Below are 57,671 nucleotides of genomic sequence, written 5' to 3' on the forward strand. Positions count from 1 at the left end.
CGGGGCGCTGACCGGCGGTATGGCGTGGGAGGCGTTGAACAACATCGCCGCCGCGAAGGACCGTCCGCTGGTCATCGTCGTCAACGACAACGAGCGCTCCTACTCGCCCACCATCGGCGGCCTCGCCAACCACCTGGCCACCTTGCGCACCACCGACGGCTACGAGCGCTTCCTGGCCCGCGGCAAGGACATGCTCAACCGCACCCCCGTCGTCGGCAAGCCGCTGTACGAGACGCTGCACGGCGCCAAGAAGGGCCTCAAGGACTTCATCGCGCCGCAGGGCATGTTCGAGGACCTCGGGCTGAAGTACGTCGGCCCCATCGACGGGCACGACATCGCCGCCGTCGAGTCCGCGCTCCAGCGCGCCAAGCGCTTCGGCGGCCCTGTGCTGGTGCACTGCCTCACCGAGAAGGGCCGCGGCTACCAGCCCGCGCGCCAGGACGAGGCCGACCAGTTCCACGCCGTCGGCGTCATCCATCCCGACACCGGCCTCCCCGTCAAGTCCTCCGGCGCCGACTGGACTTCCGTCTTCGGCGAGGAGATGGTCAAGCTCGGCCGCGAGCGCGAGGACATCGTCGCCATCACCGCCGCGATGATGCGGCCCGTCGGACTCCACGCCTTCGCGCAGGAGTTCCCCGAGCGGGTCTACGACGTCGGCATCGCCGAGCAGCACGGCGCGGTCTCCGCCGCCGGGCTCGCCACCGGCGGGCTGCACCCGGTCTTCGCCGTCTACGCCACCTTCCTCAACCGCGCCTTCGACCAGCTCCTGATGGACGTCGCGCTGCACAGGTGCGGGGTCACCTTCGTACTGGACCGCGCCGGGATCACCGGCTCGGACGGCGCCTCCCACAACGGCATGTGGGACATGTCCGTCCTCCAGTGCGTGCCCGGCCTCCGCCTGGCCGCGCCGCGCGACGCCGACCAGGTACGCGCCCAGCTGCGCGAGGCCGTCGAGGTGGACGACGCGCCCACCGTCGTGCGTTACTCCAAGGGCGCCGTGGGCCCCGCCGTTCCCGCCCTGCGGCGCGTCGGCGGCATGGACGTGCTGCGCGAGCCGGGCGCCGGGGTGCCGCAGCCCGATGTGCTGGTCGTCTCGGTGGGCGCGCTGGCCCCGATGTGCCTGGAGATCGCCGACCTGCTCGACAAGCAGGGAATCTCGGCCACCGTCGTGGACCCGCGCTGGGTCAAGCCCGTGGACGAGTCGCTGCCGCCGCTGGCCGAGCGGCACCGTGTCGTGGTCACCGTCGAGGACAACAGCCGCGCCGGCGGCGTCGGCTCGGCCGTCGCCCAGGCGCTGCGCGACGCGGGCGTCGATGTCCCGCTGCGCGACTTCGGCATCCCCGAGCGGTTCCTGGAGCACGCGAGCCGGCAGGAGATCATGACCGAGATCGGCCTCACGGCCCCGGACATCGCCCGCCAGGTCACCGGGCTCGTCGCCCGCCTCGACGGCCGCTACGACGCGGAGCGGGCCCAAGTAGCCCGCGACTGACCGCGTTCGAAGAGGCAGCCGCGTCGCTGTCCGGGGGTGAGTTCCGCGCCGTCGTGCGGTGACCACTCGCACTCGTCCGCACGTGCCGGACAGGCTGTGAAGAGCCTGTCCGGCACGTGCGGACCCGACCCGGGCCGCCTCCCACCGTGCCGGGCCGAACGCTGGTGCCGTGACAGGGCAAAGCCTGCCGGGAGGGGTACTAGGTTGGGGCTTATGTCGCAGTCCTCCGTCGAGCGTCACGCACCGGACGCGCCGGGCGCACCAGACGTCCCGGGACAAGGGGAGCCCTGGTTTCCCTCTGTCCGCCCCGCCACCGTCACGGACACGACGGGGCGGACGGCGGCCATACCGGCCTTCTGGACGCGGCTGTTCCCCGTACTCGTCCTCGTCACGGCCCTCACCCGCCTCCCCTCCTTCTCCCGGGCCCTCTGGAACCCCGACGAGGGGTTTCTGGCCACCCAGGCGCGCCAACTCGCCGACGGCGGCGTCCTCTACGACACCGTCGTGGACCGCAAACCTCCCCTCGTGCCCTGGCTCTACCAGGGCGCCCTCGGCCTCTTCGGCGACCAGTCGCTGTGGCCGGTGCGGGTGGCGGCGCTGGTGGCCGTGGTGGTGGGGGCCGGGCTCGCCGCCTCGATCGCCCACCGCCGGTGGGGGGAGCGGGCGGCCTGGTACGCCGGCATCTGCTACGTCCTGCTGTCGGTCGGACTCGTTCCCGAGGACACCCAGGCCGCCACGTTCGAAGTATTCATGCTGCCCTGGACGGTGGCGGCGATCTGGTGCGCGGAGCGCGCGCGGTGGACCGGCGCGGGGCTCGCCCTCGCGGGGGCGGTGCTCTCCAAGCAGACGGGCGGCGCCGTGCTGCTGCCCATCCTGCTGCTGTGGTGGCAGGCCCGGGCCGGCTGGGGCGCGTTCGCGCGGCTGGGCGCCGGAGCACTGCTCCCGGTCGCGGGCGCCGCTCTCGCGTTCGGTCCTGGCCGCTTCCTGTACTGGATCGCGACCGGCTCAGGCTCCTACCTGTCCGCCGACGGTGCGGGGTTCCGTCCACTGCTGCGCGCGCTCGGCGGGATCGGGCTGCTGACGCTGGCGTTCTTGCCGCTGCTGATCGCGCTGCTCTCCGTCGTCCGCTCCCGGACGCGCGGGCGCCGCCTCCCGGCCGCCGCCGACCTGTGGCTGTGGCTGGCCGCCTCGCTGGCGGCGACCACCGTGGGGCTCCAGTTCTTCGGCCACTACTTCCTCCAACTCGTCCCCGCGCTCGCACTGCTGGGCGCCGCCGCGCTGCACGAGGCCGGCGCGCGGGTCGCGACCGCCGCGCTGACGGCCACCGCATTCCTCACCTGCGCCTTTGTCGGCTGGGGTTTCGCCGCCGACCGCGCCGAACTGGACCACGCCCACCGGGTCGCCGACACGGTACGCGCGTACACCGGACGGCACGACCCGGTGCTGCTGTGGGGTATGCACCCGGAGGGCTACTGGCTGGCCGGGCGCACCCCCGCCTCGCGCTATCTGACCGCGGGCTTCCTCACCAACTTCAGCGGGGGACGCGACGGGGCCATGGTGGGGGAGAAGTACGCCATGGCGGGCGCCTGGTCACACTTCCGGCACGAGCTGCGGCACCGCCCGCCCGAGCTGATCGTCGACGACTCCCGCGACAAGAACTACGGCGCCGAACGCATGCCCACCCTGTGGCGGCACCTGCGCGGCCACTACGAGAAGGTGGCCACCATCGACGGCAGCGACTTCTACCTGCGCGCCGACGACGCCCGCCACTGACGCGTCACCGTGGCGGCGGCGCCCCCCGATGCCGGACCGTCCGCGTCTGCCGGGCCGATCGCGGGTGCCGGGCCATCCGCGCGGTGAACCCGGCGGACGACTCGCGAACTGGTCTGTGAAGCAGCGCCGGAGGGGCCGGGACCCGGCCCCTCCGGCAGGAGCGCGGGCCTCACTCCGGAACGCTGGCGACTCCAGGAGCCAGGAAGCGGCGGCCGGTCACCCGCTCGCTGACGCCCTCCCGGTCCAGATACGGCGTCACACCGCCGAGGTGGAAGGGCCACCCGGCGCCGGTGATGAGGCACAGATCGATGTCCTGGGCCTCGGCCACGACGCCCTCGTCCAGCATGAGCCGGATCTCCTCGGCGATCGCGTCGAGCGCCCGCTCGCGCACCTGCTCCTCCGTCAGCACGGTGTCCCCGACCTCGAACAGCGCGCTGACGGCCGCGTCCAGCTCCTGCGTGCCGGGCACGTACAGGTTGCGCTTGCCGGCCTCGACGACCCGGCCGAGGTTCTCCGAGACCGCGAAGCGGTCCGGGTAGGCGGCGTGCAGCGTGCCCGCGACGTGGTGCGCGACCGCCGGTCCCACCAGCTCCAGCAGCACCATCGGCGACATCGGCAGCCCGAGTGGCGCGAGCGCCCGGTCGGCGACCTCCACCGGGGTGCCCTCGTCGATGGAACGCAGCACCTCGCCGAGGAACCGGGTCAGCACCCGGTTGACGACGAACGCGGGCGCGTCCTTGACCAGCACGGCCGTCTTCTTCAGCTTCTTGGCGACCCCGAAAGCGGTGGCCAGCGAGGCGTCGTCGGTCCGCTCGCCGCGCACGATCTCCAGCAGCGGCAGGATCGCGACCGGGTTGAAGAAGTGGAAGCCCACCACCCGCTCGGGGTGTTTGAGCTGGGAGGCCATCTCGCTCACCGACAGCGAGGAGGTGTTGGTGGCGAGGATGGCGTGCTCGGGCACGACCGCCTCCACCTCGGCGAACACTTTCTGCTTGACGCCCATCTCCTCGAAGACGGCTTCGATGACGAAGTCCGCGTCGGCGAAGGCGGCGGCCTTGTCCAGCGAACCGGTCACCAGGGCCTTGAGGCGGTTGGCCTTGTCCTGGTTGACGCGGCCCTTGAGCAGCAGCTTGTCGATCTCCTCGTGGCAGTAGGCCACGCCCTTGTCCACGCGCTCCTGGTCGATGTCGGTCAGCACGACCGGCACCTCCAGACGGCGGGCGAACAGCAGCCCGAGCTGCGAGGCCATCAGCCCGGCGCCGACGACGCCGACCTTGGTGACCGGCCGCGCCAGATCCTTGGACGGCGCGCCCGCCGGACGCTTGGCGCGCTTTTGCACGAGGTTGAACGCGTAGATGCCGCTGCGCAGTTCACCGCCCATGATCAGGTCCGCGAGCGCCTGCGTCTCGGCCATGAAGCCCTGCCGCAGGTCGCCGCTCTTGGCCGCCGCGATGATGTCGAGGGCCCGGTAGGCGGCGGGGGCCGCGCCGTGCACCTTGCTGTCGGCGATCTGCTTGCCGCGCTCGACGGCCGCGTCCCACGCCTCGCCCCGGTCGATCTCCGGCCGTACGACCTCGATCTCGCCCTTGAGGACGGCCGCGGTCCAGCGCAGCGACTCCTCCAGGAAGTCCGCGCCCTCGAACAGCGCGTCGGCGATGCCGAGTTCGTAGACCTGCGCGCCCTTGAGCTGCCGGTTCTGGTTGAGGGAGTTCTCGATGATGACGCTGACCGCGCGCTCGGCGCCGATCAGGTTCGGCAGCAGCACACAGCCGCCCCAGCCGGGCACCAGGCCCAGGAAGACCTCGGGCAGCGAGAACGCCGGGAGCGCGGCGGAGACGGTGCGGTAGGAGCAGTGCAGCCCGATCTCGACGCCGCCGCCCATCGCCGCGCCGTTGTAGTACGCGAACGTGGGAACGGCCAGGCCGGCCAGCCGCTTGAAGACGTGGTGGCCGCCCTTGCCGATGGCGACGGCGTCCTCGTGGCGGGCCAGGATCTCCACGCCCTTGAGGTCGGCGCCGACGGCGAAGATGAACGGCTTGCCGGTGATCCCGACGCCGTTGATCTCCCCGTCCGCCGCCTCCTTCTCCACCTGGTCGATCGCCGCGTCCAGGTTGGCCAGCGACTGCGGGCCGATGGTGGTGGGCTTGGTGTGATCCAGCCCGTTGTCCAGCGTGATGAGGGCGAACTTCCCGGCCCCGTACGGCAGATCGAGGTGGCGTACGTGCGCCTCGGTGACGACCTCGTCCGGGAACAGCTCGGCCGCGCCCCTCAGCAGCTCAGCGGTGGTGCTCATGCTTACTTGCCCTCCCAGTGGGGGTTCTCCCAGATGACGGTCCCGCCCATGCCGAAGCCGACGCACATGGTGGTGATGCCGTAGCGGACGTGCGGCTGCTGCTCGAACTGGCGGGCCAGCTGCGTCATCAGCCGCACACCGGAGGAGGCCAGCGGGTGCCCGAAGGCGATGGCGCCGCCGTACTGGTTGACGCGCGGATCGTCATCCGCGATGCCGTAGTGGTCCAGCAGCGCGAGGACCTGGACGGCGAACGCCTCGTTGACCTCGAACAGGCCGATGTCGTCGATCGACAGCCCGGCCTTCGCGAGCGCCTTCTCGGTCGCCGGCACCGGACCGATGCCCATGACCTCCGGCTCCACCCCGGCGAAGGCGTAGGAGACCAGCCGCATCTTGACCGGCAGCTCCAGCTCCCGCGCCACGTCCTCGGCGGCGACCAGCGAGGCGGTCGCACCGTCGTTGAGCCCCGCCGCGTTGCCCGGGGTGACCCGGCCGTGCGCCCGGAAGGGCGTCTTGAGCCCGGCCAGGTTCTCCAGGGTGGTGCCCGGCCGCATCGGCTCGTCGGCGGTGGCCAGCCCCCACCCGGTCTCCCCGCCCTCCGCGGTGGTCCGCCGGACGGAGACGGGCACCAGGTCGGCCTGGATGTTGCCGTTGGCGTACGCCTTGGCCGCCTTCTCCTGGCTGGCCACGGCGAACGCGTCCGCGCGCTCCTTGGTCAGGTGCGGGAAGCGGTCGTGCAGGTTCTCCGCGGTCATGCCCATGAACAGCGCGGACTGGTCGACCAGCTTCTCCGAGACGAAACGCGGGTTGGGGTCCACGCCCTCGCCCATCGGGTGCCGGCCCATGTGCTCGACGCCGCCCGCCACCACGATGTCGTAGGCGCCGAAGGCGATCGACCCGGCGGTCGTGGTGACCGCCGTCATCGCCCCGGCACACATCCGGTCGATCGAGTACCCGGGCACCGACTGCGGCAGCCCGGCCAGGATCCCGGCCGTACGGCCCAGGGTCAGCCCCTGGTCGCCGATCTGTGTCGTGGCCGCGAGCGCGACCTCGTCGATGCGCTCCGGAGGCAGGTCGGGGTTGCGGCGCAGCAGCTCGCGGATGCACTTGACGACCATGTCGTCGGCGCGGGTCTCGTGATAGATGCCCTTCGGGCCCGCCTTGCCGAACGGTGTGCGGACGCCGTCTACGAAGACGACGTCCCTTGCGGTACGGGGCACGTTGGCTCTCCTCCAGGTGCGGGCGGGGTCGGACACACCCATGCTACTTGCCGGTAACCACCTGGCAAGGGGTACCTCCGCGGCTGTGACCCACCCCTTGTCACAGCACCCTCGCTCAAGAGCCGCACACGGGTGCGGAGACGGGGGCTCCCAGGGGGCGGAGCCCCTGTGGCGGGGGGCAGTTGGGTGGAGGTCCCCCCGGCCGGAGGCTGGGGGAGGATCCGCCCCGATGCCCGGTCGGCGAGGCCAAGGGGGTTTGGGGCCCCAACAACGGCGCCGCACCCGAGGCGCGACTTCGAAACAGCGGGTCTCAGGGGCGAAGCCCCGAAAAATTCCCCGGGGTCACAGGGGCGGAGCCCCGGTCACTCCGGGGAGGTCAAGGCGACAAAGAGCAACTCCGCTGTCTGCGAGATCTGCCACTCGCGCGCGCCGAGCCCCCGCAACGCCTCGCCGACCGAGGCAAGCGAAACCTCCTCAGGCGGCTCCCAGCAAAGCCGCCGCACCGTATCGGGCGTCAGCAGGTTCTCCTGGGGGAGGTTCAGTTCCTCGGCGTGCTCCGTCACCGCCGCTCGCGCCGCGGTCAGCCGGGCCGCGGCGGCCGGGTCCTTGTCGGCCCAGGAGCGGGGCGGCGGCGGCCCGCCCGGCACCTGACTCTGCTGCGGCAGCTCCGACTCGGGCAGCGCCCGCGCCCGCTCCACCGCGCCCTGCCACTGCTCCAGCTGCTTGCGCCCCATCCGCTGCCCGAACCCCGGCAGCGCCGAGAGCCCGCGCGCGTTGGGCGGCATCGCCAGTGCCGCCTCCACGATCGCGGTGTCCGTCAGCACCTTGCCGGGGGAGACGTCCCGCTTGCGGGCGATCGTGTCCCGCGCCTGCCACAGCTCCCGTACGACGGCCATCTGTCTGCGCCGCCGCACCTTGTGCATGCCCGAGGTGCGGCGCCAGGGGTCCTTGCGCGGCGGTGGCGTGGGGGCCGCGGCGATCGCCGCGAACTCCTCGCGGGCCCACTCCAGCTTCCCCTGCCGCTCCAGCTCGGCCTCCAGCGCGTCGCGCAGATCGACGAGCAGTTCCACGTCGAGGGCCGCGTACCGCAGCCAGGGCTCGGGCAGTGGCCTGGTGGACCAGTCAACGGCGGAGTGCCCCTTCTCCAGGGCGTAGCCGAGGACGTTCTCCACCATCGCGCCCAGGCCCACCCGCGCGAACCCGGCGAGCCGCCCGGCCAGCTCGGTGTCGAAGAGCCTGGTGGGCCGCATACCTATCTCGCGCAGACACGGCAGGTCCTGGCTGGCGGCGTGCAATACCCACTCGGTGCCGGCCAGCGCCGCGTCCAGTTCCGAGAGGTCGGGGCAGGCCACGGGGTCGATCAGCGCGGTGCCCGCGCCCTGGCGGCGCAGCTGCACCAGATAGGCGCGCTGGCCGTAGCGGTATCCGGAGGCGCGTTCGGCATCGACGGCCAGCGGGCCCGTGCCGTGCGCGAAGTCCGCGGTGAGCCGGGCCAGCTCCTCGTCGGTCACGGTGACGGGTGGGATGCCCTCGCGGGGCTCCAAGAGAGGGACCGGCGCCGGACCGGAGTCCTGGGAGGGGTCCTGAGCTGCGGTCGCTGATGCGGTCTCTTGGGCGTCGGTCACCAGTCAAGGGTATCCGCGAGCACGCAATGCCAAGCGCCCGCCGACGGAACGTTACGTCGGCGGGCGCATCTGCTGTCGCGAGGGGGAAACGGACGGGTCAGTGGATGATGCCCGTACGCAGTGCCACGGCCACCATTCCGGCGCGGTCGCCGGTGCCCAGCTTGCGGGCGATGCGCGCCAGGTGGCTCTTGACGGTCAGCGCGGACAGGCCCATCGAGACGCCGATGGCCTTGTTCGACTGCCCCTCGGCGACCAGGCGCAGCACCTCGACCTCGCGGCCGGACAGTTCGCGGTAGCCGCCGGGGTGCCCGGGGCCGCCGGGACCACCGCCGGGCCTGCGGTGCATACGGGCAGCTGCCGCGCCGATGGGGGCCGCACCGTGCCGGGTGGGCATCGGCCCGCCCAGGTTGGTCCTGGTGCCGGTGACGACATAGCCTTTGACGCCGCCTGCCAGGGCGTTGCGTACCGCGCCGATATCGTCGGCGGCGGACAGTGCCAGGCCGTTGGGCCAGCCCGCAGCGCGGGTCTCGGACAGCAGACTGAGCCCCGATCCGTCGGGGAGATGTACGTCGGCCACGCAGATGTCGCGTGGATTGCCGACTCGGGGACGGGCCTCCGCGATCGACGACGCCTCGATCACGTCCCTCACACCGAGAGCCCACAGGTGGCGGGTCACGGTCGAACGGACGCGGGGGTCGGCAACGACGACCATGGCCGTCGGCTTGTTCGGGCGGTAGGCGACCAGGCTTGTGGGGTGCTCAAGGAGAACAGACACCGGGCCTCCTGAGGAGAGTGGCTGGGGGGACGGAACCGAACGAGTCGGGTATTCCGCGTGGAAGGGTCACAGACTCCTTCGGCAGCTCCTCCACATGGCTTTAGAGAAAGATCACGAATTAGTGACCTGGATTTCCTTGATTCCCGTTTTCCGTGTCATTTCCCGGGGCAGAAAGATTCCTTTGTCTACACAGAGACCGACGTGACATTTGTCTACACAGAGACTGTGCGGTCAGAGTGTGGAACCGGCACGAATAGAGCCGCGGCAGCGAGAGAGTTCTCGCTGCCGCGGCTCAGATGTCCGGGCTCGGACGCCCCCGGCCCAGGTCTATGCGGGCCCCGGGAGCCGGATGCGGTACGGGAGTGCCCCGAAGAGGCGCGGGGTCTTCCGTGGAGCGATCAGTGCGGGCCCCGGCGCTGGGGGAGCTGGACGACGGAGGACGCGTCACCCGACTCCGGGGGCAACCCGGCGCACTGGCAGAGGAGTTCGCACCAGGCGGCCAGATGTGCGGCGGCGTCCGGCGTCTCCCCCTCGGGGGTCCAGCTCGCCCGGATCTCCAGCACCTCCTCGGCAGCCCGCTCGCCGAGCCCGCCGAAGAATGCCGAGCTGGAGCGGGTCACGGTGCCGCTCGGCTCCGCGTACTCCGCCTCCCGCGCCTCCAGGGCCCCGGTCAGCCACGTCCAGGTCACCTCGGGCAGCAGCGGATCGCCGGCGATCTCCGGCTCCAACTCCGCCCGGCCCAGGGTGACCACGCGGAAAGTGCCCTGCCAGGAATCCTGCCCCGCCGGGTCGTGCAGCAGCACGAATCGGCCGTCCGCCAGTTCCTGGTCCGCGTTCTCCGGCTCGCTCACGGCCGCCTCCAGCGCGAAGGCGTACGGCGCCAGCCGCCGGGGGGCCGGCAGCGGCGAGATACGGACCTCGGGGCGCGTGCGCGCCTCGCTCAACGCTGAGACCGCCGCGCGGAAGGGGGGAGGGAAGGACTCCCCGCCGCCGCCAGAGCCGCCCGTCCCCTCCGTGCCTTCCACTCCGCCAGAGCCTCCCGCCTTCGCCTTCCCAGCCGCTGTCATGGGCCGAAGAGTAGGCGGAGGCCGCGCTTCAGGGCGGTAGGGACACCCCTTTCGGCCGTGCGAGACTTCAGGTGTGAGTGGAAACGACCGCCCCCCGGGCCAGCCGACGCCGAGACAGGACGCGCCCGCAGGGGCACAGCAGGTGCGGAATGCTCCGGGTTTGCGGGATTCCGCGTTTCTTCGCGCGTGCCGCCGCGAGCCGGTGCCGCACACTCCGGTGTGGTTCATGCGTCAGGCGGGACGTTCGCTTCCCGAGTACCGCAAGGTGCGCGAGGGAATCGCGATGCTGGACTCGTGTATGCGGCCCGAACTCGCCGCCGAGATCACTCTCCAGCCGGTGCGGCGGCACGGGGTGGACGCGGCGGTCTATTTCAGCGACATCGTCGTTCCGCTCAAGGCCATCGGCGTCGATCTCGACATCAAGCCCGGTGTCGGCCCCGTCATCGAGAATCCGGTCCGCACGCGCGCGGACCTGGAGCGGCTGCGGGAGCTGGAGCCCGAGGACGTCTCCTACGTCACCGAGGCGATGGGCATCCTCACCCGGGAGCTGGGCGCCACTCCGCTCATCGGCTTCGCCGGGGCGCCCTTCACGCTCGCCAGCTATCTCGTCGAGGGCGGGCCCTCCAAGAACCACGAGCGCACCAAAGCCCTGATGTACGGCGACCCGCAGCTGTGGGCCGACCTGCTCGACCGGCTCGCGGACATCGCCGCCGCGTTCTTGAAGGTGCAGATCGAGGCGGGGGCCTCGGCGGTACAGCTCTTCGACTCGTGGGTGGGCGCGCTCGCCCCCGAGGACTACCGCCGCCACGTCCAGCCCGCCTCGGCGAAGGTCTTCGACGCCGTCGCCTCCTACGGGGTGCCCCGTATCCACTTCGGCGTCGGCACGGGCGAACTGCTCGGGCTGCTCGGCGAGGCCGGCGCGGATGTCGTCGGCGCCGACTGGCGGGTGCCGCTGGACGAGGCCGCCCGCCGGGTCGGCCCCGGTAAGGCGATCCAGGGCAACCTGGACCCGGCCGTCCTCTTCGCCCCGCGCGAGGCCGTCGAGCGGCAGGCCGCGCGCGTCCTGGATTCGGCGCGCGGGCTGGAGGGCCACATCTTCAACCTCGGCCACGGCGTCCTGCCCGACACCGACCCGCAGGCGCTCACGGATCTGGTGTCCTACGTCCACGAGCGTTCCGCGCGCTGACGCGGGTTTTCGCCGGGACGGTGGCGGGGTGCTCGCCGCTGCGGTGGGGAAAAGGGGTGGGTCAGGCGGCGCGGAGTGCTGCGGACGCCTTGCGGGCCGCCACCAGGACCGGGTCCCAGACCGGGGAGAAGGGCGGCGCGTAGCCGAGGTCGAGCGCTGTCATCTGCTCGACCGTCAGGCCGGTGTGGAGGGCGACGGCGGCGATGTCCACGCGCTTGCCCGCGTTCTCCCTGCCGACGATCTGCAGGCCGAGCAGGCGGCCCGAGCGGCGTTCGGCGATCATCTTGACCCGCATCGGTTTGGTGCCCGGGTAGTAGCCGGCCCGGGTCGTCGATTCGATGACGACGCTCACGAAGCGCAGTCCGACGGCCGTGGCCTGCCGCTCCAGCAGGCCGGTGCGGGCGATCTCCAGGTCGCACACCTTGCTCACGGCGGTGCCCACCACCCCGGGGAACGTCGCGTAGTCCCCGCCGATGTTGGAGCCGATGATCTGGCCGTGCTTGTTGGCGTGCGTGCCCAGCGGCACGTGCTGGGTGCGGCCCGAGACGAGGTTGAGGACCTCGGCGCAGTCGCCGCCCGCCCAGATGTTCTCCTGGCCGCGCACTCGCATCGCCAGGTCCGTCAGCAGCCCACCGGACTCGCCCAGCGGCAGCCCCGCCGCGCGGGCCAGCTCCGTCTCGGGGCGCACGCCCAGTCCCAGTACCACCACATCGGCCGGGTACTCGGCGTCCTCGGTGGCCACGCCACGCGCCCGGCCGTGCTCGTCGGTGAGGATCTCGGTGACCGTCGCGCCGCGCACCGTCTCGATGCCCATCTCGCACATCGCCTCGTACACCAGCTCGCCCATGTCCGCATCGAGCGTGGACATCGGCTGCTCGCCCTTGTCCACGACCGTGACCTGGTAGCCGCGGTTGACGAACGCCTCCGCCATCTCCACGCCGATGTAGCCCGCGCCCACGACCACGGCCCGGCGCCTGCCCTCCCGCTTTCCCGGCTCCCCGGGTGCGCCCGCGCCGGGGCGGTCCTCCGCGCTCTCCAGCGCGGTGATCAGCGCCTCGCCGTCGTCCAGCGTCTGGACGCCGTGGACGCCCTCGGCGTCGATGCCGGGCAGCGGCGGGCGCACCGGGCGGGCGCCGGTGGCCAGCACGAGGTGGTCGTAGCCGACCCACCGGCCCCCGTCGTCCCGGCCGCCCGCGCTCTGCCCCGTACCGCCGTCCCGCTCCACCACCCGCACCCGGCCGCCCGCCACGTCCAGCTCGGTGACCTCGGTACGCATTCGCAAGTCGATGCCGCGTTCGCGGTGCTCCTCGGGCGAGCGTGCGATCAAGTCGTCGCGCGCGCCGACCTCGCCGCCCACCCAGTACGGGATACCGCAGGCGGAGAACGAGGAGAACCGGCCCCGCTCGAAGGCCACGATCTCCAGCTCCTCCGGACCCCTGAGCCTGCGTGCCCGGGACGCGGCGGACATGCCCGCCGCGTCGCCGCCGATGACCACCATGCGCTCCGCCGCCATCCCGGATGCTCCCTTCGCCGGACCGGACGCCCTGCCACAACCTGCCGCCCACACGCTATGCCTCCACGCGGCGGCACACCTCATGCGCCGTTCGCCGGAACTCGGGGCGGGGGAAAGCCGGGCGTACCGCTCTGCGAGACTGCCCATATGCACGTACTTGTCATCGGGGGCGGCATCTCCGGCCTGGCCGCGGCGCACCAACTCCTGGCGGACGGCGCGCGGGTGACCCTGCTGGAGGCGTCGGCGCGGCTCGGTGGCAAGCTGCACGCCGGGAGCGTCGCCGGTACCGCCGCCGTCGACCTGGGGGCCGAATCCATGCTGGCGCGGCGCCCCGAGGCGGTCGAGCTGGCCCGCGCGGTGGGGCTGGGCAGCGTGCTCCAGCCGCCCGCCGTCTCCGGCGGCGCCCTGTGGACGCGCGGCGCCGTACGCCCCATGCCCAAGGGGCATGTGATGGGCGTCCCCGGCGACCCCGCGGCGCTCGGCGGCGTCCTCTCCCCCGACGGGTTGGCCCGCATCGCCGAGGACGGGCGGCTGCCCCGCACCGAGGTCGGCGACGATGTGGCGGTGGGCGCCTATGTCGCCGAACGGCTCGGCGGCGAGGTCGTCGACCGGCTCGTGGAGCCCCTGCTGGGCGGGGTGTACGCGGGTGACGCGTACCGCATCTCGATGCGCGCCGCCGTACCGCAGCTCTTCGAGGCGGCCCGCGAGCACCGCTCCCTGCTGGCCGGGGTGCGCGCCGTACAGGAGCGTGCCGCCGCCGCGCAGCGCACCGCCCGCGCGCCGCAGGGCCCGGTCTTCATGGGGTTGGAAGGCGGCATCGGCCGGCTGCCCATGGCGGTGGCGGACGCGTGCGCCGCGCGGGGCGCCGACATCCGCCTGAGCACCCCCGTACGCGCTCTGCACCGCGCGCCGGGCGGCGGCGCCGCGGACGGAGCGGCCGGTGGGGCGGACGGACCGGCCGGCGGGGCGGCGGCCTGGACGGCGGTGACCGACCACGAGGCGGTGCGCGCCGACGCCGTCGTGCTGGCCGTGCCCGCGCCTGCCGCCGCCCGGCTCCTCGCCCCGGTGGCCCCCTCGGCGGCGGCCGGACTCGACCGGATCGAGTACGCCTCGATGGCCCTGGTCACCCTGGCCTTCCGCAGGTCCGAGGCCGGGGAACTGCCCGACGGCAGCGGCTTCCTGGTGCCCCCGGTCGATGGCCGGTCCATCAAGGCCGCGACCTTCTCCACCCACAAGTGGGACTGGGTCGCGGCCCAGGACCCCTCGCTGTTCGTGCTGCGCACCTCGCTGGGCCGCTTCGGCGAGGAGGCAGTGCTGGCCCGCGACGACGCGGAGCTGGCCGAGCTTTCCCTGGCCGACCTGCGCACCGCGACGGGGCTGGCGGCGGCGCCCGTGGACTCCCTCGTCACACGCTGGTACGACGGCCTGCCGCAGTACCCGGTCGGGCACCTGGAGAGGGTCGCCGACGTCGAGGCCGCCGTCGCCGCCGTACCCGGACTGGCACTGGCGGGGGCGGCGTACGAGGGCGTGGGCATCCCGGCCTGCGTCGCGAGCGGGCGACGGGCAGCCGGTCGCCTCCTGACCGGATCCGCCCCGGCCGGATCCGCCGGATCGACCCTCGCGCGGGCGGGGGAGAAGAGCGAGCGAGAATAGCGACATGACCGAGACACCGCACAAGTCGCCCCACGCGGGCAAGAAGGCCAAGGACCTCAACGAGGTCATCCGCTACACGCTGTGGTCGGTCTTCCGGCTGCGCGACGTCCTCCCCGAGGACCGCGCCGGCTACGCGGCCGAGGTCGAAGAACTGTTCGGCCAACTGGCCGCCAAGGACGTGGTGGTGCGCGGCACCTACGACGTCTCCGGGCTGCGTGCCGACGCGGACGTGATGATCTGGTGGCACGCCGAGGAGTCCGAGGCGCTCCAGGAGGCGTACAACCGCTTCCGCCGCACCCGGCTGGGCCGCGCCCTGGAGCCGGTCTGGTCGAACATGGCGCTGCACCGGCCCGCCGAATTCAACAAGTCGCACATTCCGGCCTTCCTCGCCGACGAGGAGCCGCGCGCCTATGTGAGCGTCTATCCCTTCGTACGCTCCTACGAGTGGTACCTGCTGCCCGACGAGGACCGCCGCCGGATGCTCGCGGACCACGGCAAGATGGCCCGCGGCTTCCCCGACGTACGTGCCAACACCGTGCCGGCCTTCTCGCTGGGCGACTACGAGTGGGTGCTCGCCTTCGAGGCCGACGAACTGCACCGGATCGTCGATCTGATGCGGCACCTTCGCGGCTCGGAGGCCCGGCGGCACGTGCGCGAGGAGATCCCGTTCTTCACCGGCCGCCGCAAGCCGGTCGCCGACCTGGTCGCCGGGCTGGCCTAGAGCCGGCCCCCGCCGGTTTCCGGCGCCCGTCTCCCGGGCCCGTCTCCCGCTGCCTGGCGGGTCGTCCTAGTGGGTCGCCCTGGTGTTGGAGACGGGTGCCGTCTTGTCGGTCTGCTTCGTGTTCGGGCGGGGCTCCGGGCGCGGGGCGCACTCCGCCTCGGCGCCCGGTGTCCGGCCCTCCAGCAGATAGCGCTCCACGTGCTCGTCGGCGCACTTGTTGCCGCCGGTCACCCCGTGGTTGCCCGCGCCCTTCTCCGTCACCAGGGACGAGCCCGCCAGCCGCCGGTGTGCCTCGATGGCGCCTTCGTAGGGCGTGGCCGCGTCCCGGGTCGCGGCCACCAGCAGTACCGGCGGCAGTTGGCCCGGGCGCGTGCGCACATCCAGCGGCTTGGACGGCGTGGTCTTCCAGTAGGCGCACGGCAGGTTCATCCACGCGTTGTCCCAGGTGTTGAACGGCGCGACCTTCGCCGACGCGGTGTTGTCCCGGTCCCAGCGTTCCCACTCGCGCGGCCAGGGCGCGTCCTGGCACTCGACCGCGTTGTAGACGGCGTTGCCGTTCTCCTCGCCCTTCGCCGACGCGGGCTCCGGCGCCGCCATCTTCTCCAGCGGCTTGGGGTCGCCCTCGCGGAAGCGGGAGAGCGCGCTCGCGGACCGTGCCCACGCCGAGTCCGCGTACCCGGTGTCCAGATAGGCCGCCACCAGCTCCTTCGAGCCCACCTTGCCGCCCGCCGGCTCGCGGTCGAGGGCGTCCCTGACCTCGTCGAAGGCCCGCTGCACCTCCTCCGGCGTACGGCCCAGGCCATAGGTCGTCGCGTGCCGGGCCACCCACTGCTTCCAGTCCCCCCAGCGGGTCTCGAACGAGCGGTTCTGGTCCAGGTTCGCCTGGTACCAGACGTTGTCCGGCGCGGGGTTCACGATGCTGTCGAGCACCATGCGGCCCACATGGCCGGGGAAGAGCGTGGCGTAGACCGAGCCGATGTAGGTGCCGTAGGAGACGCCGAGGAAGTTCAGCTTCCGCCGGCCCAGCGCGGCGCGCAGCACATCGAGGTCACGGGCGTTGTTCGGCGTCGTGTAGTGCTCCAGCCGGCTGCCCTGGGTCCGCGCGCAGCCTTCCGCGTACGCCGCCGCTCGTTCGTTCATCGTCCGCTTGAACGCGGCCGAGGGGTGCCGGGGTGAGGTGCTCGGTCCGGTGAGGAAGCGTTGGGGGTCCTCGCACGAGAGGGGCGCCGAGCGGCCGACACCGCGCGGCGCGAAGCCCACGAAGTCGTAGCGGGCGTTGAGGCGCTTCCATACGCCGCCGACCAGCTTGCCGTAGAGGGGGAAGCTCATGCCGTTGCCGCCGGGGCCGCCCGGGTTGTAGAGCAGCGGCCCCAGCCGCTGCCCGGCGTCACCGGTGGCCTTGGCCCTGCTCACCGTGAGGTCGATCTTGTCGCCGTGCGGCGCGGCGTAGTCCACGGGTACGGAGACGGTGCCGCACTCGACGGGCGTGGGCAGGTGTTCGACGGCCGGGCACTTCCGCCAGTCGATACCCGTCTCGGCGGCCTCGGCGGCGGCCGTCCGCACACCCAGCGCCCGCGCGACGCCGTCGGCCGGCCCCGCCGGGGACGAGACCGGCACCCGCGGCGTGCCTGGTGTGCCCGGCGTTCTTGGCGTGCCCGGCGTGTCCGGTGTCGCTGGCAGGGCTCCGGCGGGGACGGCCGCGGCCAGGGTGAGGACCAGGGCACCGGCTGTCGAGAGGATCGCTGCGTGGACCGCTGCTGCGCGCACTGGGGCTCCCCGTTCGTCGCACCGTCAGCTGTGCCGGAGGGCACGCCGAATTGGGATGTTCATCTGCTTATCGGGCGATGTAAAGCACCGTCCGGAGATGTCGCCGGGGACCCCCCGTAAGCGCCCTCACATCCCCCGCCCGCCCTCCCCGGCCTGCGGACCGGCCCCTTGGCTGCTACCAGGGCACGGGCTGGTCCTGATGGTCGAGGAAGCGCAGGCCCGGTTCGCCGCTGTGGCGCTCGACCGTGTCCACCACGCCCGGGACGGACTGCTCGACGGTCAGTGCCGCGCCCGGCCCGCCGAGTTCGGTGCGGACATGGCCGGGGCACATGAGCAGGAGCGTGTGCGCGGCGTCGGCGTACCGGGCGGCGTAGCCGCGCATGATCTGCGGCGGCCGTTCGAGGAGTCGGGGCTGCACACCATCCCCATCGGCCGTGAGCCCAGGGTCGCCTGCCTGCCGGTGACGCACCCGCTCGCGTGCCGCGACGAACTCACCTCAGCGGACCTCGACGGCGAGCGGATGCTCGACGTACCGAGGCGGCGGACGTCCTTACTTGAAGAGAAGTTCGAACTCATCGCCTCCGGGCACGGCATCGCGCTCGTCCCGCTGAGCGTCGCGCGCTCCTACTCCCGCCCCGACCTCGCCCGCCTCCCGGTCACGGACGCCCCCGGGGTCGAGACGTGCCTGGTCGTCCTCGCGGGCCGGCGGGGAAACTGCTGCGCGACTTCCTGGAGATCGCCACCGCCACGCTGCGGCACACCTGAGCGGACGCGGCGCGCGGCCACGGTGCTCAGCGTTCCGGCGGGGTGGGGCCGGACCTTTCGGCGTGCCAGCGCTTCAGGCGCTTGCGCCGGGCGCGGGGGAGGCCGCCGTGCCGCACCATGTGGGCGGCGAAGTGCAGTGCGTCCCACCGGTAGTTCGCGGTCATGGGGCGGCCTGTGGCGTATGCGGCGAACGCCGTGCGGTACTCGGCTTCGCCGAGGATGGCGGGGAGTTCGGGGGCGAGCTTGGCGACGACGTCCGCCCGCTTGCCGCGCAGCGCCCGGCGCTGGATGTCGAGCCGGGCGAGGTCGAAACCCTCCGGCGCCGCCGCCCCGGCGACCAGCGCGCTCAGCAGCGCGGTCTGCGCCTCGGCCAGTCGTACGCGCGCGGCATCGGCGGAGGCGGGCCCGGCGGACTCAGACATGTGCGGCGCCTTCCACGGTGGTGCGGATGACCGCCAGCTCGCGGGCCAGCTCCGCCGGGGGCGGAAAGTCCTCGTCGCGCTCCAGCAGCACCCCGGGCGGCACCGTACGGGCACACAGCTCGGCCAGCACGTCGAGCACGGGCCGGGTCACGGGATGCCCGTGGCTGTCGTGCCAGACACCGTCCCGCTCGATGCCGCCCGCGACATGCACATAGGCCAGGGCCTCCAGCGGGAGCCGGTCGAGCGCGGTGGCGGGGTCCTCGCCGCGGTTGACGTGGTTGGTGTGCAGGTTGGCGACGTCGATCAGCAGTCCGACCCCGGTGCGCTCCACCAGCTCCGCGAGGAAGGCACCCTCGCTCATGTCCTCGTCGGGCCAGTTGAGGAGCGCGGCGATGTTCTCGACGGCCAGCGGTACGGGCAGCGCGTCCTGCGCGATGCGTACGTTCTCGCACAGGACGTCCAGCGCGTCGCGGGTACGCGGCACCGGCAGCAGGTGCCCGGCCTCCATGCGGGGCGCTCCGGTGCCGGGGCCGCCCGCGCGGACGAACGCGATGTGCTCGGTCACCAGCGGCGCGCCGAGCGCCTCGGCACACCCGGCGAGGGACCGCAGCCGGCCGGGGTCGGGCCGCTCGGCGCCGCCGAGGCCGAGGGAGACGCCGTGCGGGATGACGGTGGTGCCCCGGGCGCGCAGCCTCAGCAGGGAGTCGGGCAGATGGCCGGGGCAGAGGTTCTCGGCGACGGCCTCGACCCAGTCGATGCCCGGCAGCGTGTCCGGGTCCTCGATGGCGTCGGCGATCTCCGGCCGCCAGCCGATGCCGGTGCCCAGCCGGAGCGGCCCTCCCTTTCGCTCCGGCTGCCCCGGCTCTCCCTTTTGCCCGGGCCGCCCTCCTTGGCGGGTCCTGTCCATGCTGCCCTCCCCCTTCGCCGCCTCGTGTCCACGGATGCCGGTGCTCCTGCTCTCTCCCTGGGGGACGAATCCCCGCGCGGCACGGTTCAGAGCGCGATGTGAGCTTCGGCCGGGCCCTGGCCCAGAACCGTCACCGGTCTGGCCGGTGACGGTTCCGGAGTACGGTGACCGGCCCGGCGGCGACCGGACGTGGGCCGCGCTCAGCTGCTCGCGGCACCGAACCACTGGGACAGCCGTCGGGACAGCTCCCGCTGGTCCTCGCCGACCCACGCCACATGGCCGTCCGGCCGCAGCAGCACCGCGGGTACGTCCAGTTCCTCGCCCTTGTCGGCGACATCGGCCACGTGATCGACCCGGTCCGCCCAGCCGGTCGCCGAGAGGCGGCCCGTCTGGTCGAGCAGCAGCCCCCGGCCACGGCGCGTCAACTCGTAGAGGCGCCCCCGCTTCAGCCGTACGTCCCGCAGCCGCCGTCCGAGCAGTTCGTGGCCCTCGCCGAAGTCGTAGCGGACGTCGACCGCGGTGATCATTCCGGTGACGTGCCTGTTCACCTCCTCGATGTCCATCAGCTTCGAGAACAGCGCCCGCAGCGCGGTCGCCCCCGGATCGGTGCCCATCAGCGTGATCTGCGCGCGGGTGTTGTCCAGCACGGCGGCGCCCACCGGGTGCCGCTCGGCGTGGTAGCTGTCCAGCAGGCCCTCCGGTGCCCGGCCGCGCACCTCGGCGGCCAGTTTCCAGCCGAGGTTGAACGCGTCCTGGAGGCCGAGGTTGAGGCCCTGTCCGCCGGTCGGCGGGTGGATGTGCGCCGCGTCGCCGGCCAGCAGCACCCGGCCGGTCCGGTAGCGCTCGGCCTGCCGGGTGGCGTCGCCGAACCGGGAGAGCCAGCGCGGTGAGTGCGCGCCGAAGTCGGTACCGGCGAAGGCCCGCAGCTGCCGCTTGAACTCCTCAAGGCTCGGCGCGGCCGTACGGTCCTCGGCCACGCCGTCGGCGGGCACGATGAGCCGGTACACCCCCGGGTCCCCGTCGATGTCCGGGCCGGCGCCGAACCGCAGCTGGGTCTTGCGGACTTCCCCGACGACGGCGGCGACCTTGGCCGGGTCCTCGTTCAACTCCATGACGCCCAGCAGCGTTTCGACCCTGGCGGGCTCGCCGGGGAAGCCGACGCCGAGCAGTTTGCGCACGGTGCTCCGTCCGCCGTCGCAGCCGACGACATAGCGTGCGCGAAGGCGCGTGCACCCACCGTCGGTCACCTCCTCACCGGCGGACGCACCCGCTTGGACCAGCTCGACTGTCACGCCGCCTTCCTCGTCACCCGCGTCCCCGGCCCCCGACTGGCTCTGGCTCAGCCCGGCCACCTCGCAGCCTCGCCGGATCCCGGCGCCGAGTTCGAGGGCACGTTCGGTGAGCAGCCGCTCGGTGACGAGCTGCGGGATGGCGAGGCTGTACGGATGTGCCGTCTCCAGCCGGTCCGGCCACGGCTTGTGAATGCCGCCGAAGAACCCTCCGGCCTGGAACTTCTTGCTGAGCGCGAGGAACCGGTCCAGCAGACCGCGCTGGTCCAGTACCTCGACGCTGCGCGTGTGCAGACCGAGCCCACGGGAGTGTCCGCGCGGCTCGGCCTGCTTCTCCACCACGACCACGCTCACGTCGTGCAGCCGCAATTCGGCGGCCAGCATCAAGCCGGTCGGCCCGCCGCCGACCACGATCACGTCGATCATGAAACCCCCCTGTGAGTTGCGCGCGGCACCGCGTGCACCTCACGGCGTGTATCTCGCGGAGGCGTCATGTGCGCAGGTCCCGGCCTTGGCCGGTCATTCTGTGGCAGCCCCCGGGCCTTGCCGCAAGCCCCCTGGCGCGCTATACGTTGAAAGTGGCGGGGGCAGCCGGAGAAGCGGGGCAGCCGAAGACAGCGGGGGCTGCCGGGCCGACGGGGCTTGCCGGGAGCTACGGCGTGAGCACGATCCGGCCGAAGACCTCGCCCGCGTCCATCTTCCGGTGTGCCGAGGCCGCCTCGTCCAGTGGCAGCGACTCGTGCACCACCGTGGCGAGTTCACCCCGGGCCGCGGCGGCGAACTGCTCGCTCCGCACGGCGTTCCGGTCGGCCACGGGGACGGTGTCCGCGCTGAAAGAGGCGAAGGACAAGGACTTCTGGAACCGCGCCAGCATTCTCGTGCCGAAGTCCGCCGGGGGCATACCCGCGACCACGCCCAGAGCCACCATGCGGCCGTTCGGGTTGAGCCGGTCGAAGTACGACGGCATGTCCTCACCGGCCACCACGTCCAGGATGACGTCGTAGCCCGCGGGAGCCTCTTCTCCTCCCTCGCCCAAGCGGTCCAGTACATGGGTGGCACCGAGCCGGCGCAGCCGCTCGCCGCGCTCGGGCGAGGAGGTCGTGACCGCCACCGCGGCGGCGCCCCCGCGAGCGGCGAGTTGCACGGCCGTGATCCCGATGCTGCCGGCCGCGCCCCGCAGCAGGACCGTCTCCCCGGGCGCGAAGTGGGCGTGGCGGAGCGCGAAGTGAGCCACCATGCCGGAGCCGCCGAGCGTCACCGCGTCCACGGAGGACAGGCCCTCCGGCAGCGGAAGGACCTCCTCCACTCGCGCGGCGGCCTGTTCGGCGTAGCCTCCGCCCATACCGGTGAAGCCCCACACCCGTCGGCCCGTCCACGACGCGTCCACGCCCGCGCCGACCGCTGTGACGGTGCCCGCCACCTCACTGCCCGGGATGTGGCCTTCCTCGAAGCCGAAGCCGGCCAGGGTCCCGCGCCGGATCACGGCATCGACCCCGCCGACGCCCACCGCTTCGGTGGCGATCACCACCTGTCCGGCAGCCGGTTCCGGCGCCGGCAGATCGACAACGGCCAGCCCCTCGGGGGCTCCGAACTTCTGGATGCTGATTGCCTTCACGGTCTTCTCCCACGTTCTCGAACAGGGCAGGTGCGATCGCGCCCGCTACGCCGTGGACCGTAATGGGCGCTCTCGCCGGGTTTGCCGAAGTGAGAGGCGCAGCCGGCCGATTGCCTCACTCCGCCGCGCTGCTTCCTCGCCCGGCCTCCGTGCCGCACCCTCGCCCTGCTGCTCCTGGCCCGGTCACCGGCCGGTGGCCGCGCCGTCGGGTGCGCGCACAGCCCGGCGGACGGCGTCGCGGAGCCAGTGGTGGGCCCCGTCGGCGGCACGGCGGGGGTGCCAGGCCATGCCGATGGTGACCGGCGGCAGCGGCAGGGGATGTCGAGGAGACGCAGGCCGAGGGTGGTGGCGGGGTCGGTGAAGGGCGTGGGGGCGGCGCCGGGCAGTGCGGTCGGGAAGAGGCAGACGACATCGCTGCGCGCGGCGAGGGACAGCGCGGCCAGGTGGCTGGGGAGCACGACGACGACCCGCCGCTGGAGGTCCCGCTCGGCCAAGGCGGCGTCCAGGGGACCGGTGAACCGGCCGCGGCGGCTGACCACGACGTGTTCGGCGGCGGCGAGGCGGGCCGGGGTCAGGGGCTGTTCGGTGGGGGGATGGCCGGGCCGGACGGCTGCCGCCATCCGGAGGGTGACCAGTTCCTCGACCCGGGTTTCGGGGTCGGCGTGGTCGATGGAGCCGACCTCCAGGTCGATCCGGCCGTCGCGCAGGGCCGGTCCGGCCTCCAACTCCTCGGCCCGGAACCGCAGTGAGACCCCGGGAGCCTCCTCCCCGGCAAGCCGCAGCAGCACGGGAACCAGCGCCGCGCCGACCAAGTCGGCCGACTGGAGGGTGAAGGTGCCGCGCAAGGCGGCGGGATCGACTCCGGCGCCGGGAGTGAGCAGTGCCCCGAGGCGGTGTACCACCGCGGCGGCTTCATCGCGCAGAGCCCGGGCGCGCGGGGTGGGGACCATGGTCTGCCCGGCTCGGACGAGGAGGGGGTCCTGGAGGACGCGGCGGAGGCGGGCGAGGGCGCGGCTCATCGCGGCGGGGGAGGTGTGCAGGACCCACGTCGTCCCCGCGATCAAGGCCAAGACCACGGGCGTCCGGTCGCGCTTCTACGACACGGAGTTCTGCTCCACCCGCGTCACCGACGTCCGGGTCTGGGAGGCCGACGACCACAACGCCTATCAGCTCCTCATCGACGCGCTGCGCGAAACCCCCTTCTGGGACCGCTACTTCGAGATCGTCGACATCCTCGTCGGCGCCGAGAACGGCTGCGCCCGCACCTACGGCTTCGACCCCGTCGCGACGATCAGCACCTGACCCCACTCGGGCCCGCCCCGCCGGTTCGGCGGCCGTCCGCCTGCGGGAGGTGCGGCGGACGGTCCGCTACCGGCCGCGCGGCAGCGGGCAGTAGCGGTCGCCGCCCTCGGCCACGACGGTTTCCCCGGGGGCGATCTCCGTGAAGCCCGCATCCCGCACGACCGGCAGCCCGCTGCCGAGCAGCGCCGCCCAGTGCGCCGCGTCCCGCGCGGGCCGCACCGCGAGGGGGAACCCCGCGTCGCGCCACTCCGCGCGCCGGGCGCCATCCAGCCGCCACCAGGCGAGCTGGGCCGCGTGGGCGGCCTGGGCCATGGACTTGCCGGCCGACATCTCCAACCCTGGGTTCAGCCACAGCACGGGCACGCCCTCACCGGGCGGATCCGGAGGCTCCGGGTCCGTGAGTTCGGTGCCGGAGACCTGAAGGCGCGCCAGATCCCTGGGCCAGCCGTCCAGCGGCACCGGCGGGAAGGCCCGGACCTCCGCGGAGGCGCCCGTCACCGTCAGCCCCTCCAGCGGCTCCGCGCGACGCCACTCGGCCCCGCGTGCCCGCCGTACGACCTTCCGGATGGCGCGCTCCTCCCACAGCCGCACCCGCTTGTGCCACACGCCGGTCTCCTCGGCGGTACGCGGGTCGGCGAGCAGCGTCAGCACCGCACGCGCCGCCGTCTCCATGGCGTCCGTCCGCGCGGGCGGCGCGGCCCGCTCCAGGCGGACGACCAGCGGCAGTACGTACTGGTCGGGCTGGGCGAGCGGATCGGCCCGGCCGGGTGCGTCCGGCCGCTCGTCGTCCGGCCGCTGCTGCTTGTCGTGCGGCGTCGAGGGGGTTGGCGAATCGGTCACCCCTCCAGTCTGCCAGCGGCCGACGCGCCCACAGGCAACCCCGCTCCCTCCCGCCGCAGCGCCGCGCGGCCACAACGCCGAGGGGGCCCGGCGGGATCGTCATCCCGCCGGACCCCCGCCGCGTGGGGCCCCGGTCCCGAGGGCCGGGGTCAGTCCTGCCAGGGGCCGGTGATGGCGAACGTCGTGCCGGGTTTGTAGCAGTTGACGTACATCGTGCGGTGGTCGGGGGAGAAGGTGACGCCCGCGAACTCGCCCCACGACGGGTCCTGGGGCGTGCCGAGGTTCTGCGCGCCGCGGGCCATCGCGTAGACCTTCCCCTGACGGGTGAGGCCGAAGACGTGCTGCGCTCCCTCGCCGTCCTCGCAGACCATCAGGCCGCCGCTGGGGGCGAGGCAGATGTTGTCGGGTTCCTCGCCGGGGAGTTGGACGTCGGTATCGGGGCCGAAGCGGATGACCAGGGTGAGGCTGCGCCGTCGTGGGTCGTAGCGCCAGATCTGCCCGAAGTGGTCGCGCTGCGATCCCTCCGAGGTGCGGGCGAAGCTGGAGACGAAGTACACGCGGCTGCCGCCCCAGTAGCAGCCCTCCAGTTTCTGCGCGTGGGTAATGCCGCCCTTGCCGAAGTCCTGGAAGCGGACGGGGGTTTGCCTGGCGAGGGGGTCGGGGACATCGACCCATTCGATGCCCTGGAACGTCGTGCCGGTCTCGGTGACGGTGGACAGGTCGGCCACGTCCGGCACCCGCATGGCCTGGAGTGTGCCGCCCGCGTGGAGGGATCCGTAGCCGCCCTTGGGCTTCTCGGGCAAGAAGCGGTAGAAGAGCCCGAACGGCTTGTCGAAGGCGTCCTCGGTCTCGTAGACGACCCCGGTGCGCGGGTCGAAGGCGACGGCCTCGTGCTGGAAGCGGCCCATCGCGGTCAGCGGTTCGACGGAAGTGGGGCGGCGGCGGTCGAAGCCGACTTCGAAGATGTAGCCGTGGTCCTTGGTGTAGCCCTCCTCGCCGGCCTTGAACTCCGTTTCCTCGCAGGTCAGCCAGGTGTTCCAGAGGCTGGGCCCGCCCGCGCAGTTGGTGGAGGTGCCCGCTATGCCGACGCGTTCGGTCAGTACGTTGTTGTGCCGGTCCAACTCCAGGACGGTGCAGCCGCCCTTGGCCGCGGGGTCGTAGGTGAGCCCCTTGACAGCGGGTACGGGGACGCGCCCGTCCATCCGGTTCTCGTGGTTGCGCACCAGCCAGGTGGTGCCCTTGCCGGACCGGCCGTGCTGTGCGTCGGCCCGCGAGTCGCCCGGCCCGTCGCCGTGCGGTCGGGGCGCGGCGAACGCGGCCATGCCGTCGCAGTTGCTGGGCACTTTGCCCTCGCCGGAGCGGAGCGGGTCGCCCTCGCGGGAGAGGACCTTGTAGCGGAAGCCCTTGGGCAGGTCGAGCAGGCCGTCGGGGTCGGGGACGAGCGGGCCGTAGCCGGCGCTGCCGCCGGTGGCCTGGGCCGCGGCGGTCCCCGCGAACAGTTCGGAGAGGGCGCCGCTGAAGGCGACTGCCGCCCCAACGGCGCCGGTTCTCGCCAGCGCTTGACGTCGTGTCGTGGGCATCGGGCACTCTTCCCTGTTGGCGGACAGGTGACCCGGTGTGTGTACCACGCAGCACGGCGTGCGCACACTGCCCGCGACACAACTCGCCGTCATGCCCTGGCCAGTTCCCCGGCCACAGCGGGCCCGCGCCCGCGTCAGGCCCCGGCGCTCACACCAGTTGCCTGCCGTCCCGCGCGAGGGCGGTGAGCCGGGATATGGCCCGGAAATACTTCTTGCGGTAGCCGCCCCGCAGCATCTCCTCGCTGAAGAGCCGGTCGAAGGGCACCCCCGAGGCCAGCACCGGCACCTCGCGGTCGTAGAGCCGGTCGGCGAGCACCACCAGCCGCAGCGCCGTGGACTGGTCGGGCACCGGCGTGACGTCCGTCAGGCACACGGCCCCGACGCCTTCGACGAGTGCGCCGTAGCGGCTCGGGTGGACCGTGGAGAGGTGGCCCAGGAGCGTGGGGAAGCCGTCGAGCGAGGCGCCCGGCGTGCGCCGTGCCGCGGCCTTCACTTCCTCGTCGGTGTACGGCTGTGGGGCCTCGGGCAGGCCGCGGTGCCGGTAGTCCTCGCCGTCGATGCGCAGCGGCCGGAAGTGCGCCGAGAGGCCCTGTATCTCGCGCAGGAAGTCGGCGGCGGCGAAGCGGCCCTCGCCCAGCTTGCCGGGGAGGGTGTTGGAGGTGGCGGCGAGTGCGACCCCGTGCTCGACGAGGCGGGCCAGCAGGCTGGAGACGAGCACCGTGTCGCCCGGGTCGTCCAGTTCGAACTCGTCGATGCACAGCAGCTGGTGGCCGCTGAGGGTGCGCACCGTCTGCTGGAAGCCGAGGGCGCCCACCAGGTTGGTCAGTTCGACGAAGGTGCCGAACGCCTTGCGTTCGGGCGCCGCCGGTGCCGCGTGCCACAGGGAGGCCAGCAGGTGGGTCTTGCCGACGCCGTAGCCGCCGTCGAGGTAGACGCCGCGCGGGCCGCTGGGCGCCGCGGCCTTGGGCGCGCGCCGGAACCAGCGCTTCCGGCCGGTGGGCGCTGCGCCGGTCCCGTCGCCCAGGCTCTCGGCGAAGGCGCTGAGCACCCGTACCGCCTCGGTCTGGCTGGGCTGCTGCGGGTCGGGGAGGTAGGTGTCGAAGCGCACGCCGTCGAAGCGCGGGGGCGGCACCATCTCGGCCACCAGCCGCTCCGCCGGAACCAGGGGCTCGCGGGCGCTGAGCGCCACGGGCGCCTCGCCCCGGCCGCTTCCGCTCTCCGGACCGCTTCCGCTCTCCCGGCCGTCCCCTCCGGCCTGGCCGTCCCGGTGTGCGGGGGAGCCAGGGTGGGATCCGGGGGCGGAGCCGGGGGTGGATATGCGCGCTTCGGTGGTTGACACGATTGTCATGCTAGTCCGCCCACCCCCGTGGGCGCTCCGCGCGCCCGGCGTGCGCCGTGCCACACTGCGGCCTATGCGACGCCTGTTCCCATCCAGCTCAGCCCCCGCGCCGGCGCCCGAGTGGAGCCTTGAGGAGATCGCCGAGGAGTACGCGTATCCGCCGCTGGAGGAGCGCACCGCCGGGGCCTCGGGCGCCTCCGGCGCGTGGCTGCGCGGCAACATGGTGGCTTCGCTGGACGGCGCCATCCATCACGGCGGGCGCTCCCAGCCCCTCTCCTCCCAGGCCGACATGTGGATCTTCGGGGTGCTGCGGGCGCTCGCCGATGTGGTCGTGGTCGGCGCCGAGACCGTACGGCAGGAGGGCTATCGCCCCGCCAAGCCCCGGGCCGCCTTCGCCGCGCGGCGGGCCGCGAGCGGGCAGTCCCCGGCGCCCGCGATCGCCGTGGTGAGCGCCAGCTTGGAGCTGGACTTCTCGCTGCCGCTGTTCACCGAACCCGTGGTGCCGACCTTGCTGCTGACCGGCGCGGACGCACCCCCGGCGCGGCTCGCGCTGGCCAGGGAGGCGGGCGCTGAGGTCGTGTTCGCGGGTGAGGGCGTCGCGGTGGAGCCTTCGCGGGTGCCCGGGGCGCTCGCCGCGCGGGGCCTGCGGCGGCAGTTGACGGAGGGGGGCCCGACTCTGCTGGGGGGTTTCGCCGCGGCCGGGGTACTCGACGAGCTATGTCTTTCCGTTGCGCCGAGGATCACGGTGGGCGACGCGCCCCGGATCACCAGAGGGCCGGTCCTGCCGGTGCCCGACGAGTTCACGCTCGACGGGGTCCTGGAGGAGGACGGCTTCCTCTTCACGCGTTACCGTCGCTACCGGCAATCAGCGGAATGACACGTTCCGCTTATCCTCCGCTGGGCAGACTGACCTGCGCAGGCCCTTGCGAACACGGGGCGGGATGGTTTCTTTCCGGGGGCCGGGACCCCCACCCGCACTGACCCGCACACCCGCACAGACACACACCCCCCACCCGCACAGACAGGCCCCACACCCACAGAGACAAGAAGGGCACCCGTCGTGATCACGACCGTGTTGATGATCGAGAAACCGCTGGTGTCCGCCGACGTCGAGCTGGTGACGACACTGCACGGCGAGGAGACCGTCTCCTTCGTCGTGCTCATGCAGCCGCGCGGCGACCAGGACCTGCTGCTGAGGGCGCTGGACGACGTGGCACTCGGCGAGTTGGACGACGCCGTACGCGAGGCCGACGAGCCCGAGGGCGGCGAGGCGCTGGGCCCCGCCGAGCAGGCACTGGAGCTGTCGCTCAAGCGGCTGAGAGACGCCGGCTGCGAAGCTGTCGGACAGATCATCGAGGAGCACCCCCTCGACCTGCTCACCTCCGTCGCCGAACAGACGGACGCCGACGAGGTCATCGTCTTGACCGCGCCCCACCTGGTGGAGGAGTTCTTCCACCGTGACTGGGCCTCCCGCGCCCGCCACAAGGTCGGCGTCCCGGTGCTGAAGCTGTTCGCGCACACGGACTGACGCCCGGGGCGCCCATGGATCGATGACCGGGGGCGCACACGGGCCGATGCCAGTGGCACGCCCGTGGCAAGAGGCGGCCGGCCGCATCAGGCGCCGGCGACCGCATAGGGTGAGCGGGCCCCCTCAGCCGTCCGCCGAGTTCTGGAGACGCCCGTATGACCGCCGCCGCCACCCCCTCCCCGCCGCCCGCCATGGAACGGCCGCACTTCATCGGGATCGGCGGAGCGGGCATGTCCGGGATCGCGAAGATCCTGGCCCGCCGTGGGGCGGCGGTCGCGGGCAGCGACGCGCGGGAGTCGGCGACGGCGGCGGCGCTGCGCGAGCTGGGCGTCACCGTCCACATCGGCCACGAAGCCGCGCACCTGGCCCCCGACGCCACCGCCGTCGTCGTCTCCAGCGCCATCCGGGAGGACAACCCGGAGATCGTCGAGGCGAGGCGGCGCGGCCTGCCCGTGGTGCACCGGTCGGACGCGCTCGCCGGTCTGATGGACGGCCTCCGGCCGCTGGCCGTGGCCGGGACGCACGGCAAGACGACGACCACCTCCATGCTCGCTGTCAGCCTCGCCACGCTGGGCCTGGACCCCTCCTACGCCATCGGCGGCGACCTGGACGGCCCCGGCTCCAACGCCCACCAGGGCACCGGCGGGATCTTTGTCGCCGAGGCGGACGAAAGCGACCGCAGCTTCCACAAGTACGCGCCCGAGGTCGCCGTCGTGCTCAACGTCGAGCTGGACCACCACGCCAACTACGCGTCCATGGAGGAGATCTACGAGTCGTTCGGGATCTTCGCGGCACGCATCGCGGACGGCGGCACCCTGGTGATCTCCGCCGACCACGGCGGCGCCCGTGAGCTGACCCGCCGGGTGCGGAGCGACGCCGGTGCCCGCGCGCTCACCGTCCGCACGTACGGCGAGGCGGACGACGCCGACGTACGGGTGCTGAAGATCACGCCGAAGGGGCTGACCAGCGAGGTCACCGTCCTTCTCGACGGCCGGGAGCTGACCTTCGGGGTGTCCGTGCCCGGACGGCACTACGCCCTCAACGCCGTCGCCGCTCTGACCGCCGGGGCCGCGTTGGGCGTGCCCGCCGACGGGCTGGCCGGGGCGATCGCCTCGTACACCGGAGTCAAGCGCCGCCTCCAGCTCAAGGGCGAGGCACGCGGCGTGCAGGTCATCGACTCCTACGCGCACCACCCCACCGAGATGGCCGCCGATCTGGAGGCCATCAGGGGCGGCGCCGCCGGGGGCCGCGTGCTGGTGCTCTTCCAGCCGCACCTCTTCAGCCGCACCCAGGAGCTGGGCAAGGAGATGGGCCAGGCCCTGGCGCTGGCCGACGGCTCGGTCGTCCTGCCGGTCTACCCGGCCCGCGAGGACCCGATCCCGGGCGTGACCAGCGCGCTGATCACCGAGTCCGCGCGCGCGGCCGGTGCGGCGGTCAGCGCGGCCACGGCGCCGGAGGAGGCCGTCGCCGCCGTGGCGGGAATGGCGGAGCCCGGTGATCTCGTTCTCACCATGGGCGCCGGGGACGTCACCGAGCTTGGCCCGAGGATTCTCGGCAAGCTGGCGGAGTGACCCCGCGACGGGAGCCCTGGACGGCAACGAGCGCTGAGGAGCCGAGATGGCGTACGAGATCGACAAGCCCGACGAGCAGTGGCGCGCGGAGCTGAGCCCGCAGGAGTATCAGGTGCTGCGCGAGGGCGGCACCGAGCGCGCCTTCACCGGCGAGTACACCGACACGGAGACGACCGGCGCCTACGAGTGCCGGGCCTGTGGCGCCGAGCTGTTCCGCTCCGACACCAAGTTCGCCTCGCACTGCGGCTGGCCCAGCTTCTACGACCCGGCCCGCTCCGAGGCCGTCGAACTGCTGACGGACCGCTCGATGGGCATGGTCCGCACCGAGGTGCGCTGCGCCCGCTGCGGCTCCCATCTCGGCCATGTCTTCGAGGGCGAGGGCTATGCCACGCCGACGGACCAGCGCTACTGCATCAACTCCATCTCGCTGAAGCTGGTCCCCAAGGAGTCGGCCGGCTGACGCGGGCGGCCCCCCCGTCGTCGGTCGCGGCTCCGGCGCCGGGTTGGCCGTATGGCCCCGTATGTCGCCGTACGTCCCTCATGCGATGGCCGTACGCGGGGCGCCGGTCGTGCGCGGGGCGGCGGCGGGACAAGGGGCGCGCGAGGCCGGGTCAAGGATGCCTTTGCGCGCCTCATTTCTCATGGCGGAATACCGGCCGTGCGAGGACAGTTCATTTGTAGGCTGCATGGAGATGGCCGGGACGCGGGGCGCCCGGTGTGTGGTGTGCGGCATGCCGCACGGCCGGAGACGCGGTGTGCGGCATGCCGCCGGAACCGGCCCCGGCCGAGAGCTTCTCGGCGGCAGCGGCACGACCGCCTCGGAACGGCGTGACCTCCGCGAGGACGTGAGCCTCACAAGGACGAGTGCTCCGGCACAGCACAGCATCCGGAACCACCCGGAACCACCGGAAACAACAGCACCCGAAACAACAGCACCGGAAACAACAGCACCGGAAACAACAGCACAATGCGAAAGGGCGTGGGGGAGAGCGTGGGAGAGACCACTGACGCTTCCAGTCACATAGGCACGGCGGCGGGCGGGGCCCGGCAAGGCGGCGGGGGCGGGGGCCAGAGCGGCAGATGGCTCGTGCCGGTGCTGGCCTTCGGGGGCATCTCCGTCGCCGTGATGCAGACGCTGATCGTGCCCGTCATCGCCCAACTGCCCTCCCTCCTGGGCACGTCCACCTCCAACGCCTCGTGGGTGATCACCTCCACCCTGTTGGCGGGCGCCGTCGCGACCCCGATCATGGGCAGGCTCGGCGACCTGTACGGGAAGCGGCGGATCATGCTCGTCAGCCTGGGGCTGATGGTGCTGGGCTCCCTGATGTGCGGCCTCACCTCCGACCTGGTGCCGATGGTCGCCGGGCGCGCCGTGCAGGGGTTCGCCATGGGGGCCATCCCGCTGGGCATCAGCATCATGCGGGACGAACTCCCGCCCGAACGGCTCGGCTCGGCCATGGCGTTCATGAGTTCCTCGCTGGGTGTCGGCGGTGCGCTGGGCATGCCGCTGGCCGCGTATGTCGCGCAGTACACCGACTGGCACGTCCTCTTCTTCGGCGCCGCCGGCATCGGAGTGCTCGCCATGGCGCTCGTCCGCGTCCTGGTGCCCGAGTCGCCGCTGCGCACCCCCGGCCGCTTCGACGTGCTCGGCACCGTCGGGCTGACGGCGGGACTGGTGACGCTGCTGCTGCCGATCTCCAAGGGCGGCGACTGGGGCTGGGGCAGCCCGCTGGTGCTGGGGCTGTTCGGCGCCGCCGTCGTGATCTTCGTGCTGTGGGGGCTGCTCGAACTGCGGCTGAAGGACCCGCTGGTGGACCTGCGGACGACGGCCCGCCGTCAGGTACTGCTCACCAACCTGGCCTCGATCATGGTCGGGCTGGCCTTCTACGCGCTCACCCTCGTCCTCCCGCAACTCCTCCAGCTGCCCAGGTCCACGGGGTACGGGCTGGGCCAGTCCATGCTCGTATCCGGGCTGTGCGTGGCACCGATGGGCGTCGCGATGATGCTCGTCTCCTCCTTCTCGGCCCGGCTGTCCGCCGCGCGCGGGCCCAAGGTGTCGCTGATGACCGGTCTGGTGATCCTCGCGGGCTCCTACCTGCTGGGCACGCTGCTGGTGAGCGCGGTGTGGCAGACCGTGGTGCTGTCCGTGCTGATCGGGGTGGGCATCGGGATCGCCTACTCCGCGATGCCCGCGCTGATCCTCGGCGCCGTCGATCCGTCCGAGTCGGGGGCCGCCAACGGCCTGAACACGCTGATGCGTTCGATCGGCACCTCCACCTCCAGCGCCGTCGTGGGCGTCGTCCTCGCCAAGATGACCAGCCCGCTCGGCCCGACGCGGGTGCCCGACCTGGACGGCTTCCGCACCGCGTTCCTGATCGCCGCCGGGGCCGCCGTCGTCGGCCTGGCGATCGCCGCGTTCCTGCCGTCCTCCACCGGCTCGGGCGCCGGATCAGGCATCCAGCAAGTGCCCGCCGGTACGCAGCCGGTGCAGCGGGGCGGCCCGCAGCGGCAGGCCCACGCGGACCAGGAGGAGCCGGCGGCCACTGGTCTGATCGCGGACCGGCCCTGAACGCTCCCGCCCGGACCCTCAAGGAGAGGTGACGATCCGGACGAGCCCCGGACCGCTCTCGCTCGCACCACCCACGCACCGCGGCCCAGGCCGCCCGCCGTGCCGTGCTACCGCACCACCGCCGCTGACTCCGGCGGCAGGCGCAGGACCCCGTCCGCCAGCCGCGCCGCCGGATCCCAGGACGCCAGCAGCACCGCGTGCGCGGAAGGCAGCGGCAGCCGGGCCGCACGGCCCGGGGACAGGTTCACGGCCACGTGCAGCGGGCCGTTGCTCAGCAGCAGCCAGCGCTCTCCGGCCGCCTGCCCCGCCGCGTCCGGGCGCTCCACCCGCGCTTCGCCCAGCGGCAGGTGCGCCAGCACGGGGTGGGCGTGCCGCAGCCGGATCAGGGTGCGGTGCCACTCCAGGAGCCGGGCGTGCGGGGCGCGTTCGGGCTCGCTCCACTCCAGGCACGAGCGGGCGCGGGTCGCCGGGTCCTGCGGGTCGGGCACCGACTCCGCCTGCCAGCCGTGCGCGGCGAACTCCCGGCGCCGCCCCTGCCGTACGGCCTCCGCCAGTTCGGGGTCCTGGTGGTCGGTGAAGTACTGCCAGGGGGTGCGCGCGCCCCACTCCTCGCCCATGAACAGCTGCGGCGTCCCGGGCGCGAGCAGCACGAGCGCCGCAGCGCAGGCGAGCGCGCCCGGGGATGCCAGGGCCGCCGGCCGCTCGCCCAGGGCGCGGTTGCCGATCTGGTCGTGGGTCTGCGCGTACGCCAGGAAGCGGTGCGCGGGCACGGCGGCGGCCCCCGGGCGCAGCAGCGGGCGGCCGTGCCGCCGCCCCCGGAAGGTGGAGTACCCGCCGTCGTGGAAGAAGGCCCCGGTCAGGGTCTTGGCGAGCGCGGCGAGCGGGTCGGCGGCGAAGTCCGCGTAGTAGCCGTGGGATTCGCCGGTCAGCGCGGTGTGCAGGGCGTGGTGGAAGTCGTCGTTCCACTGTGCGTGCAGGCCGTGCCCGTTGGCGCTGCGCGGGGCCGTGGTGCGGGGGTCGTTGAGGTCGGATTCGGCGATCAGGAACAGGGGCCGTCCGCTGTGCGCGGCCAGGGTGTCCACCGCTTCGGACAGTTCGGCGAGAAAGTGCTCGGCGCGGGTGTCGGCCAGCGCGTGCACGGCATCCAGCCGCAGGCCGTCGAGCTGGTAGTCGCGCAGGAAGGCCAGGGCGCTGCCGATGAGATGGGAGCGCACCTCGTCGGAGCCGGGCGCGTCCAGGTTGACGGCCGCGCCCCACGGCGTCCGGTGGGACTCGGTGAAGTACGGCCCGAAGGCGGGCAGATGGTTGCCGGACGGCCCGAGGTGGTTGTGTACCACGTCGAGGACGACGCCGAGCCCGTGTCCGTGCGCCGCGTCCACGAACCGCTTCAGCCCCTGGGGTCCGCCATAGGGCTCGTGCACCGCCCACAGCGCCACCCCGTCGTAGCCCCAGCCGTGCGTGCCGGGGAACGGGCAGACGGGCATCAGCTGGACATGGGTGATGCCCAGCTGCGCCAGGTGCCCCAGCCGTGCGGCGGCGGCCTCGAAGGTGCCTTGGGGGGTGAAGGTGCCCACGTGCAGCTCGTAGAGCACGGCGCCGGGCAGCGGCAGCCCGCGCCAGGGGTGCCGCCAGGTGAACGCGTCGTGGTCCACCACCGCGCTCAGCCCCTCGGGCCCGTCCGGCTGGCGGCGGGAGCGCGGGTCGGGCAGCACGGGATCGCCGTCCAGCGCGAAGCCGTAGCGGGTGCCGTCCCCGGCCGGGGCCTCCGCCTGCCACCAGTCACGGTGGGTGGGGGAGTGGCCCATGTGGTGGGTGCGGCCGGGTGCGATGTGCAGCGTGACGGTCTGCGCGTGTGGTGCCCACACCTCGAACAGCATGCTTCCCATTAAAGAGCGTGCGCGGCGCTTTGCGGAGCGTGCGCGGCGCTTTGAGAGGAGGTCCGGCATCGGGCTACGAGGCCGCGGGCGGCTGCGTCCCGGCGGGCGGTTCCGTGCGGGCCAGGAGAGCGACCGGGGCCGCCTCGAAGAGCCGCGCGAGGGGGACCTCGCCGGTCAGCGCCCGCCCGGAAACGCCCGTCCCCGGGGGCAGTTGGTCATACCAGGTGCCCGGGGGCAGGATGAGCCGGGCATCGCCCCAGCCGCCCGACCGCGCCAGCCGCAGGGACAGCCGGGTGACGGCGGTGAGGACGGCGCCGGAGCGAACGAACGCCACACAGTGCCCGGCCGCCGTGCCCCGCGCGCACACCGGCTCGTACCACCCGGTCTCCCCGAACAGCTCGGGATGCCGGGCGCGCAGCCGCAGCGCCGCCGCCGTCAGCCGCGCCTTGTCGGCGTCCGTGTCGGGCACGGAGCCGGGGCCAGAGGCGGGGCCGCTGTCGCTGCCGCCGAGCGTCGCGGGGGACCGGTTGTCGGGATCGACGAGTGCGCGGTAGACGCGATCGGTGTCCTGGTACAGGTCGGGCACACCGGGCATCGTCAGGTGCAGCAGCGCGGCGCCGAGCACGTTGGCCCGCACGTACGGCGCGAGGTCTGCGGCCAGCGCGGCCAGTGCACGCGCGCCGGGGCCCCGGGCCGCGGCCTCGGCGAAGCGGGTGACGGCACGCTCGTACGCGGGGTCGCTCTCGGTCCAGGTGGTGCGCAGCCCGGCCTCGCGTACGGCCTTCAGCAGCGCGGGCACCAGCCGTTCTGGCGGCGGCGGGTGGGCGCCCAGCGCGAACGCGGTCTGCCAGTACGTCCAGGCCACGTGCGGATCGGGGGCGTGGGCGACGGCCTCCTCCGCCGTCGCCTCACCGGTCCCTCCGGGGTCCGGGTCCGCGTCCGCCTCGCGGAGCAGTCCGGTCCACAGGCGCGGGCACTCGCTCAGCACCGCGAGGGCCGCGCGTGCGTCGCCGCTGCGCTTGGTGTCGTGCGTGGACAGCGCCGTCCCACCGGTGGGCCAGGCCCGCTGCGTGTGCGCGCAGTAGGCGTGGAACTCCTCGGGCGGCACCGCCGGACGCCCGGGTTCCGCGCCGACCTCGCAGGCCGACAGCAGCGGCACATGACGGTAGAAGGCGGCGTCCTCCTGGGACTTGGCGCGCAGCGCCGAGGACAGCTGCGCGAAGCGTGCGGGGAACTCGGCGGCGTCGGGTCCACCCGCCACGCTGCCCAGCGCCAGCTCCCGCACCGCATCGACGGCCGCCGCCTCCGCCGGGACCCGGAACGCGCCGCGCGCCCCCTCCGCCGCCCGATCCAGCAGCGCGGCATCGCCCGCGTCCGGCGCCCTGCCGTGCGCGGTGTACGGGCGGTAGACCGGCAGCCGTACGAGCATCTCGCGCAGCGCGGTCCGCAGGGTCCAGGGGGCGAGGTCGCGCAGCGCGAGGGCGGGCGAGGCGGCGCACGCGCGGACGGCCGCGCGGGTGAGCCGCTCCGTCTCCGCCGCCAGATCGTGTACGACGACGTGCCGGGCGCAGCGCCTGAGCGTCGAAGCCCACTCGCCACCCCGGTCGGGGCGCGCCCCGGTGTACGCGCGGAACCCCTCGCTCAGCCGGGCGTGCCCGGCCGGGTCGGTGAACAGGCCGTCCAGGTGCCGCAGCGCGTCGTAGCCGGTCGTCCCGGCGACGGGCCAGGACGGGGGCAGGGTCTCGCCGTCGGCGAGGATCTTCTCCACGACCGTCCAGCGCCCGCCGCTCGCCTCGTGCAGCCGCAGCAGATAGCCGCCGGGGTCCGCGAGGCCGTCGGGGTGATCGACGCGCAGCCCGTCGGCGACGCCTTCGTGGAGGAGCTGAAGCACCTTGTGGTGGGTCGCCGTGAAGACCGCCGGGTCCTCCACGCGCACTCCGATGAGGCCCGAAATGGTGAAGAAGCGGCGGTAGTTCAGCTCCGTTCTGCCCAGCCGCCACCACGCCGGACGGTAGTGCTGTGCCGCGCACAGCTCGGGCAGCGGCAGGTGCTCGGTACCCGGGCGCAACGGGAAGACCAGTTCCCCGTAGCGCAGCGTGTCCCCCTCCACCCGCATCCGGGGCAGCGCGTCGTGCAGCGGCTCCCCGAGCACCGGCAGCAGGACGCGCCCGCCGCCCGCGGCCCAGTCGATGTCGAACCAGTGGGCCCACGGTGAGGCGGGCCCCTCGCGCAGCAGTTCCCACAGCGGACGGTTCAGCCGCAGGTCGTCGGGCACGGCCATATGGTTCGGCACGATGTCCAGGACGAGGCCCAGCCCGTGCGCGCGGGCCGTGGCCGACAGCGCCCGCAATCCGCGCTCCCCGCCCAGTTCCTCGCGCACCGTGCTGTGGTCGGTGAGGTCGTAGCCGTGGGTGGAGCCCGGCACCGCCGTCAGCACGGGGGACAGGTGCAGATGCGAGACGCCCAGCTCGGCCAGGTGGGGCACGGCGCGCTCGGCGGCGGCGAACGGGAAGCGGGGCTGGAGCTGGAGGCGGTAGGTCGCGGTGGGGGTGACGGGGATCCGTAGAGGGTGGGGCCGGTGGGGCGGGCCGGGAGGACCGGGCGGGTGCGGCGTACCGGACGGGCCGGGGAAGGGTCCGGGGTGTGCGGGTGCGGTGCCCTCACGTGTCATGCGAACGTAGGTACCCCGGTGGAGCCGTTTTCGTGCGCTCAGCCCGCCCTCCGCCCCCCTGTTGCATGACCATGCGGCGTGTTGCATACTCTTACTATGTCCAAGGTCCTCACCTCCCTCCCCGCCGGCGAGCGCGTCGGCATCGCCTTCTCCGGCGGGCTCGACACCTCGGTCGCCGTCGCCTGGATGCGTGACAAGGGCGCCATCCCCTGCACGTACACCGCCGACATCGGCCAGTACGACGAGCCCGACATCGCGTCCGTGCCCGGCCGTGCCTCCGCCTACGGCGCCGAGATCACCCGGCTCGTCGACTGCCGCGCCGCGCTGGTCGAGGAAGGGCTGGCGGCGCTCGCGTGCGGCGCGTTCCACATCAGGTCCGGCGGGCGTCCCTACTTCAACACCACGCCGCTGGGCCGCGCCGTGACCGGCACGCTGCTGGTGCGGGCCATGCTTGAGGACCGGGTGCAGATCTGGGGCGACGGCTCCACCTTCAAGGGCAACGACATCGAGCGGTTCTACCGCTACGGGCTGCTCGCCAACCCGCACCTGCGGATCTACAAGCCGTGGCTGGACGCCGACTTCGTCACGGAGCTGGGCGGGCGCAAGGAGATGTCGGAGTGGCTGCTCGCGCACGGGCTGCCCTACCGGGACTCGACGGAGAAGGCGTACTCCACGGACGCCAACATCTGGGGCGCCACCCACGAGGCCAAGACCCTGGAGCACCTCGACACCGGCATCGAGACGGTCGAGCCGATCATGGGCGTGCGGTTCTGGGACCCCCAGGTGGAGATCGCCGCGGAGGATGTGACGGTCGGCTTCGACCAGGGCCGCCCCGTCACCATCAACGGCAAGGAGTTCGGCTCGGCCGTCGAGCTGGTGATGGAGGCCAACGCGATCGGCGGCCGGCACGGTCTGGGCATGTCCGACCAGATCGAGAACCGGGTCATCGAGGCCAAGAGCCGCGGTATCTACGAGGCACCCGGCATGGCGCTGCTGCACATCGTCCACGAGCGGCTGGTCAACGCCATCCACAACGAGGACACCGTGGCCGCGTACCACAACGAGGGCCGGCGCCTGGGCCGGCTGCTGTACGAGGGCCGCTGGCTGGACCCCCAGGCACTGATGGTGCGCGAGTCGCTCCAGCGCTGGGTCGGCGCGGCGATCACCGGCGAGGTGACCCTGCGGCTGCGGCGCGGCGAGGACTACTCGATCCTCGACACCCGGGGCCCGACGCTCAGCTACCACCCCGACAAGCTCTCCATGGAGCGGACCCAGGACTCCGCGTTCGGCCCGATGGACCGGATCGGCCAGCTCACCATGCGGAACCTGGACATCGCCGACTCCCGCGAGCGGCTTGAGCAGTACGCGGGCCTGGGCATGGTCGGCTCCGGCCACCCGAAGCTGATCGGCGCCGCGCAGGCGGCCTCGACCGGCCTGATCGGCGCCATGGACGTGGGCGAGGCCCAGGCGATCGCCTCCCGTGGCGAGGCCACGGCCGAGGAGTCGCTGCTGGACCGCGCCGCGATGGAGTCCGGCACGGACTGAGCCTGGCCCCCCGGCCCCGGCCTCGCCCGGCCGTGCACGGCCGGGCGGCGCCACGGCCCCCGCGCGCGGAGCTACCGCGGGCGCCGCAGGACGGCCATCGTCCGGGGCGGGAGAGGGAGGCGGGCGGCGGCCGGGACCGTGGGCCGGTCGCCCGCCGCGTGGACGCTCTCCTCGGCGGTGTTCACGAGCAGCTCCCACTCGCTGCCGTGGTCGGCCGGGATCACGAAGTCCAAGGGCTTGCTCTCGGCGTTGAACAGCAGCAGGAACGAGTCGTCGGTGATGCGCTCGCCCCGCTCGCCCGGCTCGGAGATCGCGTCGCCGTTGAGGAAGACCGTCAGGGAACCGGCCTGGGCCTCCTGCCAGTTCCCCGGGCTCATCTCCTCGCCCTCGGGCGTGAACCACGCGATGTCCGACAGTTCGTCGCGGGTGCCTTCGCTCGGGCGGCCGTGGAAGAAGCGGCGGCGGCGGAAGACGGGGTGGTCGCGGCGCAGCCACACCATCGTGCGGACGAACTCGCACAGCGCCTGGTCGGGCCCCTCCGCGCCCGCCTCCTCTCCGTCGGCCCCCGCGGGCATCCCGCCGGGCCAGCGCACCCAGGTGAGCGGGCTGTCTTGGCAGTACGCGTTGTTGTTGCCGCGCTGGGTGCGGCCGAACTCGTCGCCGTGGCCGAGCATGGGCACGCCCTGGGACAGCAGCAAGGTGGCGATGAAGTTGCGCTGCTGGCGGCGGCGCAGAGCCAGGATCCCGGGGTCGTCGCTCTCCCCTTCGGCCCCGCAGTTCCAGGAGCGGTTGTGGCTCTCGCCGTCGCTGTTGCCCTCGCCGTTGGCCTCGTTGTGCTTCTCGTCGTAGGAGACCAGGTCGCGCAGGGTGAAACCGTCGTGGCAGGTGACGAAGTTGATGGAGGCCAGCGGGCGCCGTCCGTCGTCCTGGTACAGGTCCGAGGAGCCGGTCAGCCGCGAGCCGAACTCGGCGAGCGTACGCGGCTCGCCCCGCCACAGGTCGCGCACGGTGTCGCGGTAGCGCCCGTTCCACTCCGTCCACAGCGGCGGGAAGTTGCCCACCTGGTAGCCGCCCTCGCCCACGTCCCACGGCTCGGCGATCAGCTTGACCCGGCTGACGACCGGGTCCTGCTGGACGAGGTCGAAGAACGAGGAGAGCCGGTCCACCTCGTGGAACTGCCGGGCGAGGGTGGCCGCCAGGTCGAAGCGGAAGCCGTCCACGTGCATCTCGGTCACCCAGTAGCGCAGCGAGTCCATGATGAGCTGGAGCACGTGGGGGCTGCGCATGAGCAGTGAATTCCCCGTGCCGGTCGTGTCCGTGTAGTAGCGCGGATCCTCCGCCAGACGGTAGTACGAGGCGTTGTCGAGCCCCCGGAAGGAGAGCGTGGGACCGAGGTGGTTGCCTTCCGCCGTGTGGTTGTAGACGACGTCGAGGATGACCTCGATCCCCGCCTGGTGCAGGGCGCGCACCGCGTGCTTGAACTCCTGCACCTGCTCCCCGCACTCCCCCCAGGAGGCGTACGCGTTGTGCGGGGCGAAGAACCCGATCGTGTTGTAGCCCCAGTAGTTGACCAGCCCCTGGTCGGCGAGCCGGTGGTCGGTGACGAACTGGTGCACCGGCATCAGCTCCAGCGCCGTGACCCCCAGATCCGTCAGGTGCCCGATGACCGCCGGGTGGGCGAGCGCCGCGTAGGTGCCGCGCAGCTCCCCGGGCAGCTCTGGGTGGAGCATGGTGAGGCCCTTCACATGGGCCTCGTAGAGCACCGTGTGGTGGTAGTCGGTGCGGGGGCTGCGGTCGTCTCCCCAGTCGAAGTACGGGTTGATCACCACGGAAGTCATCGTGTGCGGCGCGGAGTCCAGGTCGTTGCGCCGCTCGGGGTCGCCGAAGTGGTAGCCGTAGACCGCCTCGTTCCAGTCCACGGCGCCGCTGACGGCCTTCGCGTACGGGTCCAGCAGCAGCTTGGCGCTGTTGCAGCGCCGGCCGCTCTCGGGGGTGTACGGGCCGTGGACGCGGAAGCCGTAGCGCTGGCCGGGCAGCACGCCCGGCAGGTAGGCGTGCCGCACGAACCCGTCGGACTCGCGCAGTTCCACCGCCGTCTCCGAGCCGTCCTCGTGCAGCAGGCACAGCTCGACCCGCTCGGCGGCCTCGGAGAAGACCGCGAAGTTGGTGCCGGCGCCGTCGTAGTTGGCACCCAGCGGATACGCGTGTCCCGGCCAGACCTGCATAGGAATGTCTCTTCCCGGTCGTCGTGGTCTTCGTGCTCTGCGTGGTTGTCGGGTGGTTCGTGGCTGTCGTCCCGGTGCGGTGGCGGCGGCCTCGCGCGCGCGGTGAACCGTGCCGTGGGCCCGGGAGTCATCTTCCCCCGCGCGAGGAGAACAGGGACGGAAGTTGACAGGGGTTCCGGGTGCACCGCCCGTATGGCCGCAGTAGTCTTCCTTGATCGAACACCGGTGTGTGGAAGGCGGTGCGCAGTTGGGCGCGGGCGGGCTTGAACTCCCCCCAGGCGACGGTGGCGAGGGGCCGGGCCCGGACGGCGGCGTCGCCGGGGAGACCGGCACGGCCGGTGAGCCGCCGGACGGGCCGGGCGAGCGGGCCGGACTCCAGCCGGGCACCGTCCCGCTGGCGCGCCCCATGGAGATCGGCGCCGACCTGGGCTGGAGCGAGGACGCCTGGGCGGAGGTGCGCACCCGTGCGCAGCGCGCCGGCCGCGCCTATGTCTGGCTGAATCTGGTCGAGCAGCGCACGCGCTCCGTCGTCGCCGCCGTCCTGCGGCCCATCTACGAGCCGGTCCACGGCGAGGAGTGGGTCATCGCCGCCGCCGGACCGGCCGGCCAGGAGTGGGTGCAGCGGGCCGTCGCCGTACGGGAGGTCAGCCGCCGCAAGGGCTATCTGCTCGATCCCGCCGACGACAACATCCTCTCGTTCCTGACTTTGCCGCAGTTGCGCGAGCTGATGGTGCAGCACTGGCCGTGCTTCGAGCCGTACTTCGAGGACCGCCGCGAGGTCGAACTCGCCCTGGACGAGCTGGAGGTGGCGCGCAGCGCCGTGGCCCGCAACCGCGCGCTGTCCGAGACGGTGCTCGCGCAGGCCGAGCGGATGTGCCACCGGCTGCTGGAACTGCTGGGCGCCTCGGCGGACGGCGCGCCCTCCGGCGAGCGGCTGCCGGTCGATGCCGTCGAGGAACTGGTGGGGGACCGCTTCGCCGACGTCGTCGGGGTGCACGCCGACCGCGTGCGACTCCAGCGGCAGCTGCCCGCCGAGGACCTGTTCGGCGGCGCGCGCCGCCTGGACGCCATCGGGATCGGGCTGAACCTGCTGGTGCAGAACTACAGCGGCCGTCGCCTGGTGCGGCTGGCCGAGTCCGGCTGCCGGGTGCGGCTGCTGTTCCTGAACCCGGCCAGCAGCGCGGTGCGCCGCCGCGAGCGCGAACTCGGCCTGAAGAAGGGGGAGCTGGCGCGCTCCGTGGAGACCAACATCCTCCACATGCGCCGGGTCCGCTCGCGGCTGCGGGACACCGGCGCCTTCGAGATCCACGTCTTCGACGAGACGCCGCGCTTCACCGCGTACATGGTCGACGCGGACGGCGCCGACGGCCTGGCCGTCGTCCAGTCGTACCTGCGCCACGCGCGCGGCATGGAGACCCCGGTCGTCGTGCTGCGCGGGGCCCGGCGGGAGCTGGTGCACAAGGGGCGGAACGAGGCGGAGAGCGGACTTCTGCCCGTCTACCGCGAGGAGTTCGAATCCTTCTGGGCGGATTCCCGCCCCGTCTCGTAGCACAGGTGTTCCAGAATCCGCTCCGCCGGTGCGGGGCCGGTGGCCGGTGCGTGGGAGGACCCGTACCTTGTCGGGCATGACAAGCTACGCGGCGCTGCTGCGCGGGATCAATGTGGGGGGACACAAGAAGGTCCCCATGGCCGAGCTGCGTGCGGTCATGACCGGGCTGGGCTGGAGTGATGTGCGCACCTACTTGCAGAGCGGCAACGCCGTCTTCAGCACCGCCGAAGCGGACCCCGGGCCCACCCTGGAGCGCGCCGTGGCCGAGCACTTCGGCTTCACGGTGCCCTGCCTGGTGCGCACCGCGGACGAGCTGCGGGCCGTCGCCGCCGCCTGCCCCCTTGAGGTCAAGGAGCTGGACCCGGCCAAGGTGCTGGTGCTGTTCATCGAGGAGGAGCCGGCGCCCGGCCACTTCGCCGGGGTCGATGCCGCGGCCTACGCGCCGGATGTGTTCCAGCACGTGGGCCGGGCCGTCTACTGCTACTTCCCCGGCGGCATGGGCCGCAGCAAGCTGCCCGCCGCGCTGGCGGCCGTACGGCCGAGGCTGACGATGACGGGGCGCAACTGGCGCACCGTCGAGCGCCTGATCGAGCTGACGAGCTAGTGCCGTGACCGGCAATGTCCGCCCGTCAAGGAGCGTCCTCCGGTGGCGGTACCCGAACTTCTGGCCGTGCGCGCGGTGGCGAGGCGAGCGCCTGCCCGGACCGCGGGCGTCAGCACCCGCACGAGAGCGCTTATGCCCGCACGCGCGTGCTGGTCTTCTCGGCTGAACACCCAGTTCCGGGGGTGCCTGCGCTGTGCCTCGCCCCCGGGCCGGGGGCGAGGCACAGCCGGTGGGACCGCCGTGGGGTCAGCGCAGTTCCTGGATGCGGATCTGGTTCCCGGCCGGGTCGCGGAAGGCGCAGTCGCGGACGCCGTAGGGCTGCTCCGTCGGCTCCTGGATGACTTCGACATCGCCGGCCTGCACCTTCTCGAAGGTGCCGTCGAGGTCCTTGGTGGCCAGGAGGATCCAGCCGTAGGTGCCCTTGGCCATCATCTCGGTGATGGTGCGGCGCTCGTCGTCGGTCACCCCGGGGTCGGCGACCGGCGGCGCCAGCAGGATGGAGGTGTCCGGCTGTCCGGCGGGGCCGACGGTGATCCAGCGCATCGTGCCGCTGCCGACATCACTGCGGACCTCGAAGCCGAGTGCGTCGCGGTAGAAGGCCACGGAGGCGTCGGGGTCGTCGTGCGGGAGAACGCTTGTGTGAATGGTGATGTCCATGGCGTTCACGGTAGCCGCGGCTATGTGGCGGCGGCTTCTCGATTCCTGACCGGTCTGGTCACCTGCTTCGCCACACAGGCGGGCATCCCCGCGGTCGCCGACGCCGCCTCGCGCCGGTAGACGCTGGGCGGCACGCCGACCAGTTCGCTGAAGCGGGTGCTGAAGGTGCCCAGCGACGAGCAGCCGACCGCGAAGCAGACCTCCGTGACGCTGAGGTCGCCCCGGCGCAGCAGCGCCATCGCGCGCTCGATCCGCCGCGTCATCACATAGCCGTACGGTGACTCCCCGTAGGCGATCCGGAACTGTCGGCTGAGGTGCCCGGCGGACATGTTCGCCCCCCGGGCGAGCGCCTCGACATCCAGCGGCTGTGCGTACTCCCGGTCGATGCGGTCGCGCACTCGGCGCAGTCGTGCGAGGTCACGCAGCCGCGCGAGATCGCGGGGCGGCTGCTCGGGGGCGGGTCCGCTGGTCACCCGATCGATCGTGCCATGCCGCACGGTGCTTGCCCAGCGCCGTGTGCCGTGTGCTGCGCGCACCGCTTCCGGAGTGCTGCCCGCACCGGTTCCGGGTCCGCAGCCCCGCCGCGTGTTCGGCCGAGGTTCTGTCCGGAGGGGGCCGGAGAGGTCAGGAGGGGGCCGGAGGGTCTCGTCGAGAAGGGGGCGTTCCGTAAGTGGGGTTCTTGTGACGGGAGTTGTTGGTGGGGTGGTGATTTCTCCCGGTTCGCCGGGGTCTCATGTCACCTTTCGATGTTGTAAGCGTCACAGTCGCTCACCCCGCTTGAGCTGTGCACGGCAATCCGACAGGGTTTCGGTCCGGTCCCGCTGGGATCTTTCGTCCGTCCACTTCGGAGGCCCCTTCGGCATGGCAAACCATGTGTCCCGTAACAAGAAGCGCCGGATATCCCTCGCCGTCGGTGCGGCGGTCGCCGTCGCCGGAGGAGCGACCTTGCTGACGCTTCCCGCCGGCGCGTCCCCCGCCGAAGGCACCGTCCTCGGGGCCGGCGCGAAGGGCGCCGTCAAGGGCAACTACATCGTGCTGCTCAAGGGCGGCAGCGCGGCGGGCGGCAGCCCCGAGGCCACCGGCGTGCGGGCCGCCGCCGACGCCAAGAGCCTCAGCGCGGAGTACGGCGGCAAGGTCGAGCACACCTACCGGTCGGTCTTCAAGGGGTACTCCGCCAAGGGGCTCTCCGCCGAAGAGGCCAGGCGGCTGGCAGCCGACGACAAGGTCGCCAAGGTCGTCCAGGCCAAGGAGTTCAGCGGGCAGGCCACCCAGACCAACCCGCCCTCCTGGGGCCAGGACCGGGTGGACCAGGCGTCCGGGACGCTGAACAAGAAGTACAGCTACCCCGACAGCGCGGGCAAGGGCGTCACCGTCTACGTCATCGACAGCGGTGTGCGCATCAGCCACAAGGACTTCGGGAGCCGCGCCTCCTACGGCTACGACGTGCGCGACGACGACGCTACGGCGCAGGACGGCGCCAACCACGGCACGCACGTGTCGGGCACCATCGCGGGCACCAAGTACGGCATCGCCAAGAAGGCCAAGATCGTGGCCGTGCGCGTGCTCGGCAACGACAACAAGGGCACCAACGCGGATGTCGTCGCCGGCCTGGACTGGATGACCGCGCACGCCAAGGGCAAGGGCCCGGCCGTGGCCAACATGAGCATCGGCGGCTTCCAAGACTACGCGGTGGACACGGCGGTCAAGAACGCCGTCAAGTCCGGCATCACCTGCGTCGCTTCGGCGGGCAACCGCAGTGACGACGCCGGAAACGGTTCTCCGGCCCGCGTCCCGGAGGCGATCACCGTCGCGGCGAGCGACCAGAAGGACAAGCAGACCAGCTTCTCCAGCTACGGCAAGCTCGTCGATCTCTACGCGCCGGGCATCGACGTCGTCTCGGCCAGCAACAAGAGCGACACCGCCTATATGGCGGGCTGGGGCACCTCGATGGCCGCGCCGCACGTCTCGGGTGCCGCGGCCGTCTACCTGGGCGAGCACAAGACGGCCACCCCTGCCCAGGTGGCCGCCGCGCTCACCAAGGGGGCGACCTCGGGCGCCATCTCCAACGCGACCTCGGGCACCCCGAACAAGCTGGTGCGCGTCGTGAAGTAGGCCCCCTGCGCACCGTGCGCCGCCGCGCGCCGGTCCGTACGCGTTCGCGCCGACCGCGCCGTTCCCGCACGGGGAGCGGCGCGGTTTCCCGTACAGGGCCGTACGAACAGTACGAGCGGCGCGAAGGCCATGAGCGGCGTGAGCATCACGAGCGGTATGAACGGTGTGAACCGCACGAATGCCCGACATGCCCACCATGCCCAACACCTCGGCGCCTGAACGGAGTCCGGGAATCCGCCATGTTTGGGCGGTCTTGACGAGCACGGGCGCGTTGCGTACATCACAACCGCCGGGAGAACTTGAGCTGCGCGCGCCAATCCGCCAGGGTTTCGAACGAATCCTTGAACGGATCATCGCGCTCCCCGCACATCTCCACCCCCCCAACTCCACCCCCCCAACTCCACCCCCCAACTCCACCCCCACACATTCCACGAGAGGCTCCCTCGGCATGGCAACTCACGTGTCCCGTAACAAGAAGCGCCGGATATCCCTGGCCATCGGAGCGGCGGTGGCCGTCGCGGGTGGTGCCACGCTTCTGGCCCTCCCCGCGGGGGCGGCCCCGGCCGAGGGCACGGTCATCGGGGCGGGCGCGAAGGACGCGGTCAAGGGCAGCTACATCGTGATGCTCAAGGGCGGCGGCACCGAGAGCACCGGTATCCGGGCCGAGAGCGACAGCAAGAGCCTGGCCAAGGAGTACGGCGGCAAGGTCAAGCGCACCTACACCTCGGCCGTCAACGGCTTCCACGCCTCCGGGCTCACCGAGCAGGAGGCCCGTCGGCTGGCCGCGGACGACAAGGTCGCCAAGGTCTTCCAGAACCAGCGCGTCCACACCACCGGGACCCAGACCGACCCGCCCTCCTGGGGCCTGGACCGCATCGACCAGAAGTCCCGGAAGCTGAACAAGAAGTACACCTACCCGGCGGGCGCGGGTAAGGGCGTGACCGCGTACGTCATCGACACCGGCGTACGCATCAGCCACAAGGACTTCGGCGGGCGCGCCTCCTACGGCTACGACGCCGTGGACAAGGACAAGACGGCGCAGGACGGCAACGGGCACGGCACCCACGTGGCGGGCACCGTCGCCGGCACGAAGTACGGCGTCGCCAAGAAGGCGAAGATCGTGGCCGTGCGGGTGCTGGACAACAAGGGATCGGGCACCACCGCGCTGGCGGTCGCGGGCGTCGACTGGGTCACCAAGCACCACAAGGGCCCCTCGGTCGCCAACATGAGCCTGGGCGGCGGCAAGGACGCCGCGCTGGATTCCGCCGTCAAGCGGTCGGTGGCCTCCGGCGTCACCTACGCCGTCTCCGCCGGGAACGAGAGCGCCGACGCCGCCACCGCCTCCCCGGCCCGCGTCCCCCAGGCGCTGACGGTCGCGGCCAGCGACAAGAACGACAAGCAGGCGCAGTTCTCCAACTACGGCAAGCTCGTGGACCTGTACGCGCCCGGCGTCGATATCGTCTCGGCCAGCAACAAGAGCGACACCGGCACCGCCACCATGTCGGGCACCTCGATGGCCTCCCCGCACGTGGCCGGCGCCGCCGCCGTCTACCTCAGCGGGCACAAGACGGCCACCCCGGCGCAGGTCGCCGCGGGCCTCACCAAGGGCGCCACCGCCGGTGCGATCAGCAACCCCACCAAGGGCACCGCCAACAAACTGCTCCGTGCCGTGAAGTGATGTGCCGCTCGGCACATCGCGAGATCACGAGTGCGTACCCGCCGATTTCCGGGTAGGCGCACCATCAGGCCCGCCGTGCCCTCCCCCCACGGGGCGCGGCGGGCCTTCGCGTGCCCCGGGCCGGTCTGCGGCGCCCCGGCCTGCGGTGCACCGGCCCCGCGACCTTCACCGCCGGCTAATTCCGGAACGGCAATTCGGCGGGGCCCGGTTCCGCTGCGCGGTCCGTCATACGAGATTGCCGGTGCGGGCGTTGACGGCCCCCCGCAATTGCTGGCAAGCTCTCGTGATGTGAGTCAGTACAGGAATCTCGTAGCGCGCCTGCACGTCGATCTGCGACGTCACGCCAGCGCCATCTGTGCCCCCGTCCGCGCCTGACGCGCGCCCCAGCTCACGTCATTCGCCGCGGCCTCACCGAGTCCTTCTCACGCAAGGACCGTTCAGCCGCGCGGAAATCTCCCGGAACGCATTCGGAACGAATCCGGCACGGAACGAATCCGGAACGCGCAAGCATTCACGTAAGCGCCGCCTGCGGCATGCCGCGATGACGGCTGCCTGAATTCCGCGCATGCCGTTTTCGCCCCGCGTTTCTTCCGCGGCCCCGTATCCGCAGCCCGTATCCGCGTCGCGCCTCTCGTATTCCCGGTCTCCGGTGATCCCGAGCGTGCGGTGACGCGCTGCTCGTTGCCGCGTGGCCGTATCGCATCGGTCCCCCGTTCCCGCGGTTCCTCGGTCCCGCGTTCCGGCTACGCAACGGAAGGCACCCGTGCGCCCTTTCCACAGACGGGAATTCCTCACCCTGGCGGGGCTGGCCGCCACCGCCGTCAGCTGCGGTACGGCCTCCGGCCGGGCCGGGGTACCCGCGAGCACCATCCGCTACCAGGGCTGGGCAGGCGTCGTCACCCCGGCCGAACTGGCCGAGGACCTCGGCTACCTCGACGGCCTCACCCTCAAGTGGGTCGGCAACACCACCAGCGGCCCGCAGGACATCCAGTCGGCCGCCGCCGGAGACACCGACTTCGGCGGCGCCTTCAACGGGGCGGTCGTCCGGATGGCCGCGGCGAAGGCCCCGGTGAAGGCCGTCATCAGCTACTACGGCGTGGACAAGAAGCGCTTCAGCGGCTTCTACGTCCGCGCGGACAGCCCGGTGCGCACCGCCCGGGACCTGCTGGGCAAGAAGGTCGCCATGAACACCCTCGGCGGCCACTCCGAGGCGATGCTCGACACCTACCTCAAGCGCGAGGGCCTTGGTACCGGGGAACTCGGGCAGGTCGAGCGGATCGCACTGCCGCCGGTCAACACCGAACAGGCGCTGCGTCAGGGCCGGATAGAGGTGGCCGTCCTCAGCGACATCCTCCGCGACAAGGCCCTCGAACACGGCGGCATCCGGGCGCTGTTCGACGACCACCGCCTCCTGGGCACCTTCAGCGCCGGCACCTATGTGATGTCCGACCGCTATCTGGACCAGCACCCCCGTGCGGCCAGGGCCTTCATCACCGGGGTGGGGCGTGCCCTGGACTGGTCGCGGCGCACCCCGCGCGAGGAGGTCGTCGAACGGATGGTGCGCATCGTGCGCCGCCGCGACCGCAGCGAGGACACCGAGCCGCTGCGCTACTGGCGCAGCTACGGCGTCCCCGAAGCGGGCGGGCGCATCGTGCCGCGTGAGCTGTCGATGTGGTCGCGCTGGCTGGAGCAGCGCGGCGACATCAAGCCCGGCCGCGTGCGCATCTCCGACATGTACACGAACGAGTTCAACCGCTCGCCCGCCCGTCCCGCGCGCCCCGATCGTCCCGCCCGGGGCCGCGAGGGCGCCGCGGAGCGTGCCTATGCCCGTGCCCGAGACGGCGCCCCTGTCCGTGCCCGACACAGTTCCGGGAGCTGAACCGATGACCATCGCCCCGAAGATCCGCTTCGAGAAGGTCGGCAAGACCTTCCCCGTACGTACCGGGCGCGGCCACAAGGCCCGCGCCACCGCTGCCCGCGCCCGCCCCGCCGGGGATTCCCCCGACCCCGCCGACGGGCACTTCACCGCACTGCGGGACATCGATCTCGACATCGCCGAGGGCGAGTTCAGCGTCCTGGTCGGGCCCAGCGGCTGCGGCAAATCCACCCTGCTCGACCTGCTGGGCGGCCTGACCCGGCCCACCTCGGGGCGCGTCCTGCTGGACGGTGAGCCCGTCACCGGTCCGGGCCGCGACCGGGGCACCGTCTTCCAGCAGTACGCGCTGCTGCCCTGGCGCACCGCGCGCGGCAACGTCGAGTTCGGCCTGGAGGCGATCGGCATACCGCGCGGTGAACGGGCCGGCCGGGCCCGGGAGTTCCTCTCCCTCGTCGGCCTCGAAGGCTTCGAGGACCGGCACCCGAACGAGCTGTCCGGCGGCATGAAACAGCGCGTCGCCATCGCCCGCAGCCTCGCCTACGACCCCGATGTGCTGCTGATGGACGAGCCGTTCGGCGCGCTCGACGCGCAGACCCGCGAGTCCTTGCAGGACGAGCTGCTGCGGGTGTGGGAGCGCACGGGCAAGACCGTCGTCTTCATCACCCACAGCATCGACGAGGCCGTGCTGCTCGGGCAGCGCGTCACCGTGCTCACCTCCCGGCCCGGCCGGGTCAAGGAGAGCGTCCCCATCGGCCTCGGCGCCCGTACCGGCAGCGCCGATCCGCGCTCCAGCAGCGAGTTCGCCGGATACCGGCACCGCGTCTGGGAGTTGCTGCACGACGAGATCAGCCGCGCCCAGGAACTGGAGCGGTCGGCGCTGGGGCGGCCGGCCCTGGACCGGAAGGCGGTCGCCGTATGAGTACCACGCTCACCCACCACGACCCCGGCACCGGGAGCGGCCCCGACACCGGAACCGGTACGGACGATCAGGAGGCCGCCGCCCCGCACGCACACCCGTCCGGGCCGCCCGGCGAGAGGCCCTCGCGTTCCTCCGCCGCGCGGCGCCTGCTCGGCCTGGCCGGCGCTGGGCTGACCCGTACGGTGGCGGTTCTCGTGCTGCTCGCGCTGTGGGAGACCGCGCCGCGCATCGGGCTGGCCGACCGGGTGTTCCTGCCGCCGTTCTCCGAGGTCGCCGTCGCCTGGTGGGAGCTGCTCGCCGACGGGCAGCTCTGGGACGACGCGCGGGCCAGCCTCGTGCGCTCGCTCAGCGGCTTCGGTCTGGCCGTCGCGCTGGCGGTGCCCCTGGGGCTGCTGATCGGCTGGTACAAGCGCGTCGCCGATCTGCTCGGCCCGCTGCTGGAGGTCTTCCGCAACACGGCGGCGCTCGCGCTGTTGCCGGTGTTCGTGCTGCTGCTCGGCATCGGCGAGACCTCCAAGGTCTCGATAGTGCTCTACGCGTGCACCTGGCCCGTGCTGCTCAACACCATCAGCGCCGTGCGCACCGTGGACCCCACGCTGCTCAAGCTCGCCCAGAGCATGGACCTGCCGCCCTGGCGGCTCTTCCAGAAGGTGATCCTGCCCGCCTCGGTGCCCGCCGTCTTCACCGGCATCCGGCTCGCGGGGGGCACCGCCATCCTCGTCCTCGTCGCCGCCGAGATGGTCGGAGCCAAGGCCGGGCTGGGCTTCCTCATCAACAACTCCCAGTTCAACTTCGCCATCCCGCAGATGTACGCCGGAATCCTCACCGTCTCGGCGCTCGGCGTGGCCTTCAACCAGTTCCTCGTCGCCCTGGAGCGCCGCTTCACCTCCTGGCGCACCGCCGCGTGACCGTCCTCCCCGTCCGCCCCTCCTCCCGGAAGGAAGAACAATGACCAGCAGCAGTTTCGACATCCGCCGCGTCGGTGGCCGTATCGGCGCGGAAGTCCTCGGCGTGGACCTCTCCCAGCGGCTCGAACCGGGCCTCGTCGAGGAGATCAACGGCGCGCTCCTGGCGCACAAGGCCCTCTTCTTCCGCGGCCAGGACCTCCAGGACGCCGACCAGATCCGCTTCGCCTCGCTCTTCGGCGAGCTGACCACCGCGCACCCCACCGTGCCCTCCGTGGAGGGGCAGCCGAACATCCTGCCGGTGGACGGCGAAGAGGGCGTACGCGCCAACCGGTGGCACACCGACGTGACGTTCGTCCGCACCCCGCCCAAGGCGAGCACCCTGCGCAGCATCGTCGTCCCGCCCTACGGCGGCAACACGCTGATCGCCAACTCGGCGGCGGCCTACGCGGACCTGCCCGAGCCGCTGCGCGAGTTCGCCGACCGGATGCGAGCCGTGCACACCAACGATCACGACTACGCCGAGCCGAAGAACCAAGCGGCTGCCGAGCGCCGCAAGGTCTTCACCTCCCGCCGCTGGCGCACCGAGCACCCCGTGGTGCGGGTGCACCCCGAAAGCGGTGAACGCGGCCTGTTCATCGGCGGGTTCGCGCAGCGGATCGACGGGCTCAGCGGCGAGGAGTCCCGCGACCTGCTGCGGATCCTCCAGGCGTATGTCACCCGCCCCGAGAACACCGTGCGCTGGTCGTGGGCGCCCGGCGACCTGGTGCTGTTCGACAACCGCATCACCCAGCACTACGCGCCCGACGACTACGGCGACCTGCCGCGCCGCCTGCACCGGGTGACCGTCGCCGGGGACGTCCCGGTCGGCGTGGACGGCGAGCGCAGCCGCGTCGTCGAGGGCGACGACGCCGCGCACTACACCCCCGTGGGAGCCGCACGATGACCACCTCGACGCCTGTGTCCGCCACCGTGCCCCCACCCGTGCCCGGGTCGGCTGCCGCGGCTGTTCCGTCATCGCCTGCGTCCTCGGCTGCGTCATCGGCTGGGTCGGCGTCGGCGGCACCGGTATCCGGCCCCGCGTCCGCCTCAGCCCTCACCGTTCCCGGACTCCCCGGCGGGCCGCGCGTCGTACGGGAGACCGCCGGCGGCTATCTGCTGCTCGTCCCCCAGGGCACCAGCCCCGGCGACCTGCCGCCGGAGCTGCTGTCGCGCGGGCTGTCGCCGTACGAACTGCTGCCGCCGGGCGGGCCGCCGCCCGATCCGACGGGGTCAGGCCCCTCGGGGTCCGATCCGTCCGGTGCTGGGCCGTCCGGATCCGGGCCTGCGGTGTCCGGCGGGCCGCCCCCGGGGCCCGTGGGAGAGGGCGTCCACATCGACCGCGACCACCACACTGTGCATCTCGACGGGGCGGAACTCGCCCTCACCTACCTGGAGTTCGAGCTGCTCGCGCACCTGGCCGAGCACCCGCACCGGGTGCACTCGCGCGAGCATCTCGTCTCCACCGTGTGGGGCTACGCGCACCACATCGGTGACGGGCGCACCGTCGATGTCCACGTCGCGCGCCTGCGCCGCAAGCTCGGACCGAGGTACCGCAGGCGGATCGTCACCATCCGCAGGGTCGGCTACAAGTACACGCCCTGACCCCGCCGGCGCCCCGGCCCGCCCGCCTCACCGCCCCCCACTGAACGGCGCACGGCGGGCCGGGGCCGCCCGAACGCGACGACGCGAGATCCACCACCGCGAGGAGCCGCACCATGGCAGACCGACCCACCCCCACCCCCACGCCCACCACCGCTGACAGGCCCACCCCCACCGTCACCCCCGGCAGCCCCGCCTTCCACTGGTTCCTGCCCACCAGCGGCGACAGCCGCCATGTCGTCGGCGGCGGGCACGGCAGTCCGCTGGGCGGCGCCGGTGCCGACCGGCCCCCGTCCGTCGGCTACCTGTCCCAGATCGCCCGCGCCGCCGAACAGCTCGGCTTCACAGGCGCGTTGACCCCCACCGGAGCACAGTGCGAGGACGCGTGGCTGACCACCGCGATGGTCAGCCAGCACACCGAACGCCTCAAATTCCTCGTCGCCTTCCGCCCCGGTTTCCTCTCGCCCACCCTCGGCGCCCAGATGGCCGCCACCTACCAGCGGCAGACCGGTGGCCGCCTGCTGCTCAACGTCGTCACCGGAGGGGAGAGCCGCGAACAGCGCGCCTACGGTGACTACCTGGACAAGGAGGCGCGCTACGCCCGTACCGGCGAATTCCTCCAGGTCGTACGGGGCCTGTGGCGCGGCGAGACGGTCGATCTGGACGGCGCGCACGTCCGGGTCGAAGGAGCCGGGCTGACCCGGCCGCCCGAGCCGGTGCCCGACGTCTACTTCGGCGGCAGCTCACCCGCCGCGCTGAACGTCGCGGCCCGGCACGCCGATGTGTACCTGACCTGGGGCGAGCCGCCCGCCCAGGTCGCGGAGAAGATCGAACGGGTGCGCGCGCTCGCGGCGGCCGAGGGCCGCGCCCTCCGCTTCGGCATCCGCCTGCACACCATCTCCCGCGACACCTCGGAGGCGGCCTGGGCCGAGGCCGCCCGCCTCCTCGACGGCTTCACCCCCGAAGCGGTGGCCGCCGCCCAACGCGGCCTGGGCGGCAGCGAGTCCGAGGGTCAGCGGCGGATGCTCGCGCTGCACGGCGGCAGTCGCGACCGCCTGGAGATCCACCCGAACCTGTGGGCCGGTATCGGCCTCGTACGCGGCGGCGCGGGCACCGCACTGGTGGGCAGTCACGAGGAGGTCGCCGACCTCATCGAGCAGTACCGCCGCATCGGCATCGAGGAGTTCATCCTCTCCGGCTACCCGCACCTGGAGGAGGCGTACTGGTTCGGCGAGGGCGTCCTGCCGCTGGTGCGGCGCCGCGCGGCCGAGGTCGCGGGACACGCGGCGGCGGTGCCGGTCCCGGCCGCCCTCTGACGGCGCGAGAGCGCGGCGGGCGGTCCGGGGCGGCCCGCCGCACCCTCGCGGAAGACGACGTTCGGGCCGGTGCCGGGCCTGTGCGTTCAAAACCGGTGGGAAGGGACCGGGGTCCGCTCCCGTCCCAGCGTGATCGTCCGGGCTTCCGGGGTGACGGTGATGCCGAAGTCGAACAGCCTGGGCCGCCCCGACCTGCGCCACCACTCAAGGGCTCGTCGCACGTCCCCGAACAGATCGCCACGTCCCCGAACAGGTCGCACCGCCCGTACCGGGCGACACCTTCGCTGGTCGTCCTCAGCCAGGAGGCCCAGTCGCCGGTCAGGAAGAACCGTCCGTCCTTTTGCCGGTACAGCGTCGCTCCGGGAGGCGTGACCGCGGAAGTCTCCGAACTGCGAGAGCGAATCAAGTGTGCGGTCGCTTGCCAGTGAGACCGCCAAGAGATCCGTCTTTAAGGGCCACAGCCCTCTCTCAGGCCGCCGCCCCCGACAGCTGCGGGGCGCTGACGACCGCCGCCGCGTACCGTTCGACCACCAGCCGGGCCACCTCCGGTCCGGCGCCCAGGGCCGGGGCGAGCACGTCCGCTCCGGCCTCGTGTGCGCCCGCCGCGATGCGGTCGGGGAGGCGGCCGGGGGCCAGGACGTAGGGGGCGACCGCCACCCGGCGGATGCCGTCCGCGTGCAGGGCGCGGACGGCGTCCGCCGTGGTGGGGGTGGTGGCGGAGGCGAACGCGGGCCGCACGGCACACCATCGGCCGGTGTGCCGCCACTCCCGCGCGATTTCTGCGATCACCGCGATCGCCTCCGGGTCGGAGGATCCGGCGGACGCCAGTACGACGCCCGTCCGGGGCGCGGTGCCGGGCGTCAGCCCGGCCTCGCGCAGTCGCCGCTCCAGCGCCGCGACGAGGAGCGGGTGGGGGCCCAGCACGTCGGACTGGCGGACGACCAGTCCGGGCCGGGCGGCCCGCGCCTCCTCAAGAGCGGCCGGGATGTCCGTCTTGGCGTGGAACGCGCGGCTCAACAGCAGCGGGACCGTGATCACCTCGCGCGCTCCGGCCGCGTACAGGCGGCCCAGCGCGCCGTCCACCGACGGGGTGTCGAAGTCGAGGTAGCCCGCCTCCGCCCGCACCCCGGGCAGCAGCCGCCGCACGCGCGCGGTGAGCGCGCCCATCGTCGCGGCGTGCCGCGGATCGCGGCTGCCGTGGGCGACGAGAAGCAGCGCGGGCCGGGATACGGGAGGGGACACGGGTCGGAAAGCGGGGCGGAACGCGGCACGGGGCATCAGCGCAGCAGCCCCCGGTGACGCAGGACGCGCCGCTCGACGGGGGCGAAGATGAGCAGTTCGATGCCGATGCCCACCAGCAGGATGAGGAAGATCGCGCCCAATACCAGCGGCATGTCCTGGTAGGAGCGGCCGGTCTCCAGCAACGTGCCCAGCCCGGAGCCGAGTTCGGGTGAGGTGGCGATCAGTTCGGCCGCCATCAGTGAGCGCCACGAGAACGCCCAGCCCTGCTTGAGACCGGCGAGGTAGCCGGGCAGCGCGGCGGGCAGCAGCACGTGCCGGACGCCGCGCAGTCCCGTCGCGCCGATCACCTTGCCCGCGCGCAGGTGCAGCGGCTGGATCTGATCGACGCCCGCTACCAGCCCGTTGGCGATCGAGGGGACGGCGCCGAGCAGGACGACGGCGTAGATCGTGGCGTCCGTCAGCCCGAACCAGATGATCGCCGCCGGTACCCAGGCGACCGAGGGCAGTGACTGGAGTCCGGAGAGGATCGGCCCGATCGCGGCCCGCACCGCCCGCACCCTGGCCACCAGCAGCCCCAGCGGGGTGCCGATCGCCAGCGCGACGAGGAAGCCGAGCGCGCCGCGTGAGACGCTCTGCCAGATGACGCCCAGAATCGTGCCCTTGTACCACTCCTCGGCGAGCGCGTCCCACACCATCAGCGGGCTGGGCAGCTGGTAGTCGGGCTTCAGGTCGAGCGTGAACGCGGTCTGCCACAGGCCCAGGACGAGCACGACGGCGACGACCGGCGGCAGGACCTTGGTCCGCAGCAGTTTGCCCAGCGGCGTGCGCGTCGTCGTACGGGTGTCGAGCGCGTCCAGGCCGGCCTCCAGGCCCGCCAGGTCACTGCTCGCCTGCCGTGCCCCGGCCGCCCCGGTCCCGTCGGCCGTCCCGGCCGTACCCGCTGTACCCCTCGTACCGGCCGTACCTGTCGTACCGCCCGTACCCGTCGCACCGGCCGTGCCGGTTGCCTCGTCTCCCTCTGCGGGAGTCGTCGTTTTGATGTCAGTGCTGGCCATGGCGGCGGATCTCCCCCCGGAGCTGTTCGGTGATCTCGACGGACAGTCCGGCCACATCCGCGTCCTCGATGCGGCGCGGGTGCGGAATGCCGACCTTCCATTCCCGGGCGATCCGGCCAGGCCGGGAGGAGAGCAGTACGACGCGCTCGGCCAGGCGCACGGCCTCACGCACGTTGTGGGTGACGAACAGGACGGAGACCCGGGTCTCGGACCAGATACGGGTCAGCTCCTCGTGCAGCACATCACGGGTGATGGCATCGAGTGCGGCGAACGGCTCGTCCATCAGCAGCAGTTGACTGTCCTGCGCCAGTGCGCGGGCGAGTGCGACGCGCTGGCGCATGCCGCCCGACAGCTCGTGCACCCGCTTGCCGTGGGCGCCCTTGAGGCGCACCAGTTCCAGCAGGCGCTCGGCCTCCTGGCCCCGGTCGGTTTTGGGTACGCCGCGCAGCTTGAGCGCCAGTTCGATGTTCTTGCCCGCCGTCAGCCAGGGAAAGAGCGCGTGCTCCTGGAACATCAGCGCGGGGCGCCCGCCGGAGACCTCGATGCTGCCCCCGGTGGGGCTGTCGAGGCCCGCCACGAGGTTGAGCAGCGTGCTCTTGCCGCAGCCCGAGGCGCCGAGCAGCGTGACGAATTCGCCGGGGGCCACGTCGATGCTGATGTCGTCCAGCACGTGCTGGGAGCCGAACGACTTGGAGACGTTCGCGATCCGCGCCGCCGCGGCGGGCTGTGTCGTACTCGTCCTGCTCGGCGTGGGCGCCGCGTCCGCGTCGGCTGGGGTGGTCGTGGTGGTCGCTGTCACTGGGTCACCTCCCGTGAGGAGCAGGGGTCGCAGGGGTCGCGGGGGTCACTTCGGGCCCAGGCCCGCGTCGGTCACGGGGGAGCGGCCCTCCGCCTTGAGGGCCTTGTTCAGCGGGGCCAGGTCGTAGATGCCGGTGAGGTCGGGCTTCTTCAGGAGGCCCGCCGCGACCGCGTTGCCGGCCTGCCGCTTGAGCG

44 protein-coding genes and 4 pseudogenes (1 of these 48 running past the window's edge) are annotated in these 57,671 nt (G+C 72.6%); 24 read left to right on the forward strand and 24 right to left on the reverse strand.

Translation table 11 applies throughout. The annotated features are described in order from the left end of the window. On the forward strand, positions 1-1,489 hold a 1,489-nt coding region (locus tag ABD339_RS25550), incomplete at its 5' end, for a 1-deoxy-D-xylulose-5-phosphate synthase N-terminal domain-containing protein (RefSeq protein ID WP_344569041.1). Positions 1,490-1,702: 213 nt separating this feature from the next. Then, a complete protein-coding gene (locus tag ABD339_RS25555; RefSeq protein ID WP_344569043.1) occupies positions 1,703-3,262 on the forward strand; it encodes an ArnT family glycosyltransferase in 1,560 nt (519 codons plus the stop codon). A 169-nt stretch (positions 3,263-3,431) separates the two neighbouring features. Here ABD339_RS25555 and ABD339_RS25560 read toward each other — a convergent pair whose 3' ends face one another. The 5 genes from ABD339_RS25560 to ABD339_RS25580 all read right to left on the reverse strand — a co-directional run bounded on the left by ABD339_RS25560 (position 3,432) and on the right by ABD339_RS25580 (position 10,239). Next, positions 3,432-5,555: a 3-hydroxyacyl-CoA dehydrogenase NAD-binding domain-containing protein gene (locus ABD339_RS25560; RefSeq protein ID WP_344569045.1), complete on the reverse strand. Its 2,124-nt coding sequence runs from the start codon at positions 5,553-5,555 to the stop codon at positions 3,432-3,434. 2 nt (positions 5,556-5,557) lie between these two features. Continuing rightward, entirely contained in the window at positions 5,558-6,772 is a 1,215-nt protein-coding gene (locus ABD339_RS25565; RefSeq protein WP_344569047.1) for a thiolase family protein, read from the reverse strand. A gap of 362 nt (positions 6,773-7,134) precedes the next feature. Then, complete coding sequence (locus ABD339_RS25570) at positions 7,135-8,397, reverse strand: HRDC domain-containing protein (protein WP_344569049.1); 1,263 nt, start codon at positions 8,395-8,397, stop codon at positions 7,135-7,137. 97 nt (positions 8,398-8,494) lie between these two features. Continuing rightward, entirely contained in the window at positions 8,495-9,172 is a 678-nt protein-coding gene (locus ABD339_RS25575) for a LuxR C-terminal-related transcriptional regulator (protein ID WP_274045401.1), read from the reverse strand. A 398-nt stretch (positions 9,173-9,570) separates the two neighbouring features. After that, positions 9,571-10,239, reverse strand: coding sequence for a DUF3000 domain-containing protein (locus tag ABD339_RS25580; RefSeq protein ID WP_344569055.1), 669 nt, complete (start codon positions 10,237-10,239; stop codon positions 9,571-9,573). A gap of 73 nt (positions 10,240-10,312) precedes the next feature. Here ABD339_RS25580 and hemE point away from each other — a divergent pair, with 73 nt between their 5' ends. After that, positions 10,313-11,425 (forward strand): uroporphyrinogen decarboxylase, encoded by a 1,113-nt coding sequence (gene hemE / locus ABD339_RS25585; protein WP_425576089.1) that lies wholly within the window; start codon positions 10,313-10,315, stop codon positions 11,423-11,425. Positions 11,426-11,486: 61 nt separating this feature from the next. Here hemE and ABD339_RS25590 read toward each other — a convergent pair whose 3' ends face one another. Next, the gene (locus tag ABD339_RS25590) at positions 11,487-12,938 is read right to left on the reverse strand and encodes an FAD-dependent oxidoreductase (RefSeq protein WP_344569057.1); all 1,452 of its coding nucleotides are present in this window, start codon (positions 12,936-12,938) and stop codon (positions 11,487-11,489) included. 147 nt (positions 12,939-13,085) lie between these two features. Here ABD339_RS25590 and hemG point away from each other — a divergent pair, with 147 nt between their 5' ends. Next, a complete protein-coding gene (gene hemG, locus ABD339_RS25595; protein WP_344569059.1) occupies positions 13,086-14,591 on the forward strand; it encodes a protoporphyrinogen oxidase in 1,506 nt (501 codons plus the stop codon). 4 nt (positions 14,592-14,595) lie between these two features. Then, on the forward strand, positions 14,596-15,312 hold the full coding sequence (gene hemQ / locus ABD339_RS25600) for a hydrogen peroxide-dependent heme synthase (RefSeq protein WP_344569061.1): 717 nt from the start codon (positions 14,596-14,598) through the stop codon (positions 15,310-15,312). 66 nt (positions 15,313-15,378) lie between these two features. Here the strand turns inward: hemQ and ABD339_RS25605 are convergent, their stop codons facing one another. Together ABD339_RS25605 and ABD339_RS25610 are read right to left on the reverse strand one after the other, a co-directional pair. Further along, complete coding sequence (locus ABD339_RS25605) at positions 15,379-17,079, reverse strand: alpha/beta hydrolase (protein WP_344569063.1); 1,701 nt, start codon at positions 17,077-17,079, stop codon at positions 15,379-15,381. Positions 17,080-17,254: 175 nt separating this feature from the next. After that, entirely contained in the window at positions 17,255-17,497 is a 243-nt protein-coding gene (locus ABD339_RS25610) for a Rossmann-fold NAD(P)-binding domain-containing protein (RefSeq protein WP_344569064.1), read from the reverse strand. Between the two features lie 9 nt (positions 17,498-17,506). On the opposite strand from ABD339_RS25610, the pseudogene ABD339_RS25615 reads away from it, so the two are divergent. Continuing rightward, a pseudogene (locus ABD339_RS25615) lies at positions 17,507-17,557 on the forward strand (hypothetical protein); the annotation flags it as partial. Between the two features lie 313 nt (positions 17,558-17,870). Here the strand turns inward: ABD339_RS25615 and ABD339_RS25620 are convergent. The 4 genes and pseudogenes from ABD339_RS25620 to ABD339_RS25635 form a co-directional block, all read right to left on the reverse strand. Continuing rightward, positions 17,871-19,173, reverse strand: a pseudogene (locus tag ABD339_RS25620) (MbnB/TglH/ChrH family RiPP precursor modification enzyme). Between the two features lie 200 nt (positions 19,174-19,373). Then, a complete protein-coding gene (gene rox / locus ABD339_RS25625) occupies positions 19,374-20,888 on the reverse strand; it encodes a rifampin monooxygenase (protein WP_344569065.1) in 1,515 nt (504 codons plus the stop codon). A gap of 226 nt (positions 20,889-21,114) precedes the next feature. Then, positions 21,115-22,077, reverse strand: coding sequence for a zinc-binding dehydrogenase (locus ABD339_RS25630; protein WP_344569067.1), 963 nt, complete (start codon positions 22,075-22,077; stop codon positions 21,115-21,117). Positions 22,078-22,260: 183 nt separating this feature from the next. Further along, positions 22,261-23,117, reverse strand: a pseudogene (locus ABD339_RS25635) (LysR family transcriptional regulator); the annotation flags it as partial. 1 nt (position 23,118) lies between these two features. On the opposite strand from ABD339_RS25635, the pseudogene ABD339_RS25640 reads away from it, so the two are divergent. Next, positions 23,119-23,379: pseudogene (locus tag ABD339_RS25640) on the forward strand (darcynin family protein); the annotation flags it as partial. 66 nt (positions 23,380-23,445) lie between these two features. On the opposite strand, the gene ABD339_RS25645 reads toward ABD339_RS25640, so the two are convergent. The 3 genes from ABD339_RS25645 to zapE all read right to left on the reverse strand — a co-directional run bounded on the left by ABD339_RS25645 (position 23,446) and on the right by zapE (position 27,147). Continuing rightward, on the reverse strand, positions 23,446-24,219 hold the full coding sequence (locus ABD339_RS25645) for a peptidyl-tRNA hydrolase (protein WP_425576090.1): 774 nt from the start codon (positions 24,217-24,219) through the stop codon (positions 23,446-23,448). A 149-nt stretch (positions 24,220-24,368) separates the two neighbouring features. Beyond that, entirely contained in the window at positions 24,369-25,799 is a 1,431-nt protein-coding gene (locus ABD339_RS25650) for an alkaline phosphatase PhoX (protein ID WP_344569069.1), read from the reverse strand. Positions 25,800-25,947: 148 nt separating this feature from the next. After that, a complete protein-coding gene (zapE, locus tag ABD339_RS25655; RefSeq protein WP_425576091.1) occupies positions 25,948-27,147 on the reverse strand; it encodes a cell division protein ZapE in 1,200 nt (399 codons plus the stop codon). A gap of 64 nt (positions 27,148-27,211) precedes the next feature. On the opposite strand from zapE, the gene ABD339_RS25660 reads away from it, so the two are divergent. The 5 genes from ABD339_RS25660 (at position 27,212) to ABD339_RS25680 (ending at position 32,806) form a co-directional block, all read left to right on the forward strand. Next, positions 27,212-28,015 carry a pyrimidine reductase family protein gene (locus tag ABD339_RS25660; RefSeq protein WP_344569071.1) on the forward strand — a complete coding sequence of 268 codons (804 nt, stop codon included), beginning with the start codon at positions 27,212-27,214 and terminating at the stop codon, positions 28,013-28,015. 183 nt (positions 28,016-28,198) lie between these two features. Further along, the gene (locus tag ABD339_RS25665; protein WP_344569072.1) at positions 28,199-28,666 is read left to right on the forward strand and encodes an indole-3-glycerol phosphate synthase; all 468 of its coding nucleotides are present in this window, start codon (positions 28,199-28,201) and stop codon (positions 28,664-28,666) included. Between the two features lie 155 nt (positions 28,667-28,821). Beyond that, complete coding sequence (gene murC, locus ABD339_RS25670; RefSeq protein ID WP_344569073.1) at positions 28,822-30,237, forward strand: UDP-N-acetylmuramate--L-alanine ligase; 1,416 nt, start codon at positions 28,822-28,824, stop codon at positions 30,235-30,237. Positions 30,238-30,283: 46 nt separating this feature from the next. Beyond that, entirely contained in the window at positions 30,284-30,697 is a 414-nt protein-coding gene (gene msrB / locus ABD339_RS25675; protein ID WP_344569074.1) for a peptide-methionine (R)-S-oxide reductase MsrB, read from the forward strand. 507 nt (positions 30,698-31,204) lie between these two features. Beyond that, positions 31,205-32,806 (forward strand): MFS transporter, encoded by a 1,602-nt coding sequence (locus ABD339_RS25680; RefSeq protein WP_425576092.1) that lies wholly within the window; start codon positions 31,205-31,207, stop codon positions 32,804-32,806. Between the two features lie 107 nt (positions 32,807-32,913). On the opposite strand, the gene treZ is transcribed toward ABD339_RS25680, so the two are convergent. Both treZ and treY read right to left on the reverse strand, forming a co-directional pair. Continuing rightward, positions 32,914-34,683: a malto-oligosyltrehalose trehalohydrolase gene (gene treZ, locus ABD339_RS25685; protein WP_344569075.1), complete on the reverse strand. Its 1,770-nt coding sequence runs from the start codon at positions 34,681-34,683 to the stop codon at positions 32,914-32,916. 73 nt (positions 34,684-34,756) lie between these two features. Beyond that, complete coding sequence (treY, locus tag ABD339_RS25690; protein ID WP_344569077.1) at positions 34,757-37,354, reverse strand: malto-oligosyltrehalose synthase; 2,598 nt, start codon at positions 37,352-37,354, stop codon at positions 34,757-34,759. A 96-nt stretch (positions 37,355-37,450) separates the two neighbouring features. Between treY and argG the strand changes: the two genes are divergently transcribed. Continuing rightward, complete coding sequence (argG, locus tag ABD339_RS25695) at positions 37,451-38,899, forward strand: argininosuccinate synthase (protein WP_344569079.1); 1,449 nt, start codon at positions 37,451-37,453, stop codon at positions 38,897-38,899. Between the two features lie 71 nt (positions 38,900-38,970). Here argG and glgX read toward each other — a convergent pair whose 3' ends face one another. Beyond that, a complete protein-coding gene (gene glgX / locus ABD339_RS25700) occupies positions 38,971-41,124 on the reverse strand; it encodes a glycogen debranching protein GlgX (protein WP_344569081.1) in 2,154 nt (717 codons plus the stop codon). Between the two features lie 247 nt (positions 41,125-41,371). On the opposite strand from glgX, the gene ABD339_RS25705 reads away from it, so the two are divergent. Further along, positions 41,372-42,673, forward strand: coding sequence for an SAV2148 family HEPN domain-containing protein (locus tag ABD339_RS25705; RefSeq protein ID WP_344569269.1), 1,302 nt, complete (start codon positions 41,372-41,374; stop codon positions 42,671-42,673). A gap of 76 nt (positions 42,674-42,749) precedes the next feature. Then, on the forward strand, positions 42,750-43,277 hold the full coding sequence (locus ABD339_RS25710) for a DUF1697 domain-containing protein (protein WP_344569083.1): 528 nt from the start codon (positions 42,750-42,752) through the stop codon (positions 43,275-43,277). A gap of 246 nt (positions 43,278-43,523) precedes the next feature. Here ABD339_RS25710 and ABD339_RS25715 read toward each other — a convergent pair whose 3' ends face one another. Together ABD339_RS25715 and ABD339_RS25720 are read right to left on the reverse strand one after the other, a co-directional pair. Further along, positions 43,524-43,934, reverse strand: coding sequence for a VOC family protein (locus tag ABD339_RS25715; protein WP_344569085.1), 411 nt, complete (start codon positions 43,932-43,934; stop codon positions 43,524-43,526). A gap of 20 nt (positions 43,935-43,954) precedes the next feature. Next, positions 43,955-44,407, reverse strand: coding sequence for a helix-turn-helix transcriptional regulator (locus ABD339_RS25720; RefSeq protein WP_344569087.1), 453 nt, complete (start codon positions 44,405-44,407; stop codon positions 43,955-43,957). A 388-nt stretch (positions 44,408-44,795) separates the two neighbouring features. Between ABD339_RS25720 and ABD339_RS25725 the strand changes: the two genes are divergently transcribed. The 9 genes from ABD339_RS25725 to ABD339_RS25760 all read left to right on the forward strand — a co-directional run bounded on the left by ABD339_RS25725 (position 44,796) and on the right by ABD339_RS25760 (position 54,381). Then, on the forward strand, positions 44,796-46,046 hold the full coding sequence (locus ABD339_RS25725; protein ID WP_344569089.1) for a S8 family peptidase: 1,251 nt from the start codon (positions 44,796-44,798) through the stop codon (positions 46,044-46,046). A 448-nt stretch (positions 46,047-46,494) separates the two neighbouring features. Continuing rightward, entirely contained in the window at positions 46,495-47,724 is a 1,230-nt protein-coding gene (locus ABD339_RS25730) for a S8 family peptidase (protein ID WP_344569091.1), read from the forward strand. 288 nt (positions 47,725-48,012) lie between these two features. Continuing rightward, the gene (locus tag ABD339_RS33880; protein ID WP_425576097.1) at positions 48,013-48,099 is read left to right on the forward strand and encodes a putative leader peptide; all 87 of its coding nucleotides are present in this window, start codon (positions 48,013-48,015) and stop codon (positions 48,097-48,099) included. A 388-nt stretch (positions 48,100-48,487) separates the two neighbouring features. After that, on the forward strand, positions 48,488-49,603 hold the full coding sequence (locus ABD339_RS25735; protein ID WP_344569093.1) for an ABC transporter substrate-binding protein: 1,116 nt from the start codon (positions 48,488-48,490) through the stop codon (positions 49,601-49,603). A gap of 10 nt (positions 49,604-49,613) precedes the next feature. Beyond that, positions 49,614-50,519 carry an ABC transporter ATP-binding protein gene (locus ABD339_RS25740; RefSeq protein WP_425576098.1) on the forward strand — a complete coding sequence of 302 codons (906 nt, stop codon included), beginning with the start codon at positions 49,614-49,616 and terminating at the stop codon, positions 50,517-50,519. Beyond that, the gene (locus ABD339_RS25745; RefSeq protein WP_344569096.1) at positions 50,516-51,427 is read left to right on the forward strand and encodes an ABC transporter permease; all 912 of its coding nucleotides are present in this window, start codon (positions 50,516-50,518) and stop codon (positions 51,425-51,427) included. Before ABD339_RS25740 ends, ABD339_RS25745 begins: the two co-directional genes overlap by 4 nt. A 40-nt stretch (positions 51,428-51,467) precedes the next feature. Then, positions 51,468-52,370: a TauD/TfdA dioxygenase family protein gene (locus ABD339_RS25750; RefSeq protein WP_344569097.1), complete on the forward strand. Its 903-nt coding sequence runs from the start codon at positions 51,468-51,470 to the stop codon at positions 52,368-52,370. After that, positions 52,367-53,068 carry a winged helix-turn-helix domain-containing protein gene (locus ABD339_RS25755; protein ID WP_344569099.1) on the forward strand — a complete coding sequence of 234 codons (702 nt, stop codon included), beginning with the start codon at positions 52,367-52,369 and terminating at the stop codon, positions 53,066-53,068. The genes ABD339_RS25750 and ABD339_RS25755 overlap by 4 nt, the downstream gene beginning before the upstream one ends. Before the next feature lie 113 nt (positions 53,069-53,181). Next, a complete protein-coding gene (locus ABD339_RS25760) occupies positions 53,182-54,381 on the forward strand; it encodes an LLM class flavin-dependent oxidoreductase (protein ID WP_344569101.1) in 1,200 nt (399 codons plus the stop codon). A 468-nt stretch (positions 54,382-54,849) separates the two neighbouring features. On the opposite strand, the gene ABD339_RS25765 is transcribed toward ABD339_RS25760, so the two are convergent. The 4 genes in view from ABD339_RS25765 to ABD339_RS25780 are tightly spaced (at most 45 nt apart) and all read right to left on the reverse strand, a layout consistent with a single transcriptional unit that may run on beyond the window. Next, the gene (locus tag ABD339_RS25765; protein WP_344569103.1) at positions 54,850-55,659 is read right to left on the reverse strand and encodes a sirohydrochlorin chelatase; all 810 of its coding nucleotides are present in this window, start codon (positions 55,657-55,659) and stop codon (positions 54,850-54,852) included. Next, the gene (locus tag ABD339_RS25770) at positions 55,659-56,678 is read right to left on the reverse strand and encodes an ABC transporter permease (protein WP_344569105.1); all 1,020 of its coding nucleotides are present in this window, start codon (positions 56,676-56,678) and stop codon (positions 55,659-55,661) included. The genes ABD339_RS25765 and ABD339_RS25770 overlap by 1 nt, the downstream gene beginning before the upstream one ends. Continuing rightward, the gene (locus ABD339_RS25775; RefSeq protein ID WP_425576093.1) at positions 56,665-57,477 is read right to left on the reverse strand and encodes an ABC transporter ATP-binding protein; all 813 of its coding nucleotides are present in this window, start codon (positions 57,475-57,477) and stop codon (positions 56,665-56,667) included. Before ABD339_RS25775 ends, ABD339_RS25770 begins: the two co-directional genes overlap by 14 nt. Before the next feature lie 45 nt (positions 57,478-57,522). Then, positions 57,523-57,671: the end of an aliphatic sulfonate ABC transporter substrate-binding protein gene (locus ABD339_RS25780; protein ID WP_425576094.1), read on the reverse strand. The gene runs 988 nt beyond the window's last position; only the last 149 of its 1,137 coding nucleotides appear in the window; its start codon lies beyond the right edge, outside the window; its stop codon occupies positions 57,523-57,525.

Origin of the sequence: Streptomyces axinellae (assembly GCF_039532135.1) — a bacterium.
Lineage (GTDB): Bacteria > Actinomycetota > Actinomycetes > Streptomycetales > Streptomycetaceae > Streptomyces > Streptomyces axinellae.

Excerpts from the sequence above, each read along its gene's own strand:
- ABD339_RS25715 (WP_344569085.1), bottom strand. The coding sequence starts at position 43,934 with ATGGACATCACCATTCACACAAGCGTTCTCCCGCACGACGACCCCGAC.
- ABD339_RS25710 (WP_344569083.1), top strand. The coding sequence starts at position 42,750 with ATGACAAGCTACGCGGCGCTGCTGCGCGGGATCAATGTGGGGGGACAC.
- ABD339_RS25730 (WP_344569091.1), top strand. The coding sequence starts at position 46,495 with ATGGCAACTCACGTGTCCCGTAACAAGAAGCGCCGGATATCCCTGGCC.
- ABD339_RS25760 (WP_344569101.1), top strand. The coding sequence starts at position 53,182 with ATGGCAGACCGACCCACCCCCACCCCCACGCCCACCACCGCTGACAGG.
- argG (WP_344569079.1), top strand. The coding sequence starts at position 37,451 with ATGTCCAAGGTCCTCACCTCCCTCCCCGCCGGCGAGCGCGTCGGCATC.
- msrB (WP_344569074.1), top strand. The coding sequence starts at position 30,284 with ATGGCGTACGAGATCGACAAGCCCGACGAGCAGTGGCGCGCGGAGCTG.
- ABD339_RS25725 (WP_344569089.1), top strand. The coding sequence starts at position 44,796 with ATGGCAAACCATGTGTCCCGTAACAAGAAGCGCCGGATATCCCTCGCC.
- ABD339_RS25755 (WP_344569099.1), top strand. The coding sequence starts at position 52,367 with ATGACCACCTCGACGCCTGTGTCCGCCACCGTGCCCCCACCCGTGCCC.
- murC (WP_344569073.1), top strand. The coding sequence starts at position 28,822 with ATGACCGCCGCCGCCACCCCCTCCCCGCCGCCCGCCATGGAACGGCCG.
- ABD339_RS25580 (WP_344569055.1), bottom strand. The coding sequence starts at position 10,239 with ATGACAGCGGCTGGGAAGGCGAAGGCGGGAGGCTCTGGCGGAGTGGAA.
- glgX (WP_344569081.1), bottom strand. The coding sequence starts at position 41,124 with ATGCAGGTCTGGCCGGGACACGCGTATCCGCTGGGTGCCAACTACGAC.
- ABD339_RS25770 (WP_344569105.1), bottom strand. The coding sequence starts at position 56,678 with ATGGCCAGCACTGACATCAAAACGACGACTCCCGCAGAGGGAGACGAG.
- ABD339_RS25590 (WP_344569057.1), bottom strand. The coding sequence starts at position 12,938 with ATGGCGGCGGAGCGCATGGTGGTCATCGGCGGCGACGCGGCGGGCATG.
- ABD339_RS25750 (WP_344569097.1), top strand. The coding sequence starts at position 51,468 with ATGACCAGCAGCAGTTTCGACATCCGCCGCGTCGGTGGCCGTATCGGC.
- treZ (WP_344569075.1), bottom strand. The coding sequence starts at position 34,683 with ATGCTGTTCGAGGTGTGGGCACCACACGCGCAGACCGTCACGCTGCAC.
- ABD339_RS25745 (WP_344569096.1), top strand. The coding sequence starts at position 50,516 with ATGAGTACCACGCTCACCCACCACGACCCCGGCACCGGGAGCGGCCCC.
- ABD339_RS25680 (WP_425576092.1), top strand. The coding sequence starts at position 31,205 with ATGCGAAAGGGCGTGGGGGAGAGCGTGGGAGAGACCACTGACGCTTCC.
- zapE (WP_425576091.1), bottom strand. The coding sequence starts at position 27,147 with ATGACAATCGTGTCAACCACCGAAGCGCGCATATCCACCCCCGGCTCC.
- ABD339_RS25660 (WP_344569071.1), top strand. The coding sequence starts at position 27,212 with ATGCGACGCCTGTTCCCATCCAGCTCAGCCCCCGCGCCGGCGCCCGAG.
- hemQ (WP_344569061.1), top strand. The coding sequence starts at position 14,596 with ATGACCGAGACACCGCACAAGTCGCCCCACGCGGGCAAGAAGGCCAAG.
- hemG (WP_344569059.1), top strand. The coding sequence starts at position 13,086 with ATGCACGTACTTGTCATCGGGGGCGGCATCTCCGGCCTGGCCGCGGCG.
- ABD339_RS25555 (WP_344569043.1), top strand. The coding sequence starts at position 1,703 with ATGTCGCAGTCCTCCGTCGAGCGTCACGCACCGGACGCGCCGGGCGCA.
- treY (WP_344569077.1), bottom strand. The coding sequence starts at position 37,354 with ATGACACGTGAGGGCACCGCACCCGCACACCCCGGACCCTTCCCCGGC.
- rox (WP_344569065.1), bottom strand. The coding sequence starts at position 20,888 with ATGATCGACGTGATCGTGGTCGGCGGCGGGCCGACCGGCTTGATGCTG.
- ABD339_RS25650 (WP_344569069.1), bottom strand. The coding sequence starts at position 25,799 with ATGCCCACGACACGACGTCAAGCGCTGGCGAGAACCGGCGCCGTTGGG.
- ABD339_RS25560 (WP_344569045.1), bottom strand. The coding sequence starts at position 5,555 with ATGAGCACCACCGCTGAGCTGCTGAGGGGCGCGGCCGAGCTGTTCCCG.
- ABD339_RS25765 (WP_344569103.1), bottom strand. The coding sequence starts at position 55,659 with ATGCCCCGTGCCGCGTTCCGCCCCGCTTTCCGACCCGTGTCCCCTCCC.